Annotated in this window: 35 protein-coding genes and 1 rRNA gene; 20 read left to right on the top strand and 16 right to left on the bottom strand. The window is 48.7% G+C overall.

Features of this window, described 5'->3' with window-relative positions; all coding sequences use genetic code 11:
* Positions 1–67 (bottom strand): 16S ribosomal RNA (locus R6242_RS18735); the annotation flags it as partial.
* A 355-nt stretch (positions 68–422) separates the two neighbouring features.
* Between R6242_RS18735 and grxC the strand changes: the two genes are divergently transcribed.
* The 4 genes from grxC (at position 423) to R6242_RS18715 (ending at position 2,670) form a co-directional block, all read left to right on the top strand.
* A complete protein-coding gene (gene grxC, locus R6242_RS18730; RefSeq protein ID WP_318429793.1) occupies positions 423–680 on the top strand; it encodes a glutaredoxin 3 in 258 nt (85 codons plus the stop codon).
* Positions 681–783: 103 nt separating this feature from the next.
* Positions 784–1,254: a protein-export chaperone SecB gene (secB, locus tag R6242_RS18725; protein ID WP_293933437.1), complete on the top strand. Its 471-nt coding sequence runs from the start codon at positions 784–786 to the stop codon at positions 1,252–1,254.
* Positions 1,235–1,681 carry an SH3 domain-containing protein gene (locus R6242_RS18720; RefSeq protein ID WP_318429790.1) on the top strand — a complete coding sequence of 149 codons (447 nt, stop codon included), beginning with the start codon at positions 1,235–1,237 and terminating at the stop codon, positions 1,679–1,681. Before secB ends, R6242_RS18720 begins: the two co-directional genes overlap by 20 nt.
* Entirely contained in the window at positions 1,678–2,670 is a 993-nt protein-coding gene (locus R6242_RS18715) for an NAD(P)H-dependent glycerol-3-phosphate dehydrogenase (RefSeq protein WP_318429788.1), read from the top strand. Before R6242_RS18720 ends, R6242_RS18715 begins: the two co-directional genes overlap by 4 nt.
* Positions 2,671–2,812: 142 nt before the next feature.
* Here R6242_RS18715 and R6242_RS18710 read toward each other — a convergent pair whose 3' ends face one another.
* Entirely contained in the window at positions 2,813–4,174 is a 1,362-nt protein-coding gene (locus tag R6242_RS18710; RefSeq protein ID WP_318429786.1) for a DUF1501 domain-containing protein, read from the bottom strand.
* A 9-nt stretch (positions 4,175–4,183) separates the two neighbouring features.
* Positions 4,184–5,938 carry a DUF1800 domain-containing protein gene (locus R6242_RS18705; protein WP_318429784.1) on the bottom strand — a complete coding sequence of 585 codons (1,755 nt, stop codon included), beginning with the start codon at positions 5,936–5,938 and terminating at the stop codon, positions 4,184–4,186.
* A gap of 375 nt (positions 5,939–6,313) precedes the next feature.
* Here R6242_RS18705 and R6242_RS18700 point away from each other — a divergent pair, with 375 nt between their 5' ends.
* The 5 genes from R6242_RS18700 to aroA all read left to right on the top strand — a co-directional run bounded on the left by R6242_RS18700 (position 6,314) and on the right by aroA (position 10,584).
* Positions 6,314–7,234, top strand: coding sequence for a branched-chain amino acid transaminase (locus R6242_RS18700; RefSeq protein ID WP_293933424.1), 921 nt, complete (start codon positions 6,314–6,316; stop codon positions 7,232–7,234).
* A gap of 75 nt (positions 7,235–7,309) precedes the next feature.
* A complete protein-coding gene (locus R6242_RS18695) occupies positions 7,310–7,510 on the top strand; it encodes a zinc-finger domain-containing protein (RefSeq protein WP_130107400.1) in 201 nt (66 codons plus the stop codon).
* A 116-nt stretch (positions 7,511–7,626) separates the two neighbouring features.
* Positions 7,627–8,634: a lipopolysaccharide heptosyltransferase II gene (gene waaF, locus R6242_RS18690; protein WP_318429780.1), complete on the top strand. Its 1,008-nt coding sequence runs from the start codon at positions 7,627–7,629 to the stop codon at positions 8,632–8,634.
* Between the two features lie 42 nt (positions 8,635–8,676).
* On the top strand, positions 8,677–9,114 hold the full coding sequence (locus R6242_RS18685; protein ID WP_293933419.1) for a hypothetical protein: 438 nt from the start codon (positions 8,677–8,679) through the stop codon (positions 9,112–9,114).
* A gap of 180 nt (positions 9,115–9,294) precedes the next feature.
* Positions 9,295–10,584, top strand: a complete 1,290-nt coding sequence (aroA, locus tag R6242_RS18680) for a 3-phosphoshikimate 1-carboxyvinyltransferase (RefSeq protein ID WP_318429776.1) — start codon at positions 9,295–9,297, stop codon at positions 10,582–10,584.
* A 50-nt stretch (positions 10,585–10,634) separates the two neighbouring features.
* Here the strand turns inward: aroA and R6242_RS18675 are convergent, their stop codons facing one another.
* Both R6242_RS18675 and R6242_RS18670 read right to left on the bottom strand, forming a co-directional pair.
* A complete protein-coding gene (locus R6242_RS18675; protein ID WP_293933413.1) occupies positions 10,635–11,363 on the bottom strand; it encodes a substrate-binding periplasmic protein in 729 nt (242 codons plus the stop codon).
* 187 nt (positions 11,364–11,550) lie between these two features.
* Entirely contained in the window at positions 11,551–11,955 is a 405-nt protein-coding gene (locus R6242_RS18670; RefSeq protein WP_318429774.1) for a hypothetical protein, read from the bottom strand.
* Between the two features lie 530 nt (positions 11,956–12,485).
* On the opposite strand from R6242_RS18670, the gene R6242_RS18665 reads away from it, so the two are divergent.
* The 5 genes from R6242_RS18665 to R6242_RS18645 all read left to right on the top strand — a co-directional run bounded on the left by R6242_RS18665 (position 12,486) and on the right by R6242_RS18645 (position 21,555).
* A complete protein-coding gene (locus tag R6242_RS18665; RefSeq protein ID WP_318429772.1) occupies positions 12,486–14,231 on the top strand; it encodes a glycoside hydrolase family 19 protein in 1,746 nt (581 codons plus the stop codon).
* A gap of 511 nt (positions 14,232–14,742) precedes the next feature.
* Positions 14,743–15,207, top strand: a complete 465-nt coding sequence (locus R6242_RS18660) for a PAAR domain-containing protein (protein ID WP_318429770.1) — start codon at positions 14,743–14,745, stop codon at positions 15,205–15,207.
* The gene (locus R6242_RS18655; RefSeq protein ID WP_318429768.1) at positions 15,207–15,896 is read left to right on the top strand and encodes an alpha/beta hydrolase; all 690 of its coding nucleotides are present in this window, start codon (positions 15,207–15,209) and stop codon (positions 15,894–15,896) included. Before R6242_RS18660 ends, R6242_RS18655 begins: the two co-directional genes overlap by 1 nt.
* A 761-nt stretch (positions 15,897–16,657) precedes the next feature.
* Complete coding sequence (locus tag R6242_RS18650) at positions 16,658–19,105, top strand: adenosylcobalamin-dependent ribonucleoside-diphosphate reductase (RefSeq protein WP_318429766.1); 2,448 nt, start codon at positions 16,658–16,660, stop codon at positions 19,103–19,105.
* Between the two features lie 476 nt (positions 19,106–19,581).
* Positions 19,582–21,555: a PhoX family protein gene (locus R6242_RS18645; RefSeq protein ID WP_318429763.1), complete on the top strand. Its 1,974-nt coding sequence runs from the start codon at positions 19,582–19,584 to the stop codon at positions 21,553–21,555.
* 93 nt (positions 21,556–21,648) lie between these two features.
* Here R6242_RS18645 and R6242_RS18640 read toward each other — a convergent pair whose 3' ends face one another.
* The 3 genes from R6242_RS18640 to R6242_RS18630 all read right to left on the bottom strand — a co-directional run bounded on the left by R6242_RS18640 (position 21,649) and on the right by R6242_RS18630 (position 23,513).
* The gene (locus R6242_RS18640) at positions 21,649–22,254 is read right to left on the bottom strand and encodes a hypothetical protein (protein ID WP_318429760.1); all 606 of its coding nucleotides are present in this window, start codon (positions 22,252–22,254) and stop codon (positions 21,649–21,651) included.
* A 112-nt stretch (positions 22,255–22,366) separates the two neighbouring features.
* The gene (locus tag R6242_RS18635; protein WP_293933398.1) at positions 22,367–22,492 is read right to left on the bottom strand and encodes a hypothetical protein; all 126 of its coding nucleotides are present in this window, start codon (positions 22,490–22,492) and stop codon (positions 22,367–22,369) included.
* A 241-nt stretch (positions 22,493–22,733) separates the two neighbouring features.
* Positions 22,734–23,513 (bottom strand): hypothetical protein, encoded by a 780-nt coding sequence (locus R6242_RS18630; RefSeq protein ID WP_318429755.1) that lies wholly within the window; start codon positions 23,511–23,513, stop codon positions 22,734–22,736.
* 173 nt (positions 23,514–23,686) lie between these two features.
* Here R6242_RS18630 and R6242_RS18625 point away from each other — a divergent pair, with 173 nt between their 5' ends.
* Entirely contained in the window at positions 23,687–24,025 is a 339-nt protein-coding gene (locus R6242_RS18625; RefSeq protein WP_318429753.1) for a YnfA family protein, read from the top strand.
* A 107-nt stretch (positions 24,026–24,132) separates the two neighbouring features.
* On the top strand, positions 24,133–24,417 hold the full coding sequence (locus R6242_RS18620) for a hypothetical protein (RefSeq protein ID WP_318429750.1): 285 nt from the start codon (positions 24,133–24,135) through the stop codon (positions 24,415–24,417).
* A 53-nt stretch (positions 24,418–24,470) separates the two neighbouring features.
* Here the strand turns inward: R6242_RS18620 and R6242_RS18615 are convergent, their stop codons facing one another.
* From R6242_RS18615 to R6242_RS18605, 3 genes are all read right to left on the bottom strand, one after another.
* The gene (locus R6242_RS18615; RefSeq protein ID WP_293933390.1) at positions 24,471–25,247 is read right to left on the bottom strand and encodes a ferredoxin--NADP reductase; all 777 of its coding nucleotides are present in this window, start codon (positions 25,245–25,247) and stop codon (positions 24,471–24,473) included.
* A gap of 168 nt (positions 25,248–25,415) precedes the next feature.
* A complete protein-coding gene (locus R6242_RS18610; protein ID WP_318429746.1) occupies positions 25,416–26,348 on the bottom strand; it encodes an electron transfer flavoprotein subunit alpha/FixB family protein in 933 nt (310 codons plus the stop codon).
* Positions 26,349–27,095: an electron transfer flavoprotein subunit beta/FixA family protein gene (locus R6242_RS18605; protein ID WP_318429744.1), complete on the bottom strand. Its 747-nt coding sequence runs from the start codon at positions 27,093–27,095 to the stop codon at positions 26,349–26,351.
* A 331-nt stretch (positions 27,096–27,426) separates the two neighbouring features.
* On the opposite strand from R6242_RS18605, the gene R6242_RS18600 reads away from it, so the two are divergent.
* Entirely contained in the window at positions 27,427–28,353 is a 927-nt protein-coding gene (locus R6242_RS18600; RefSeq protein ID WP_318429742.1) for a LysR family transcriptional regulator, read from the top strand.
* Positions 28,354–28,399: 46 nt separating this feature from the next.
* Here R6242_RS18600 and R6242_RS18595 read toward each other — a convergent pair whose 3' ends face one another.
* The 4 genes from R6242_RS18595 to R6242_RS18580 all read right to left on the bottom strand — a co-directional run bounded on the left by R6242_RS18595 (position 28,400) and on the right by R6242_RS18580 (position 35,470).
* Positions 28,400–30,532: an EAL domain-containing protein gene (locus tag R6242_RS18595; protein ID WP_318429740.1), complete on the bottom strand. Its 2,133-nt coding sequence runs from the start codon at positions 30,530–30,532 to the stop codon at positions 28,400–28,402.
* The gene (locus R6242_RS18590; RefSeq protein ID WP_318429737.1) at positions 30,525–30,923 is read right to left on the bottom strand and encodes a response regulator; all 399 of its coding nucleotides are present in this window, start codon (positions 30,921–30,923) and stop codon (positions 30,525–30,527) included. The genes R6242_RS18595 and R6242_RS18590 overlap by 8 nt, the downstream gene beginning before the upstream one ends.
* 12 nt (positions 30,924–30,935) lie before the next feature.
* Positions 30,936–34,622: a PAS domain S-box protein gene (locus tag R6242_RS18585; RefSeq protein WP_318429735.1), complete on the bottom strand. Its 3,687-nt coding sequence runs from the start codon at positions 34,620–34,622 to the stop codon at positions 30,936–30,938.
* A gap of 341 nt (positions 34,623–34,963) precedes the next feature.
* Entirely contained in the window at positions 34,964–35,470 is a 507-nt protein-coding gene (locus R6242_RS18580) for a redoxin family protein (protein WP_318429732.1), read from the bottom strand.
* Between the two features lie 130 nt (positions 35,471–35,600).
* Between R6242_RS18580 and R6242_RS18575 the strand changes: the two genes are divergently transcribed.
* Positions 35,601–36,293, top strand: coding sequence for a phosphatase PAP2 family protein (locus tag R6242_RS18575; RefSeq protein WP_318429731.1), 693 nt, complete (start codon positions 35,601–35,603; stop codon positions 36,291–36,293).
* Between the two features lie 150 nt (positions 36,294–36,443).
* Here the strand turns inward: R6242_RS18575 and R6242_RS18570 are convergent, their stop codons facing one another.
* Entirely contained in the window at positions 36,444–36,806 is a 363-nt protein-coding gene (locus R6242_RS18570) for a hypothetical protein (protein WP_318429730.1), read from the bottom strand.
* Positions 36,807–37,149: 343 nt separating this feature from the next.
* Here R6242_RS18570 and R6242_RS18565 point away from each other — a divergent pair, with 343 nt between their 5' ends.
* Both R6242_RS18565 and R6242_RS18560 read left to right on the top strand, forming a co-directional pair.
* The gene (locus R6242_RS18565) at positions 37,150–38,808 is read left to right on the top strand and encodes an electron transfer flavoprotein-ubiquinone oxidoreductase (RefSeq protein WP_318429729.1); all 1,659 of its coding nucleotides are present in this window, start codon (positions 37,150–37,152) and stop codon (positions 38,806–38,808) included.
* A 478-nt stretch (positions 38,809–39,286) separates the two neighbouring features.
* Positions 39,287–40,024 (top strand): dienelactone hydrolase family protein, encoded by a 738-nt coding sequence (locus R6242_RS18560; RefSeq protein ID WP_318429727.1) that lies wholly within the window; start codon positions 39,287–39,289, stop codon positions 40,022–40,024.
* The last annotated feature ends 439 nt before the right edge of the window (positions 40,025–40,463 follow it).

Genomic DNA, 40,463 nt, shown 5'->3' with positions numbered 1-40,463 from the left:
GTTCGACTTGCATGTGTAAAGCATGCCGCCAGCGTTCAATCTGAGCCAGGATCAAACTCTTTAGTTTAATCTCTAAGCTAGTACTTACTGGCTTACTTTATTCTGAGCATCCATCGCTGAATGCCCAATACTAATGTAAGCACTTGTTTCGCTTCCGAACCAAGCACTCACACTCATCGACTGTATTTTGTTAAAGATCGTCTCGCTGTGACATCACTGTGCGGCTGTGTGTGCTGCAGCGAGAGGACGAAATATACGGGCTGGAGCCGCTTAGGTCAAGTACTGGCGCGCACTTAAGGCGAGGTAAGTAGCTAAGTCTTTGTTTTTAAAATGATGAAATATCCAACACTTTCACACCTTGTAGAATAGCCATTTGCCCTCATCTGTATTTGTATTACGAGATGATCATTAAAGGACCCAACATGGCCCATGTTTTAATGTATAGCACTGGGGTCTGCCCTTATTGTGTGATGGCTGAGCGTTTATTAAACAAAAAAGGTGTGACTGAGATCGAGAAGGTGCGGATTGATCTAAACCCTGAACGCCGCGATGAGATGATGACCCGCACCAATCGCCGTACTGTGCCGCAAATTTATATTGGCGAGCGTCATATTGGTGGCTTTGATGATTTGGCTGCACTAGATCACGCTGGCGAACTCGATGCTTTATTAGCCCCGTAATACAATCAATCCAAGATAGACGGTAGCAATCTGCCCCTAAATCGTGCGATGATTTCGCCTCACGTTTTATCCCAACTATATAAATAGAAGAGAAGGATTTGCCATGAGCGAACAAAACCAAGAGCTTCAGCCAGTTTTTGCTATCCAAAAACTATATGTAAAAGACATTTCGCTTGAATCCCCAAATTCGCCACAAGCCTTTTTAGAGCAGGCTGAGCCTGAGTTTAATATTCAGTTCCGCAATCAAGCTCGTAGCTTTGACAATGGTTTTTTTGAAGTGTCACTGACCGTGACTGCGCAAGCAACGGTTGAAGACCGCACGATTTTCTTGGTTGAAGTAACCCAAAACGGTTTATTTAATATCGAGAACGTGCCTGAAGGCGAAATGGATCCACTATTAGGCATTGGTTGCCCAAGCATTTTGTTCCCATACCTTCGCGAAGCAGTATCTGACTTAACAACACGCGCTGGCTTCCCGCCACTGATGTTACAGCCGATTAATTTTGAAGCAATCTACTTGCAACAACGTCAGCAAGCAGAAGAACAGGCGGCAAATGCACAAACCACTCATTAAGCTGAGTGTCATCGCTGCGTTGGTTTTATCGGCCAACGCGGCTTTTGCGCTCGAGTATCGTTCTGTGGCTCGCCACGGCGCTGTGTTATCTGAAGCCCCAAGTAATGAAGCAAAAAAACTTTTTTTAGTCAGCAAAGGCATGCCACTTGAGCTACTTGCTGAGCAAGGAGATTGGGCAAGGGTGCGGGATAAAACGGGCGGGTTAGCTTGGCTTAAGAAAAGCGAGCTTTCAACTAAGCATACTGTGCAGGTTTTGCGCGAAGCAAATCTCTATAAAACTGCCGATGCTAAATCACCGCTACTTTATCGTGCAGGTAAAGACCTACTCTTAGATTTACAAGACAACACCCGCACTGGCTGGCTAAAAGTTCGGCATCGCGACGGTGTTATTGGCTTTATTCGTATTGAGGAAGTGTGGGGCGTATGAAATTAGCCGTATTGGGTGCAGGCTCTTGGGGGACTGCACTGGCAATCCGTTTTGCCGATCAACACCAAGTAACACTTTGGTCACGCGATGCGAATCAAGTGACTGAAATGCAAGCATCTAGCGCTAATCCTCGCTATTTAGCAGATGTCGTCTTTCCGTGCACATTATCGGTAACACACGACTTAGCCAGTGCCGTTAAAAACGCCGAGCTGGTACTGATTGTGACGCCAATGTCTGGCCTGCGCAGCTCACTAAAAGCTTTGCACGATATGGGTTGCAAAGCCGCCGTACTCTGGGCCTGCAAGGGCTTAGAAGCTGGCACGATGCTGTTGCCCCATCAAGTTGCGGCGCAAGAAATGTCAGATGATGTGCCGCGCGGCATGTTATCTGGGCCGAGTTTTGCTCAAGAAGTTGCCCAAGGCTTACCTGCCGCCGTCACAATTGCCTCAAATGATGCGCAATTTGCCCGCCTTACCGTCACCGAGCTCAATACCTCAGTATTACGCCTCTATGCCAGCGATGATTTAATTGGTGTAGAAATTGGCGCTGCGGTTAAAAACGTTATTGCGATTGCCGCAGGGGTTTGTGATGGGCTAAAGCTTGGGCTAAATGCCCGTGCGGCCTTACTCACCCGTGGTCTCGCTGAAATGGCCCGTTTTGCCAGTGCACTAGGTGGTAAAACCGAGACCATGATGGGCTTAGCTGGAATTGGTGATTTAATGCTGACCGCCACCGGCGATTTATCCCGTAATCGCCGAGTTGGCTTACTGCTGGCACAAGGTTTAAACCTTGACGATATTCTCAAGAATTTAGGCCACGTTGCAGAAGGCGTACCTACTGCGCGTGAAGTGCTGCGCCAAGCTGCAGAGCTGGGCATCGAAATGCCGATTACCGCCGCGGTCTGCAAGATGCTGTTTGAGCATATGCCGGTGCAAGATATCTTGGCCGATTTAATGGGCAGAAGCCCAAAAATGGAATCGGATATTTAACAGCTATTCAGCCATATCCAAAAATATTTAGTCCACGAAAGCACGAACGGAGCAAATAATCTTTCGTAAGTTTTGTACTTTTCGTGGACCAAACAGCGCATTTTCTAAGGCTAATTTGCACAAGCTCAGTCTGTGATTGCAATCAACGCATGACTTTCAAAGCATCCGCATCAAAGCGCGCCAAAGTAGGTAAGACCAAATAACGATCTGAGTCTGGTACACCAAACCATTTTGCCAGCGGCCATGCCAACTGCTCGACCGATAGATCTGGGATATAACGCCCCTGCCCCACATCGTCAGCACCGCTAATAATAGGCTCAGGCACTCGCCCATAAATTTTACCGCCCGCTACCGCCCCCCCCATCACAAAATGATGGCTGGCCCAGCCATGGTCGGAGCCATCGCCATTGCCGCTTAAAGTCCGGCCAAATTCTGAGCCCGTAAAGGTGGTGACTTGATCTTGCAGACCCAGCTCAGTCATTGCACTATCAAAGGCCATTAGCGCATCATTCACCATTTTAAGCTGGATAGGATGCTTGGCCAGCAAGCCATCGTGCATATCAAAACCACCCAGCTGCACCATAAACACTTGACGCTTATTTCCTAATTGAGCACGCGTACTAATCAGCTTTGCCACCATTTTCAAGGAATCTGCCAAGCTATTTCCTGCAGGAAAGGTGGCGTTTAATGCAGGTGCAGATTTGAGTGCTGTATCAAGCTGCACCGAGGTATTTAAACCCCGCTGAGTGACTTTGACATATTCGTTTTCTAGATGATTGTTTTTATTAGTGCTCATCAACGCTTTTAATTCATTGATGTAGCTAGGGCTAAATAAATAAGTTGAGCCCCACAATAACTGCGGATTACCCGTAACGCCTACAGTAAAGCTACTCGCCTGTTTACCGCTCAAATATAAGCCCACCCCACCTACAGAAATACAACTCAGCGCAGCATTACTATTGCCCGCAAGAAATAGATCCCCGATTCGCCCTCCCCAGCCTGAGCTTGCCCCTTCTGCCATAGATGACATCCAAAAGCTTTGCTGATCATTATGCGAAAATAACTTTGGAGGCAGTGCAACGCTACGGCTTAGATATTGCGCCTTGGTGGTGGGCTGCATCAGTGGCCCCATATTGGCAACGACGGCTAAACGGCCTTGCCCAAACAAAGAGGCCAAGCCCGTCAACTGCGGAGCGAGTGCCATTTGCCGGCCATCTGCCAACACTCCAGGTAAGGGCAAGAGCTGATCGCGAGGCGTGGCTAATGTCTGGCGAATCGCGGCATAGGCCTGATAATTTTTTAAATCATAAGGAACCATCGTGTTTTGGTGATCATTACCGCCAGCCAAAAACACACAGACCAGCGCCTTATAATCACCCGGTGCTGTTGCCGCAGCCGCCTCACTCATTAAAGATAAATTAAATGCCATAGGTGCAGCAGCACCAGAGGCGGCCAGCATACCTGCGCGACGCAAAAACTCGCGACGAGAGAGTGTGTTATTCATCGGAGTTCCTTACTTTAAAACCAGATATTCTGGGTTGCTTAGCACCATCAACAACGTGGCGACCACACGATTTTGCTTAAATGATTCTACTTTTGCAGGGTTTGTATCCACGATACTGATTTTGCTAATGCTATTAATAATTGCAGCCTTAACCCCATCACTGAGCTGGCCACAGGCAAATAAAAGATTAAACCGCTCCAACAAGGCAGTAGGCTGATCCGCCAGCTTTTTTTCCTCAATCAAAAACAGCGATAAGCCCGTTTCCTTCTTATCGTTTAAGTTATTACCATTGGCATCGTTATAGGTACGAAAGGTACTACTTTGTGGGTCCATCAATAAACTGTACCAATAATTAACCTGCACCAACGTCGAGGTTTCAGACACGATTTGCATTTCTGGCGCAACTAAGCCCTGCTTCGCCAACTCGGAGCCTGGGGGGGTGTAACCAGGCCGAAAGAAGTTAAACACACTCGCCGCCCCCAAAGGACCTTGGCCCAAACGCCAGCTAGAGTCATTGGTGTTCCCCAAACGCCAAGCTCCATCTGGGCTACGGTAATCCAAGGTGCGAATCAGTTGCACTAAGCGAATCATTGGCTCCCGATGCTTACCCGCAAACTGCCCAAGTAAATCAGGCGCTTGCCTTGCTTCAGGATCAAGCAATATCCCCTTAATCACCGCTTTTAAATCTCCCCGAACAGACTGGCCGTTATTATTAAAAATACTCGCCACGCGGGAAATATAAGCAGGAGAAGGGTTGCTGCTTACAAAACGCTGAATCAACTGCTTCGCAATAAATGGCCCCACATTCGGATGATTAAATAAAGTATCTAATGCAATTTTAAGCGAGGCAGGGCCAGCCGTTCCCGCTGGAATAACCGTGCCTAAAAAGTTTTTTTCTAGCAAAGAGTGATTGGCTGCCACATGACTCATCGGCTGATGCGAAACTTCAAGATCGGGATTGACCACATTAAATTGCAAAGATGCAGTCCAGCCCGTAAATACCCGCGCTAGATTGCTAACGGTATCCAAGGTATAGGTTTCGATAGGCTGTCCATTACTATCTTTTTTTAGTGAGCCATCCAGATTTAACTCATAAAGGCCAATAGTAAAAAGCTGCATCACCTCACGCGCATAGTTTTCGTCGGGGCGACGGCCTTTATTGTCTTCTTTTAAATTGCCCAGCGTACCCAGCATCCTGCCCATCGCCACACTCAGCGTCACGTCCTCTAGCAATTGCCTAAAATTGCCAAAAGCGCTTTTTTGTAGCAAGTCCATAAAATGTGCCATCACAAGCGACTTAATCGGGCCCGCTACATCTACACCTGGGTAGCTAATCACAAATATTTCTGATAATGCGAGAGTCATGCGCTGCTGCAATACATCTTTACCGCTAAAAAGACTCTGCCAAAGAATATTTGGCAAGACCTGCCAATTTTGAAATGCAGGGAAGTCATTACTTCTAAGCTGCATGCCATAAGCCCAACGAGAAGGCGGAGGAGCTTCGTTGATTTGTAGAGTCAGCCATCCCTCATAACCCAACGATTTCAACCGCTCAAGGTCATCTTGGTTCCCGCCAAACCCCGCCTGCGCCAAAAACCGTGATGCCTCAATATCGCTTAGCGGTTTTAACACCGGAGTAACAGCAGCAATGCTTGGCTCCGACTCAGAACCACCACAAGCGGCCAATGCCAAGCTAGCAGCCAGCACAAGCCCTAACTCTCCATTGAGCGGTACTTCTGACGCGTCGACTAAATCTGCTTCCATGATACATCTCACTTCATTAAATATAAGACTTTTCTTATATTACCTCGAGATCAAAAGAATGCGAGATAAATATCCTTAAACGGACATCACACCATCACTTAAATGCTGTTAGATAAGGTTCTTCACCTAAAATTGATGAAGGACAGAGCCAAAAACCAAGCCGAGCTTATAAAAGGCAGACACTTTAATGTCAACAACATGTCATTAGCATGCGTCAAGGTTAATTGCACCTCCTGTAAAAAATCATCCGCCAATCCTTATTAGGACGGAATGACCCTATAAAGCATCCAGCAAGCCCGCCAACAGCCTGCCTATTTTCAGTTACAATCAACACTCAATACTTACTCACAAATACTTTGGACAGGAGTTTGCAATATGTCGATGTCTGATCGCGATGGGCTTATCTGGTATGACGGTAAATTAGTTGAATGGCGCGACGCGACTACACACGTTTTGACCCATACCCTGCATTACGGCATGGGCGTATTTGAAGGTGTTCGCGCTTACGAAACCCCAAAGGGCACTGCAATTTTCCGCCTACATGATCACACCGAGCGCTTATTCAATTCGGCCAAAATTTTTCAAATGAACATTCCGTTCAGCTTCGAAGAGCTCTTCGAAGCGCAAAAAACGGTGGTGCGTGAGAACAAACTCGCCTCCTGCTACCTACGTCCACTGGCTTTTGTTGGCTCAGAAAAACTCGGCATTGCCGCAACGGGCAATACCATCAATGTGATTGTGGCAGCTTGGCCTTGGGGCGCTTACCTTGGTACGGAAGGCTTAGAAAAAGGCATTCGTGTTAAGGTATCAAGCTTTACCCGCCACCATGTCAATGTATCCATGGTGCGTGCCAAAGCCAGCGGTTACTACGTGAACTCGATTCTGGCACACCAAGAAGCCGCAGCAGATGGTTACGACGAAGCCATGCTGCTCGACACCGAAGGCTATGTATCTGAAGGGGCTGGCGAAAATTTATTTATCGTCAAAAAAGGCAAACTTTATACACCGGATGTCTCTAGCTGTTTGGACGGCATCACCCGCAGCACGGTGATCACGCTGGCCAAAGAAGAAGGCATTGAGGTCATCGAAAAACGCATCACCCGCGATGAAGTTTATACTGCAGATGAAGCTTTCTTTACCGGTACTGCCGCTGAAGTCACTCCGATTCGTGAGCTAGATAATCGCCCAATTGGCATTGGTAGCCGCGGCCCGATTACTGAACGGCTACAAAAACGCTATTTTGATTGTGTAAAAGGCTTAGATCCTTTGCATGAAGACTGGTTGACACTGGTTTAATATTTATTAGGGGGTGGAGCATCCGCCCCCTTGAACTATGGTGATCGTTATCACCGAGCATGAAAGAGAAAACCCATGGAACTCAAAGAAAACACTCAACGCGAAATCGAAGTACTCGCCAGCGATTTACCTCTGCATTGCCCTATGCCGGATATGCTGAGCTGGAACTCCCATCCGCGTGTCTTTTTGCCTGTAGCCAAAAATGGCGAGGCACTTTGCCCATACTGTGGTACGCATTACCGCCTCAAAGCAGGTGAAGTCGTTAAAGGTCACTAAGCCCTTAAAGCGATATGGACGGGGCTCGTGTATTCGACACCCGTCACCCCCTTCCCAAAGCCTGCTAAGCAAGCCGTAGGCTAAAGCTCGGCCTGCTCGTTTTACCTCCAGAGCATATGAAAAAAATCCTGATTATTGCCCCAGCATGGGTAGGTGACGCCATTATGGCGCAGCCACTTTATCGTCGACTACATCAGCGTTATCCTGGCCTTATTTTAGATGTGCTGGCTCCAGCATGGACGCGCCCCTTGCACGCCCGCATGCCCGAAGTCAGCGAATCCTTTGATACGCCCTTTGGCCACGGTGAGCTCAAGCTGGGTGCGCGATGGGCACTCGCGCGGCAAATGAAAACACGCGGTTACGATCAAGTGATTGTGCTGCCAAACTCACTTAAATCGGCACTGGTGCCCTTATTTAGTGGCATCAAAACCCGTACGGGCTGGGTAGGTGAATCACGTTACGGCTTACTTAATGACACCCGCGTACTTGATCCGCTGGCCTTACCCAAGATGGTTGAGCGCTTTGCTGCCTTAGCAGAAGATGTAAACCAGCCCGTGCAGCGCCCCGTACCCTTCCCTCACTTGGTGGTTAACGAGCAAGAACGCCATGCCAGCAGCACTAAGCTAGGCTTTGATAGCCACAAGCCTATGATCGCGCTGTGCCCAGGTGCTGAATACGGCCCCGCTAAACGCTGGCCTGGTAGCCATATGGCCGCACTTGCAAAAACATTGATTGAGCGTGGTTTTCAGATTTGTATCTTTGGCTCAAACAAAGACCGCGAAATTGCCGATGAAATTTTGGCCGGCGCGCCCGAGGTGATTGATTACTGCGGTAAAACATCGCTAGCTGAAGCCATTGATATGATGTCATTTGCCCAAGTAGTGGTCAGTAATGACTCTGGCCTAATGCATGTGGCTGCGGCGCTAGAGCGGCCGTTGGTCGCTATTTATGGCTCCAGCTCACCCGAATTTACCCCGCCTTTATCCAGAAACGCCACAATTGTGACCTTAGATTTAGAGTGCAGCCCTTGTTTTGCTAGAGTTTGCCCACTCAAGCATATGAACTGCCTTAATCAACTAGAATCAAGCAGGGTATTAACAGCAGTGGATTCATTACTGCCCTAAGTGTATGTTGATTGAATTGCTCACTGCGCCATTAGGTACATCATGAATAAATATATTAGCAAGACAGGCATTGCACTGGCTCTACTTATATCCTCCAGCGCTTGGGCTGCCGATGCGGGTGTTTCTGTACAGTTTGGACAAGCTGGGTTTTATGGGCGCTTAGATATTGGCAATTATCCGCAACCCCAACTGATCTACCGTGAGCCCAGAATTATCCAGCAGGTCACCGTAGCTCAACCCCCTTTGTATTTAGTGGTTCCACCTGGGCACGCAAAAAACTGGTCCAAACACTGCGGCAGATATAATGCCTGTGCTCGACCCGTCTATTTTGTACAAGAAAGCTGGTACAACAATGAAGTAGTGCCTCGCTATCGTGATGAGTATCGCGGCAGAGATGATGACGACCACAAAGGTCATAAACAGCATGGCCATGGTAAAGGTAATGGTAATGGGCACGGACGCGGGCACGATCGGGATTAAACCATTTCAATAGAGATCATGTCTGCAGCCGCTGCCGGCATGATCTTCATACTCATTATTTTTGCCGTACATCTGTTCGTATCAGCATTCTCCCCATAAAATAAGCATGCGCAACCTGCGCCAATACTTTGCCCCTGTCCTGCAACGACCATCCAACCGACCTTCAATACGGAATGCCCCATGGAATACAAAGACCTCGCCCCTATCGCCCGTGTCAACGGCACCGTTGCCCTGCCTGGCTCCAAAAGTATTTCCAACCGTACGCTCTTGCTGGCCGCTCTGGCCAAAGGCACCACCACGGTAAAAGGCTTACTGGCTGCAGATGATATCCACTATATGTTGGAGGCACTGAAGGCCTTAGGGATTAAATGGGAGCAGAAAGGCGATAGTCGTGATTTCATCGTGCAGGGCGCAGCAGGCGTGTTTCCGGTTAAAGCGGCTGAATTATTTTTAGGCAATGCTGGCACTGCTTTTCGCCCGCTCACTGCAGCCCTAGCACTTAGCCAAGGCCACTACACCTTGAGCGGCGTGGCCCGCATGCACGAGCGCCCAATTGGTGATTTAGTCAATGCGCTACGTGAAGCCGGTGCCTTGATTGAATGCACAGCTGTAGAAGGCTACCCGCCACTAGCCATTCAACCCGCCAGCTATAACGGCCAAACAATCAAAGTAAAAGGCAATGTCTCTAGCCAATTTTTAACAGCGCTCCTGATGGCTCTGCCCCTCACAGGCGAGGCGATCACCATTGAAGTCATTGGCGAACTAATCTCTAAGCCCTATATCGACATCACCCTTAAACTAATGGCTAAATTTGGCGTACAGGTTGAGCAAAATGGCTGGAGCAGCTTCACGATTGCTGCTGGGCAAAGCTACCAAAGCCCAGGCGAGATTGATGTAGAAGGCGATGCCTCATCCGCGTCTTACTTTTTAGCCGCAGGGGCAATCGGCGGCGGTAAGGTGCGCGTCAGCGGCATGGGCGCGGATAGCATTCAAGGCGATAAACGCTTTGCCGAAGCGCTGAGCTTAATGGGGGCAGAAATCACTTGGGGCAACAATTATATTGAGGCAGCACCACCGGCCAGCGGTCAATTGATAGGCATTAATGCAGATATGAACCATATCCCCGATGCCGCCATGACCTTAGCCGTTACCGCCCTTTTTGCCAAAGGCCCAACCACCTTAAGCAATATTGCCAGCTGGCGCGTCAAAGAAACCGACCGCCTCAGCGCCATGGCCACCGAGCTGCGTAAAGTCGGCGCAACGGTCATTGAAGGGGAGGATTTTATTACCATCACCCCACCTGACGCACTGATTGCCCATGCCGAGATTGATACTTACGACGATCACCGCATGGCCATGTGTTTCTCGCTGGTAGCAGTCACAGGAGTAGCGGTGCGGATTAATGATCCACAATGCACAGCCAAAACTTTCCCAACTTATTTTACCGAGCTAGCCAAGATATCTGCCTAAAAAATACCCCATGCTTTGTGCAATATGCAAAGCATGGGGAACAGTCAATTTTAGCGATACTTTCCCATGATCTGTGCTAATTCATGGCTACTTTGCAAAAGGGCAATCGCCCGATTCACTTCTGCCACACTGACTTGCCCCACTCTAGAAACCGCGCATTGCCCCTTATAGGCCCTTAATACCGTATAAGGATGTAATGGCGTTTTAAATAGCCCTAAGCGCTGCTGGTATTCCAATTCAAATTGATTAATCACCAAATGCTGAATTCGCCCAGCAGCCAATTTAAGTAGATTATTGTGCATCGTTGGCGCGTCATCCCGCAAAAAATACTTACCTAAGATTTGATCCAACTCTAAATAGGCATAACCCAACACGGTACCAATTCGAACGTGGGCAAATTCAGCTAAAGAATCTGGCTTATTCGCTGACTGCGCGCTAATCAGTAATTCCGTATTAGGAATAAACCCCACACTCCAGTCGAAAGCACCAGGCATCCAAGCAGGGATATAGTTACAGATTAAATCAGCACTCCCCTTTTCTAAGGCAAGGGCCAAACGCTTACGCGGTAAGATAGTAAAACTAACTTTTCGTCTCATTTTTTGCGCTAGGGCTACACCCAAATCAGCGTACAAACCTGCATTCAGCTTACCTTTTTCCACCTGCATCCAAGGCATCTGATCGCCATCTAACACCAGCACCCTTAGCTGCGCAGCGAAGATGGCCTGTGGTAAACAACATAAGCTGATAAGAATAATAGAGCGTAGCAAGAAAAGAGGCATAGAGGGCATCAGTAAGAATAGGCGTCCATATTATTATTTTAAACATAGGCTAACGTATAAATTATAGCGGTTATCCTTATTTTTACTGAAAAGGAATGCAAGCATTTAAACCAATAAAAAATCCTAAGTTAACGTAAAAATGGCAGCGATAACGCTGCCATTTTTATGCATTTAATTACAGCAGTCATTAGTGCTTTTTATGTGTAGCCACTTTACGCTTGGTCGTGTGTTTTGCGCGAGCGGCCTTATGCCCTTTAGTAGGCGGAGTGTGCCGCGAAATGCTCACCACCTTGCCCTTAGTTTTTTTTGTTTGATTGGCATTCACCTTTGCCCGCTTCACCTTATGCTTTTTTGCCCCCAACACCGAGCTTCTTTGTTTGGCTAAAGACGTATGCTTCTTAGCGGCTCGATGCGATTTAGCTGAAGTTTTAGTACTATTTGCCTGCCGTTCTACAGATCTAGTCGCAGGCTTACTCACTGCCGTACGCTGAATCACGGGTGCCGCAGAGGGCACATCAAACGGCAAGGGAGCGTCTTCTGCATAAGCAGTTAAGCTAATCAATAGAGCACAAAGCAGGGCAACAACACGCATGGACATCTCGGCAGCAAGTGAATCAACGCTGCAGTATACCGGATTCAAACCCACTATTAACGCCGCCTCAGGCCAAATTTATTGTGTATACGTACCAAAATTATAAGGCTAGCAATACCACTTATCACCCAATCCACCGAATGCGCATGCCTTCAGCTTGCTAGAACACTCTCCCTCAATAATACTCACCTTTTTATTGCACTGCAGCGATCCCCCCGCAGCGCAGAGAAACAGCAACTATCTGCAAACACAATGAATTCGCCATTATTGGCATAAAATTGTGTCAAATTAAAGCCCAGCATCAAAATCAACTTTTCTCTAAAAAAATACCAAATGAGATGTCGTAGTCATTGACACCACAGGTACAAATGCTAACATCAGCAAACCTTACAACGACAATTGAAGATACCACTTCAATATAAACCAGACTGGCGTATAGCCAGCAAACCTTATTAAACCTGAACTTGCACTGAGGTTTAGCCTAAGCCTTAGCGATGCAACTCAGATTTTTATGGATGGAGCGAGACCTAATGAAAACCAAGCTACAACTCACGGCCCTGCTTGCCGCGATGCTGATCAGCGCATCCGTTCTGGCGGCAGACTGGAGCGCCAGCAGTACCTACACCGCAGGCAATACCGCTACTTATAAAGGCCAAACGTGGAAAGCCAAGTGGTGGACTCAAGGCAATATGCCAGGTGCCGAGCAATGGGGACCGTGGGAATTAGTAAGCGGCACTACGCCAGTTCCAACTCAAGTACCAACGCCTGCACCAACACCCGTGCCGACCAAAGTACCAACCCCTGCACCAACGCCCGTGCCGACTCAAGTGCCAACCCCTGCACCAACGCCCGTGCCGACCAAAGTACCAACCCCTGCACCAACACCCGTGCCGACTCAAGTACCAACCCCTGCACCAACAGTAGTTCCAACCCAAGTACCAACACCAACGGCAGCTCCAACACCTGCACCAAGTGGTACAGCATGTAAAGCCAACTGGGTATCTAGCAGCAGCTATGCAGGCGGCAGCATCGTCGGCTATCTAGGGCATAATTACACTGCAAAATGGTGGGTTAATGCCGGTGAAGAGCCAGGTAAAAGCACCACTTGGAACGATAGCGGAGTATGCAGTGGATCATCAAGTGGCGGCGCTACCCCCCCTCCCAATACGGGTAACGGCGGCGTTCCAACGCTGGCCCAAGCCCAAGCCTACGAGGCCACACTGACTAATAATGACTTTTTCCGAAAGGTAAAAGCCTCAGTGCGCACCGCCAGCAATGCCATCGTTGATGCAGTTGCAGCAGGCAAAAGCGACAACCCAATCAATGTAAAACGCGTAGAAGCACTGGTTCCTGAGCAAAAATTTAATTACTATTTCTCAGTGCGCCACCCAAGCTACACCTATCAACGCTTCTTACAGGCCGTAGCTAAATTCCCAGGCATATGTGATGACTACAGCGATGGGCGCAATGCAGACCAAATCTGCCGCCGCTCACTCGCTACCATGTTTGCGCACTTTGCCCAAGAAACCGGTGGCCACAGCGTCACCCAATACGGCATAGATGAATGGCGTCAGGCGCTAGTGCATGTGCGTGAAATGGGTTGCAACGAAACCGGCACTGGCTGCGGCTACAACACCGAATGTACCGACCCGGTATTTAACGGCGTATGGACCTGCGGCAAAAACGCAGACGGCAGCTTTAAAAAATACTTTGGCCGTGGCGCAAAACAGCTTTCTTACAACTACAACTATGGCCCGTTCTCGCAAGTGATGTTTAGTGGTGACCAAACCAAGCTACTCAACGAACCGGATCTAATTGCAGAAAGCTGGTTGAATATGGCTTCTGCCACCTTCTTCTTTGTCTATCCACAGCCACCAAAACCATCGATGCTGCATGTGATCGACGGAACTTGGGTGCCTAATGCACAAGATAAGGCGCGTGGCTTGGGTAATGATTTTCCAACCACCATTCAAATTATCAATGCCGAGTGCCAAGATGCAACCCTCAAACCAGCGGCTAAAAATCGCATCGACTACTACAGCGAGTTTGCGCGTGATTTAGGCTGGGATATCAAGCAAGAATCGATGAAGTGCACCGGCATGCAGCGCTTCGAAAAAGGCAGCTCCGCCGCCTACCCTATTTTCTGGGAAAAAACCTGGAATGCAGGGCAAGATAATCAGTGCCAATTGGTCGATTACCAAACGCCGTATAACGCCCTGATCGAAGGCAATTACGTGAAGTGCGTAGAAAAAAACTGGAATGTGAAGCTTAAGTAAGACACTTCTCTTAAATCATCACAGCTCAGTAAGCTGCAAAGCCCCCGCTTTAATAGCGGGGGCTTTTTCTTTATCCATACTCTAACTCTAGCACCAGCTAAATCATGCTTCTTAGCGATATCTCTGGGCATTTCCGACCCAAGCTACTGGTGAACCAAACATCAACAGCACCTGATACACCCTATATCTTATTGTTAAACTAGTAAGCGAGGATTAAGATTACCGTACTAATCTTGATTCCTTATAGGTGGCAGGCATGAAAAAAGTAATACGCATCGGCGACAAAACCAGCCACGGCGGTGTAGTAGTCAGTGGAGCTGCACATAGAAATACCTGATTATGTCTCTTGCTCAATTTCATTATAAATATCGTAGGGCGGGTGAAACCCGCGTATTTCTTCAGCATGGCTCGCGGGTTTCACCCGCCCTACACATTCAAAAACCAAGCCCAACACTTATAGAAACCCATCTGCACAGAGCTCATTGAGCAAGAGACATAATCAGATAGAAATATGTTCGGCAAAGCCGTGGCACGGGAAGGGGATATGGTTAGCTGTCCAATTCAGGGTCACGGCTCTTGCCCAATTATTGAGGGCGACCCTTCTTGGGATGTTGACGGAAAAGCTGTCGCTTTAGAGGGGCATAAGACTGCATGTGGAGCCGTTCTGTTTTCCTCTATGCCTGAAGTAAGTCGGTCTTATGAAGGTAGCGGGGCAGCCTCTTCAGGCGCACCTAGGCCAATAGCAGCTAAAGCACTAACCGCTGCCTCAGTACTTGCCGCCACATCAGGCGAATTCGATCAGCACTTTCTATTGCAGGACGAGATAACCGGAGCACCACTAGTAAACAGGATGTACCGCATTAAGTGGAGCGGAGGGGAAATTGAGGGTCGCACCGATGAACATGGACATACTCAAAAAACCAGTAGCGGAAAAGCTGAAGAAGTGACTATTGAAGTATTCGCGGAGAATCCATAATGGGGCCATTAGTTCCTGTAATCATTATTACGGCGACTTTAACTTTAAAATCTGACACTAAACCCATACCTGTAAAAGTAAACAAACCACGCGGCACTCTCTATTGGGGCGGTGCAGGTCTAAACGGGCCTTATGTTCAACCACAATTAGCGATGTTTGCCAAAGTTGGCATAAGTCACTGCTACATTGGACAAACAAATTCTGCGAGCCAAGCGATAGGCGATGCAGGGATGCTTATTGATGCTTTACGAGCAGGGATAAACATCAGATACATTGATGATGGGGAGTGGCCGTTATCCGGTATGGACAAGCCATCTGAACAGTTCAATCTGATCGGTTATTCTTATGGTTCATTACTAGCAGCCCAAACCGCTAATTATTATGCAAAAAATGGCAACATTGTTAATCACCTAGTATTAATTGGTAGCCCAATTGATGCCGACTTTTTGCAAGCCCTTAAAGCAAACAAAAACATTAAAAAGGTTATAGTTATCGACCTAGTGCAACATGGTGACCCCATTTATGCAGGCATTAAGCAATCAGACTTAATCATGGTAGCTAAAACACTAGCTGAACAAATGACCCGTAATAAGGCGGAAGGTCACTTCTATTACGCCCACGTAGTTGATGACAGCCCAAAGCGCTGGGAAGCATTAGCACACCGTTTATATGAAGAAGGACTAAGGTAAAACCATGAGTCTGTCTAGCAATACACCACACCGAGCGGGTCATATCCTATCGTGGATTAGCGTAGTGATAAGCGCCATCTTAATGGCTCTAGTTTGTTGGTTTACCTTTTACTTGGCGGGGGCAAAAATAGACCTAGGGACATTCTATACGGGGCCAGTTGGTGCAGCATTCGGCGCGTTCATTGTTATCGGGATTGCCTTAAGCATCGCAGATACAATTTGTGCAATCGGTGTGCGACTACGAACCACGGAAGGATCAAAAGAGCGAGCGAGGACGTGGCAAGCATGGTTAGGCGCTCACGCACTATTTCTAGTTGGGGCAGTCGCAGCCGCTACGATCATTCATATACATTTAAAGTAAGCTACCAGAAACAATCAAACCACCTATTAGGTGGTTTTGCATTTACAAACTGCTAAGCCCCCCAATCCTATCAACTTAAGGTGAATTCGTAGGTTGGGTTAGTAGCTTTATCACGTAACCCAATATTTTTTTTCGCCTAAATGTTGGGTTACGCGGGTTTGTCCACCTCAAAAACGATTACCAAATATTTTAAATTCCAGTTTGCCACGGCCTGCTTGGCTTAAAATCTCGCCCCTTGTCCGCGTAAAAATTCAACGATTGCAATCCTCTGCTCTGATCACATATTGTTCTTTAGCAAGCCCTGCTGATGCTAATCAGAGTAAATTGCTCCGCCCTTCTGTGGGCTTTATGCGCAATCCGCATCACACCGAGCACGATCAATTATTTAGGAAGCACCATCATGGCCCCGCAAGAAATTTCTCTCGATGTACTTCTAGAAAAGTATGCCAAAGGCACAGAAGCCAGCATTAGCGATGTACAAGAGCGTGTAGCCACTGCTTTGGCCTTAGTAGAGCAGCCTGATCTACAGGCTTACTACGGAGAGAAATTTTTGTGGGCACAGCAAAATGGTTTTGTACCGGCGGGCCGGATTAACTCTGCGGCGGGGATGGATTTACGCGCCACGCTGATTAATTGCTTTGTGCAGCCAGTGGGTGATTCGGTGTCTGGCCATAGCGATGGCAAGCCCAGCATTTACACCGCGCTATCAGATGCAGCAGAAACCATGCGCCGAGGCGGTGGGGTAGGCTACGATTTTTCCACCATTCGGCCTAAAGATTCGCTAGTACGTGGCACACGCTCGCGCGCATCCGGCCCCGTTTCGTTTATGCAGGTGTTTAATGCCTCGTGCTCTACGGTGGAATCCGCCGGTGCGCGGCGTGGTGCGCAAATGGGCGTATTGCGTGGCGATCATCCGGATATTCTGGAATTTATCCGCTCTAAAGACCAAGGCGGTTTAAGCAATTTTAATATCTCGATCGGTGTGACCGATGAGTTTATGCAGGCGGTAAGCAACGATAGCGATTTTTGCTTAGTCCACAAAGCCGAGCCAAGCGAAGAACGTAAAGCCGCTGGCGCTTATCAACGTGAAGACGGTATTTGGGTACATCAAACCATCCGCGCCCGCGCACTGTGGGATGAGGTGATGAAATCCACTTACGATCACGCCGAGCCGGGCATCTTATTTTTATCGCGCATGAATAGCGATAACAACCTGTATTACTGCGAAACCATCGAAGCCACCAATCCTTGCGCCGAACAGCCTTTACCCGATTACGGCTGCTGCTGCCTAGGCTCGATCAACCTCACCCGCTTTGTAAAATCACCTTTTGCTAGCGATGTAAGCTTTGATTTTGAAGGCTTCCAAGCCGTTGTTAGCGTGGCGATTCGCATGCTGGATAATGTGCTGGAAGCCACCGCATGGCCATTGCCGCAGCAAAAAGCCGAGGCGATGTCTAAGCGGCGCATTGGTCTGGGCTATCTAGGCCTTGGCAGCATGCTGGTGATGATGGGCCTGCGCTACGATTCGGATGCGGGCCGCGCGTTAGCACAGCAAATCTCAGAAGTGATGCGCGATGCAGCGTATTTGGCCTCGGTAGATTTAGCCAAAGAAAAAGGCGCGTTTACCCTGTTTGATAGCACGCAATATCTTGCTGGCAACTTTGCCAAACGCCTGCCTAAGGCGATTCGTGCGGCGATTGCCAAGCATGGTTTGCGTAACTCCCACCTCTTATCGATTGCGCCTACTGGCACCATTACGCTGGCCTTTGCCGATAACGCCTCCAATGGCATCGAGCCTGCTTTTTCATGGGTTTACAACCGTAAAAAACGCATGAACGATGGCACGACACAAACTTATGAAGTAGCCGATCACGCTTGGCGCTTGTACCGCCAGATGGGGCACGATGTATCGAGCGATAGCAAACTGCCCGCCCCCTTTGTCACCGCGCTGAATATGTCGGCCAGCGATCATATGAAGATGCTACAAGTAGTGCAGCCCTTTGTGGATTCGGCCATCTCCAAAACAGTCAACGTGCCGGCTGATTATCCTTACGCAGACTTTCAAAACCTCTATATGGATGCATGGCGTGCAGGGCTAAAAGGCCTAGCCACGTATCGCCCGAACAGTGTGCTGGGCAGCGTGCTATCGATCGCCAGCGAAGCTCCTGTTGAAGCCATGACGCCTGATGATGATTTACTGCGTAAGCAATTTGATCGCCGCCCACTTGGCGATCTAGAATCAGTGACTTCTAAAGTGCAGTACATGACTTATGAAGGCAAAAAAATTGTTTACCTTACCGTTAGTTTTATCCATATCACCGGCATGGTGGGCGGTGATATGGTCACCATCGAGCGCCCATTTGAGTTCTTTATGCCTGCAGGGCAAAAGAGCGAAGATCAGCAGTGGATTACCGCCAGCATGCGGTTGTTATCCATGGCGGCGCGCTCCGGTGGTTCCATCGCCAAGGCTTTAGCCGATTTGCGTGAAGTGGTCTGGGATAAAGGCCCAGTACGCTGCGGGATGATTACTAAAGATGACGGCAGCCAAGCGCCACTATTCCATGATTCTGAAGTAGCGGCCATTGGTTATTCACTACAGCGCACCCTGATGAAACGCGGCTTTGTAGATGCTGCTGGCAACCAAGTGCCAACCCAGATACTGGCCGAGCGCTTTAAGCAAAAGCATCAGGATTACGCCATCGATGATTTGGCCAACAGCGCCGACAGCAGCCCAATCAGCTATATCGCCACCGGCAAAAAATGCCCGGAATGCGGCGCTTATGCCTTACAAAAGGTTGATGGCTGCAGCCGCTGTGTATCTTGCGGCTATGTTGGAGCCTGCGGTTAATTCTTTTTTGTAAGCATAAAACAGCCCGCTATTTTCCAAAAGATTGGAAATAGCGGTTTTTTTTGCTTATTTTTTAGAGCTACTTTAAAAAACACGAGCAGCAGGCCTGCTGCCTATTTTAGGCATCAATGAGCGAGTTAATCAGCGGATTCAAGCGATGCCAGCCATTTGTATTCTCAAGCTTAGTAGCAAAATTGCAGAACATGGGTGCGTGTATTTTTCGCTCAAAAATATTTCACAAACTTTCAACTAAATAAATTTAATTAAATAGTTACTCAATATACCTCCCTTGTAGCTTACAAAAAATCACAACATTTCAAACTTTAAAGCACAAAAAATCATAAAAAAAGCCTTAGATATATGTCATGAACTTGTCATGTAAACGCGTTAACTTACGCGCAACAGCTACCAGCTCATGCTCAATCAGGCATTTGGCAAGGCTATTTATATGATCGAAAATTCTAAGGAGTTATAAATTGTTAGATGATATGCAAGCTTCCCGCCGTCAAGCCTTAAAACTATTTTCCAGCATTCCACTACTGCCATTGGGCTCTGTATCTGCTGCATCCATGTTGCTAACCGCCTGTGGTGGGGATAGCGATACACCTGCAGTAACAGCACCGGCCACGGTTAGCTTTGATTCCGCCAGCTTTAGCAGTATGGCAGCGCCTAGCATGGCAGATCCGTTTGCAATGGGCACGACCAGTGTGGGCTCCAGCCTAAATGTAAAGCTCAGCGATGGCAGCACACAAAGCTTTAAATTAGCTTACAACCCTTTCTTTATCACCGGTGATTACGTTCCTGATGGTAAAGGTGGTTACAACCTTTCCGGTGGTTATGTTGATATCAACAACAAACCAATTCTAGATACATCCCTGCCAGGGCTTGAAAGACAGTTTTTCTCTGATTGTGCCGACGGCACTTCCTTGATTAACCTAGATAAAGCAACCGTTGCCGGGATCAAAGGCAAGGCAGTGTTTGCGGTTGTTCAGTTTGAATACACCTCAAATAATCAGGCAGGCAAGAGCATGTATGGCCAACTGCCTTCCCCTATCGCCGTGCTGACATTAGATCAAGATCAAGCCACAGGTAAGCTGACACTGGTTAAATACCACAATGTAGATACCTCGGCGGCACATATGCTATGGATCACCTGTGGTGCCAGCATGTCCCCTTGGAACACACACCTTTCTAGCGAAGAGTACGAGCCAGATGCTTTTACTGCCGCCACAGATGCGCAATTTAAAGCCTTCAGCAAAAATGTATTCGGCGATGAAACCAAAGCCAATCCTTACCACTACGGCCACCTGCCAGAAGTCACGGTAAACCCCGATGGCACGGGCTCAATCAAAAAACATTACTGCATGGGCCGTATCTCACACGAGCTGATTCAAGTCATGCCAGATAACCGCACCGCTTTAATGGGTGACGATGCCACCAATAGCGGCCTATTTATTTTTGTGGCCGATAAAGAAAAAGATTTGTCTGCTGGCTCGCTTTACGTGGCTAAAGTAGGCGCAGGCTTCTCGCTCGATACCAAAGCAGAAGGCGCTGCACTGACTTGGATTAAGCTCGGCTCGGCCACCAGCGCTGAAATCGAAAAGATGGCAGATACACTAAAGCCAAGCGACATCATGACCGTGGCGACTAAAGACCCAGCGGATGCGAGCTTTACTAAGATCAATGCCGGCGGCAGCGTGCAGTGGATCAAGATTAAGCCAGGCATGGAAAAAGCAGCGGCCTTCTTAGAAACACACCGTTACGCAAGCTATGTTGGCGCAAGTATGGCTTTCACTAAAATGGAAGGCACGACAGTTAACGCCAAAGACAAGATCGCCTACTCTGCGCTGCAAAACATTCAGGGCTCAATGATTAAGGGTAATTCTGCTTGGAACGAAGCCTACAATGTAAGCTTAGATCAAGCATTGAAAGCCGGTGGCGTGATAGCACACACCTTAACTGGTGGCCAAAAAGACACTGCTGGCGCAGCCATTAACAGCGAATGGGTGCCCGTAAAAACCAAGGCACTGATCTTGGGTGAAGACATTAAAGCCGATGCCTTAGGCAACACCGCTAATCCAGACAAGATTGCCAACCCAGACAATCTAAAGTTTTCTGAAAAACTGCGCACACTGTTTATTGGTGAAGACAGCGGCCAACACGTGAATAACTTTGTGTGGGCTTACAATGTTGACACTAAAGTGCTCTCACGCCTGATGTCTATGCCTGCAGGTGCAGAGGCCACAGGCCTGGTGGTTGCGGATGATGTGAATGGCTGGACTTACATCATGAGCAACTTCCAACACCCAGGCGAATGGATTAGCTCAATGGATAAAGCGGCAATTGCCGCCGTTAACCCAATTGTTAACAGCAATTATAAAAACAAATTTGCTTGCGCGGTAGGTTACCTGACGGCTGAAGCCACGAGTATCAAGTTATCAAAAGTATAAAACTCAAAAACCTCGCTTCTAACGGGTCTTAATAAAAAAGCAGCAAGCTAAGGGTGTTAAACCCCAAAGCTTGCTGCTTTTTTTCTTTAAAAATTACAGTAAAGCAAACACCGCGCTCATCGCCAAGAGTAATGCATTCAGCGCTCGAGTGGCCTTATCCGCTAGCTCATCCAGTAAGTTGGCCTGCTGGCTTAAATAATCTGACTCCCACTCGGCAGCAATAGCCAGCGATAGATTTAAATAAGGCGATTGATGACGCAGCTTCTGCTGCTTGGCCGCCAGTGCAGCCAATCTTTCTAGGCTAAGGGCGATCTCAGGGTAGTTATCTTTCACCGCCCTGATCACAAATACCGTACCGGCAGCGCCTTCACATTTTTCAGCTTTAAGTAACAGCGCCATGCCCACTAGCCGCTGCGCTTTTTCTACGATGGCGGCCAAGCGCAGCATAAAATTTTCTTCATGATAGCGGTAAATCTCAGGGCGATCGGCGGGGCTTAGCGCTCGGATAAAGTGGCTAGCGATGGCCAAATTGCTTAGATCAAGCTCTAACTCAGCCAGCTTTTCAAACACCTTGGCCGCATAGCTTTCTTGGGCACTGGCATGAAAGCGCTCGCCCTGCTCTGCAACGGCTTTCAACATCGATTGATAGCGAGCAAAGTAAGTAGCAAGGCCGTTCAAGGCGGGATGTTCGATCAGCATGGTGGTTTCACATTCATTTATTTAAGCGCAGGGATTATCCTTGATAAAGCGTCACTGCGCTTATACAGCTGCTGCCGAATATTTTTTAGCCAAGCACAAGCCGCCCATCCCGCTAAAAATAATGACTTCCCTGCCCAAGTAAATGCTGTAGCAAAGGTGAGAATAAATGCCCAGTAATCACCAGCCAAACGAGCACTACCACCAAAGAAACAATCAGTTCAAATTTTTCAGAAAACATGGGGCACCTCTTATCTAGGCTAAAACTTGTGCTTACCAAGGCTATCCTTGCGCAATACAAGCTGCCTGACTGCTCGCTCAATGAGTTAAAAATCATGCCAATTATTGAGTATTTCAAGCCATATAAATTTATTAACTCGCATTTATTGAGCTATTTTATGCTTGCCCCACAGCAAAATCCTTAATCAAAATCAATATTTTACGAAAGCTTTTGTAAAGTAATCCCCATAGAAAGCGCAATCTTAATGAGCCTGCTCCTGCCTTAACCAGCCAATTTCCCTCGCCGTTTTTTCACCAATAATTGTACGGCTCAAATTATCAGGGATGGTGGCCAAAGCCTCACTAACGGGGACGCGCCCGCCCATCAGCTCAGCAAAAGCTTGTGGATAGAGTGGTGATCGATCCGGCTCGGCAAAGCCATCTGGGTGGATTGGCATATTGCTACTCAAATCATATTTATCCGTGGCATTTAGGGTATGTAACAGCTCATGCCCCACAATCACAAGATTTTGCTTAGCGTAACGCTTATCCCCAAATAAATTAATCCGCCCAATACGGCCTTTATTTAGCGCCGTGGAGTGGCTGAGCTGTGGATGGGTGGCCGGATCGTAATAGAGTAAATACAGGCGAATATCCGGTGGCACGCTCACCTTTGGGCTGTTATTCCAAGCAAAATATCTAAACTTTAGGCTCCAAATAATGGTGCTAAAGATATTGCCATCTGTAGGTGGCGCAGGCGGGATGTTTTTAACCTCCGCCCCTAGCTGCAACTCAATCGGCCGGTGTATCCCTAGGCGATATTGTTCAGCCTCTTTAGAGTAGTACTGCGCCAGCGGCTCAAAATCATCTTTACTTAAGCTGCTTAGATAAGCGCTCACCTCAGGGCTGTTGTTTACATTCACTGGGTACACAGCCACATACAAGCCCTGCTTCCATTCTGTTGCGCCCTTATCCAGCCAAGTCATCTGGGCTGCTTTAGCCAAAATCAGCAACAAAATAATAATTCGAATTTTCTTCCACATAGCAGCCTTTAATTTAGGGTGGGCATATTGCCCATGCGCATGGCAACACATCCTCACAGCGCAGGCAAGATACACCACTTTTGCCTGTGCTAGCTTGTTGCATCATTATTTTTCAGCCAAGCTATTCGCGCCATTTATGCTTTAATAGGCCCCTAGCAAAAACCGACTCCATCATGGAACACTTCTTCAAAACACTACTCCTCTTTGCCGCCACTGCGCTCTGCGAAATCGTCGGCTGCTATCTTCCCTATTTATGGTTACGCAAAGGGGGATCTGTGCTTCTACTACTACCCGCCGCAATCAGCCTTGCGCTATTTGTTTGGCTACTCACCTTACACCCAGCAGCGACCGGCCGAGTCTATGCCGCCTATGGTGGGGTTTATGTGAGTGTTGCGCTGCTTTGGCTATGGCAAGTTGATGGCATTAAGCCTGATCGTTGGGATATAACAGGCTGCATCATGATGCTGCTCGGCATGGCGGTGATTTTGCTGGCCCCAAGGGCTGGGAGTTAAAACCAGCAGAGCCGCCATAAATAGGGTACTTACGGCAAAACCTCTGCAAGAAAACGCTCTAAATCTGCTGGGCGTTTAAATTGTAGTAGCTATTCCAAGCCCATAAGATGATTGAATCTTTACTCAAAAAATTTTTAACCATTGTTTCTGTATTGCCATTCCAAAGCACTTCTCTATTCCTGATTATGTCTCTTGCTCAATCTAATTATAAATATGGTAAGGCGGGTGAAACCCGCGTATTTATTCAACATTGCTCGCGGGTTTCACCCGCCCTACGCATTCAAAAACCAAGCCCAGCACTCAAGAAATCCATCTACAAAGAGCTCATTGAGCAAGAAACACATCAGATGAATCTATGCATAAAAAATGGCCGTACCCCTCAATCAGGGTAACGGCCATATTGCTTAAAATGCGGCATTACATCGCCCGCACAAGGTCGCAATCATTATTTTTCTACGAACGCACGCTCAATCACGTAATCGCCGGGCTGGCCAATACGTTTAGAAACTTGGAAGCCACGCGCATCAAGCAAAGCGCAGGTGTCTTTCAACATGGCTGGGCTGCCGCAAAGCATAGCGCGGTCGGTTTCTGGGTTCAGCGGTGGCAGGCCAATATCACGCTCTAACTTACCCGATTCAAACAAATCAGTTAAACGGCCTTGGTTGCGAAATGGCTCACGCGTGACCGTTGGATAGTAAATCAGCTTTTCACGAACCGCTTCACCAAAGAACTCATTATGCGGCAGCTCTTTTTCAATAAAGTCCGCATAAGCCAGCTCGCTTACGGTGCGTACGCCGTGCACCAGAATGATTTTTTCGTACTGCTCGTAAGCATCTGGGTCTTGAATCAAGCTCATAAACGGTGCCAAACCCGTACCTGTTGAAAGGTAGTACAGATTTTTAGCCGGTTTTAAATCGCTTAAGACCAGCGTGCCGGTTGGTTTACGGCTAACCAAGAGCGGATCGCCTTCTTTCAAATGCTGCAGACGCGAAGTCAACGGGCCGTCTGGTACTTTAATACTGAAAAACTCGAGTTCTTCAGAGTAATTTGGGCTGGCAATCGAATAAGCACGCATCAGCGGCTTGCCGTTGACTTCCAAACCAATCATCACAAACTGGCCATTTTCAAAACGCAACGAATCATCACGCGTGGTGGTAAAGCTGAACAGCGTATCGTTCCAGTGGCGAACCGATAACACGTGTTCGGTAGCAAAAGCGCTCATATTTTTCTCTTTAATCTTAAATAAGTTCAGTCATAGCTGAAAACCCAAATCTTAGAACACGGAGTGTCACGGAGAAAACCTATCAACACATTGCTCTTCTCCGTGATCCTCCGTGTTGTCCTTAACTCCGTGGTTCAGGGTTTGGGTTTGGGTTTTAATAGTTAATCATTACCCAGCCGCTAGCGCAGCAGTCAGCGCGGGTACGGCTTCAAATAGATCAGCGACTAAACCAAAATCGGCCACTTGAAAAATCGCCGCGTCTGGGTCTAGGTTGATGGCCACAATCACCTTGCTGTCTTTCATCCCTGCCAAGTGCTGGGCAGCACCGGATACGCCAGCAGCAATATACAGCTCAGGCGCAACCACGGTGCCCGTCTGGCCCACTTGCAAATCGTTTGGCGCGTAGCCTGCATCCACCGCAGCACGGGTAGCGCCAATGGCTGCGCCAAGCTGAGTCGCCAGCGGGTTTAAAATGGCATCAAAACGCGTTTCCAGCGGGCGGCCACCGGTAATCACCACGCGGGCCGAAGCCAGCTCAGGCCTATCACTGACGGTATGCGTGGCAGAAACAAAACGCGCTTGGCTGTGTGCGGCGGGTGCAGCATGGCTCACGATGCTGACCGGCGCACCATTGTCCGCTGCTTCAAAGCTAGTGGCACGCACAGTCAAGACTTGCAATGCATCGGTGCTTTCTATGGTGGTTAATACACTACCCGCGTAAGTTGGTCGAATATAAGTAGCAGGAGCCGCAATACTGATGACATCCGCAACCATCGCCACATCCAGCAAAGCCGCTACGCGGGGTAAGGCATTTTTGGCTGCGGCAGAATTAGCCGCCAAAATCACTTGATACTTAGGCGCTAGCGTAAGGAGCAAGGCGGCAACATCTTCGGCCAGCGGATGCTGCAAAGATTCTGCATCCACCAAAATCACTTCACTTACACCGGCAATAGCTGCAGCGTCTTGCGCGACCGCTGCTACGCCATGGCCCAGCACCACTAGGTGAATCGGCGCATTCCACGCTGCCGCTGCGGTAATCGCTTGGCGCGTGGCTTTTTTAATTTGCTTGCCGTCGTGTTCAGCTAAAACTAATACGCTCATTTAGATGGCTCCCACTTCACGCAATTTGCTGACCAGCTCAGCCACGCTTGCTACTTTAATACCGGCTTTACGTTCTGCTGGCTCGGCAGCTTTTAATAATTTCAAGCGCGGGCTGGCGTTAACACCCAAGTCCGCTGCGGCGATGGTCTCAATTGGCTTTTTCTTGGCCATCATTAAGTTTGGTAATTTTACAAAGCGCGGCTCATTCAAGCGTAAATCGGCAGTAATCACTGCTGGTAGCTTCAGTGCTACGGTTTCAGTACCGCCATCCACTTCACGCACCACCAGTGCTTCGCCATCGACAATGGTGATGCTAGAGGCAAACGCGCCTTGGCCTGCATTCATCAGCGCGGCCAGCATTTGGCCGGTTTGGCCTGCGTCGTCGTCAATCGCTTGCTTGCCTAAAATAACCAAGCTTGGCTGCTCTTTATCAACCACGGCTTTAAGTAACTTCGCCACGCCTAGCGGCTGAAGCTCAAGATCGCTCTCCAGCAAAATCACGCGGTCTACACCCATAGCAAGGGCGTGGCGCAACACATCTTGGCAGGCTGCGCTGCCAATGGTTACACCCACAATCTCGGTCACTACACCACGCTCTTTTAGGCGCAATGCTTCTTCTACGGCAATTTCGTCGAAGGGATTGATGCTCATCTTCACGCCAGCAATATCCACATCCGAGCCATCAGCCTTGATGCGTGGCCTGATGTTGTAATCCACTACGCGTTTGATCGCGACAAGAACCTTCATAAAATCCCTCCTTAGTAGCGACGTATTTTAGGACAATGTACAATATCTGGTAAATACTATTCTTTGATAAAGATATTCTATTTAGCAGATATGCAGGCCGTAAAGGCCTGTATTATAAACAAACAAAAAATCTTAGGACACAGAGAACACAGAGAAATACCCCGAGAACATCAAGAAAACTACTTTTAAACGAGCCCAAACAAAATGTGGGCACCAATGCGTGCCCACCCTAAATTGAGAGTGCTTTTCTCGGTGTCCTCGTTTGCTCTGCGTTCTCTGTGCCTACAGAACTTTTTGCCTTACCTTTTAACGCTGCCAAACTAAAAACACCATGAACTATACCCTCAGACAACTCGAAGTATTTACCGCCGTAGCCCGCAGTGAAAACGTTTCACGGGCGGCAGAAGCTTTGGGAATGAGCCAATCGGCAACCAGCACCTCGCTGACCGAATTTGAGCGGCAGTTTAAGCTGAAGTTGTTTGATCGGGTAGGCAAAAAGCTACAGTTGAACGAGTTGGGGCATATTATTTTGCCCCGCGCCATTGAGCTACTCGACCGCGCCTCTGAAGTAGAAGCCCTCTTAGAAGGTAAAACTGGCCTTGGGCCCATGCGCATCGGGGCCACACTCACCATCGGCAATTACCTTGCCACGCTGTTAATCGGCGAATTTATGCAAAACCATCCAGGTTGCCGCATTGATTTAGACGTACACAACACCGCCCATATTGTCAGCAAAGTCGCGCAATTTCAGTTGGATTTTGGCTTGATCGAAGGCGATTGCTCACACCCTGATTTAATTGCCGTTCCTTGGGTGGGGGACGAGCTGGTGATTTTTGCCGCGCCCGATCATCCACTCAGCCAGAAGCCAGTCGTGACCTTAGATGATTTAATTGCCACACCTTGGATCGCTCGCGAAACCGGCTCTGGCACGCGGCAAACCTTTGAGCATGGTATGCGACATGTGTTATCTCAGCTGGATATTCGCTTAGCACTTGAGCATACCGAGGCGATTAAACGCGCGGTGGAATCCGGTATGGGCATTGCTTGTATCTCACGCTTAGCACTAAAAGAAGCCTTTCGTCGTGGCAGCTTGGTCGAAATCCCTGTGGCAGGCTTAGATTTTAAACGGCAATTTCACTTTATCTGGCATAGGCAAAAATTTATCACCCCCGGCATGGCGCTGTTTATTGAGCGTTGCAAGGCCGTGGCGGAAGGGGTAAGCAGTAGCGATCAGATTGTGCTATCCCCAAGCCGCTAAAGCTAAGTTCCTAAAACGGATGAAACGTCAACAGATCCTAGTAATATCAGCGGCCTTCAAGCAGGGCAAGATCTAGGGTTTCTGATAGCAAAATCTGCTCCAAAACAGCCAGAGGCACCGGTGGGCTAAAGTAATACCCCTGAATCTGATCACACTGATAGCGCAGCAAAAATGCCAGCTGCGCCTCTGTTTCCACCCCTTCGGCGATCACCTCCAGCTTTAAACTGTGGGCCATGCGGATAATGGCCAGCGCAATGGCGGCGTCATCTGGGTTACTGGTTACTTCACGAATAAAGGCGATATCTATTTTCAGCTTATCCACCGGAAAACGGCGCAAATAAGCCAAGCTAGAATAACCTGTGCCAAAATCATCAATAGAAATCTGCACGCCCCGCTGTTTTAAGCTCTGCAAAGTAGCAATAGTGCGTTCGGTATTGACCATCAGCGAACCTTCAGTCAGCTCCAGCTCAAGTAAGCCAGCGGGAATATTGTGCTCCAGCAGCGCACTAATCACATCCACTTCTAGGTCTCCTTCCACAAACTGACGGCCAGCTACATTAACGGATATTTGCAAAGGACCAATGGATGAGTTTATCCAGCTGGCAATTTGCTTGCACGCCGTAGCCACCACCCAGCTGCCCACATTCACAATAAGACCAGTTTCTTCCAGCACCGGAATAAACAACTGCGGCGACACCAGCCCATAACCCGGCCGCTGCCAGCGTAGCAAAGCTTCCAACCCAACAATACGGCCGCTTTTCAGCAACACCTTAGGCTGGTAATACAAGACAAACTCTTCATTTTCTATGGCCTTATGTAAAGCCATTTCCAAATCATGCCGTGCCAGCACCTCGGCATTCATTTGAGCGGTAAAAAAACGGTAAGTATCCCGCCCCGCCTGCTTGGCCCTAGACATAGCGGTATCAGCATACTTAATTAAAACTTCATGCGCGGTGGCATCATCAGGATAAACCGTGATGCCCATACTGGCGGTGATCGTGACTTCCTGGCCTTGTATTTCGAAAGGCTCACGCAATATTTCACGTATTTTACCGGCCACAAGAGTGGGATACTGCCGCTCGTCTTCCAGCACCAAAATAAGCGCAAACTCGTCACCACCAAGCCGCCCAACCGTATCGCGAATACGTACACAGCGGAGCAGACGATGAGCAAACTGGCTAAGTAGCTCATCACCAGCGGTGTGGCCTAAGGTGTCGTTTACATTTTTAAAGTGATCCAAATCAACAAACAGCACCGCCACCAGCCAGTCGCCATCGTCAGACTGGATCAGCGTATTTTTAAGCGCTTCATAAAACAAAGTGCGATTAGGCAGCCCAGTCAATACATCGTAATGAGCCAGCTGATGTAGGCGCTGCGCCGATTCCTTACGCTCGGTGATATCCCGCGCCACGCCAACAATAATCCAATCTGAGCCGGATCGCTGAGCCTGCTGATGCACTTCCACTTGCAAATAGCTGCCGTTCTTACACCGTATCGTGGTGTCTGCCAGCTCATTCACACTCTGCCCAGCAATAATGCCATCATAAATACTTTCAAGATCAGAAATAGAGCGCTCGCTCACCTGCGCTGGCCCAGCATCAAACAACTCTTGGCGGGTATAACCCAGCATGCTACAGGCAGTGGCATTTACTTCAACAAAGCACATTGAATGACGGCTAACCAGAAAAATAGCATCGGCGGTGGCATCCATTGCCGAGCGAAAACGCTGTAAATCAGCCGCTCTCGCCAGTACTTCCTGCTCCAGTATCTGGTTGTAATTTTGCAGAAAATCAGCAAACGCCTTTAATCGCAGCAAATTACGCACTCTGAGCCATAGTTCGGCACGATCAACGGGCTTAGTCAGAAACTCTTCGGCCCCCGCATTTAGCCCAGCAAGTCGAGCACTGCGATCATTCAGCGCCGTTACCATAATGATCGGAATCCGTGAGGTCAGTGGGCTAGCCTTCAGAATTACAGCAACCTCAAAGCCATCCATGCCGGGCATCATAATATCCAGCAAGATTAAATCGGGAGCATGCTCTGCAATTGCCGCCAACGCTTCTTCACCGCTGGCGGCGCACTGCGTTATATACCCTTCTGGGCTCAGCAATGTTTCAAGCAGTTTACGATTTTGGCTTTCATCATCAACGATCAGGATAGTAGCAACGGAATTAGTCATGATCGCGGGCCTGCCTGAGGGTATGGCCTCTGGCGAGTAACGTATTAATCACTTCATACAGCTCCTGATAGCGTAAAGGTTTGGCAATATACGCATCACAACCGGCAATCTGGCTTCGCTCTTCATCTGACTTCATCGCCAGCGCAGTTAACGCAATCACCGGAATCGCCGCCGTATCAGGGTTTTGTTTCAGTAGGGCCGTAGCTGCTAGGCCATCCATATCGGGCAGCTGAATATCCATTAAAATAAGATCAGGCTGTTCGCTACGCGCCAGTGTTAATCCCGACTCAGCATCTACCGCACATAGCACCGTATGATCTGCGTTTCGCAGTAATAAAGCAGTCAGCTTCATATTCGCCGCATTGTCTTCAATGACTAAAACTCTGGCCATAGCGCGTCCTCTCTAATGGGGCTGCAGTGCGCGTTTAACCCGAGCAATAAAGCCCGCTCGATCAAACCCTGCCTTTTCAACAATCTGCACCAGCCGTTCTGGTCTATTGCTTAATACCGCCCGATCCAGCTCAGTAATCCGCTTAGAAGTCACAATTAAAACCGGAATATCCGCAGTGGCTGGGTCAAGCTGCAAGGCATCGGCCACTTCAAAACCGCTCATCTCAGGCATAACCAGATCAAGCAAGATCAGGTCAGGCAGCAGCTGCCGTGCCAGCCTCAATCCTTCATGGCCGTTTAATGCCCGCACAACCACATAGGCAGGCTCAGGCAAAAGCCGCTCCAAAGCATCAATTGCTTTTACATCGTCATCGATCACCAATACGGTCCAAGGAGATGAGCTCAGATGCAGGGTCGCCAGCGCAGATTTCAACTCCGCATGGCTAACCGGCTTTTGCAGTACTGCGGTAGCCCCGCCCACCAACGCCATTCGGCTGTCGGCAAGCTTAGAAATAATCATCACGGGCACACGAGCAAGGCTGGCATTTTCGCGTAGACGTAGCAAAAACTCCCAGCCTCCTCCCGCACTGGGTAAATCCCAATCGAGGGTAATCAGCTGAATATTTTGCTGTAGGGCAAAGGACAGCGCCTGCTCGGTAGTGGCGGCAAGTAATACACGAAAGCCTTCCGCCTCAAGCAAGAGGGCGATCATAGCGGCAACTCGCTCATTACTCTCTAGTACTAAGGCGATGCGCTTTTCAGAATCTAAAATAGGATAGCTGCCTATCGCAGATAATGGAGCGGGCAGCTCACGCAGCGGCAGCCAAGCCGCAAAACAAGCCCCTTCACCCTCGGCGCTGGCAACAGCAACAGTGCCGCCATGCAGCTCCGCCAGCTGTTTAACCATAGCCAGCCCCAGCCCCGTTCCTTCAAACTTGCGTGCTAGGCGGCTGTCTATCTGGCTAAAGGCTTGAAACAACTTCGCCATATTGGCTTTAGAAATACCAATACCGTTGTCGGTGACGCAAATTTCAAGAAACTCTTTGTATTCGTTGTCACCCAGTGCAAAACCATGCACCGGCCAGTTGCCTAGTATATGACCTACGCTGCTGCGCAAAACACGGCGGGCCCGTAAAGTAACGCAGCCCCCGCTGGCGGTAAACTTAACCGAGTTTGAAAGCAGGTTATACACAATCTGCTTGGTTTTACGCTGATCAAGCTGAGTAAACCCTAAGTTTTCACCAGCCTCTAGCCCTAGATGAATACGCTGAATCGCTGCTTTTTCCTTGACGATAGACAGGCTGCCAGACAATAAACTGTGTAAATCAACCGGCTCTAAATCCAGCGTCATCATGCCCGCTTCAACCTTAGACAAATCCAGAATGTCATTAATCAACAGGAGCAGATGCTGACCACTGGTGAAAATATCACCGATATACTCATGCTGAACTTCAGTAGTCGGCCCCATAAAGCCATCTTTCAGTGCTTCAGAAAAACCAATAATGGCATTCAACGGCGTACGCAGCTCGTGTGACATGGTGGCCAGAAACTCTGATTTCATCCGGCTGGCATGCTCCAGCTCAATGTTCTTTTCTTGTAAGGTCAGTTCAAACCGCTTTCGCTCAGTAACATCCCGTGCAGCGGCAAACACCCCCTGCACTTTGCGATCTCGGTCATGGAAAGTGGCGGCGTTATAAGACACCACCGTTTCAACCCCATTTTGAGCGCGCACTGTCAGCTCATAATCACTCACTTTATTTTCAGTCAGTACCCTTTTGATGGCGGCATCGGCCCTGATTGGATCAGTAAAGAAATTCTTGCAGGGTGCGCCAATCAGCTCATCCCGCGTGCGGCCAGTTAGGGCAATCATCTGCTGGTTAACGTCAGAAATAATGCCCTGCGGATCAGTCGTCATCAGCGCATCAATATTAGATTCAATCAGTGAGCGGGTATAAAACTGCTGATCCCGCAAGCGCTGATCAAGCACGGTACGGGCCTCCTCAACCTGCTTACGGGCCGCATTATCAGTACCAATTAACAGATAACCAATAATGGCATCCTGCGCATCACGCAGTGCTGTTACCGACACCACGGCCGGAAAACGGCTGCCGTCTTTGCGAAAGTAAGTCAGCTCGTAAATATCCTCTATCCCCCGCGTCGCTTTAAACACCAGCGCCTCAAAGCCGGGGGTGATGGGCGTATCCAGCTCCAGACTGAGTGCTGCAGCACGGGCGATTAATTCTTGCGGATCTGAAATATCGGCAGGCGTAATTTTGTTCATGACTTCGGCAGCGGTGTAGCCCAGCATCCGCTCGGCCCCCACATTAAAAATCTGAATCACACCTTTTGCATCGGTGGCAATGCTGGAAAAATTGGCACTATTAAAAATGGCACGTTGCAGGGCTCCGGCTTTGAGTAGCGCCTCCTCAGCCAGCTTACGAGCCGTGTTATCGGTACTGATCAATAAATAGCCGATGATGGCGTCATCAATATCACGCAGTGCAGTAACAGAGACAACCGCCGGAAAACGACTGCCATCCTTGCGGATTTTAGTCAGCTCATAAATATCCTCAATACCGCGCGCAGCCTTAAATACCAGCGCCTCAAACCCTGGGGTAATGGGCGTACCCAGCTCAATACTCAGCGCCTCAGCACGGGCAACCAGCTCTTGCGGGTCAGAAAAATCTGCTGGAGTGATTTTGTTCATCACCTCTACGGCGGTATAGCCCAGCATGCGCTCGGCCCCGACGTTAAAAATCTGAATCACGCCCTTGGCATCGGTGGCAATACTAGAAAAATTAGCGCTGTTAAAAATAGCAGTTTGCAAGGCTCCGGCTTTAAGTAACGCGGCTTCTACCCGCTTACGCTCGGTAATATCTCGGGCCGCAGCAAATACACCGAGCACATTACCGCGCACGTCTTTATAAACGGAAGCGTTATAAAGTACGTCAGTAAGACGGCCATCCCTGTGCCGGATCGTGAGCGGATAATCGGTGACAAAACCTTGGGCAAAGACCCGCTGATAGCCTTCACGCGCCTTGGCTGGCTCAGTAAAGTAATCAGAAAAATCAGTGCCGATTAGCTTCTCACGTGCTACGCCGGTGGCCTTAATCGAGCCCTCATTAATATCCGTTATTTTGCCTTCGGCACTGATGGTCACCAGCGGATCAAGGCTGGCCTCAAGCAGGCTGCGGGCATACTGCGAAGCCTGCTTACGCGCCGTATTATCAGTACCAATTAGTAAATAGCCGATGATAGCGTCTTGATCATCACGCAGTGCCGTTACCGAAACCACGGCGGGAAAACGGCTGCCGTCTTTGCGGATATAGGTAAGCTCGTAAATATCCTCTATGCCTCGGGAAGCCTTAAACACCAGCGCTTCAAAGCCTGGCGTAATGGGAGTATCTAGCTCTGAGCTGAGCGCTTCGGCCCGTGCAATCACTTCTTGGGGGTCTGAAATATCGGCAGGGGTAATCAGATTAACCACATCACGTGCGGCATAGCCCAGCATACGCTCGGCACCGACATTAAAAATCTGGATCACACCCTTGTCATCGGTGGCAATACTAGAGAAGTAAGCGCTATTGAAAATGGCGTCTTGTAAGGCACCCGTTTTTAGCAGGGTTTTTTGACGATGAAATTCTGTCACACCATCGGCGCTACCTGATCTGTCGCCCTCGCCCTGCCCGATTATCGACATAGACTCTTTCCACAAACAATACAACTAACGTAAGCGTTCGGATAAGGCGGCCTGCACGAAAGCTGAGCAAAGAAATCAGGAAAAAGACAATCCAGCTGATAACGAAGACAGATAGTGTTAAGAAATACTATCAGAGCATCCCCAAAGCGCAATCCATATCTGGATAGCCGGAAGCTTAGCTCCTCTGTTTAAACGGCGGGCGACAAGTAAAAAAATGGCCACTAGATAGTGGCCATTTCCTGAAAAGCAGATTGGCATATGGATCTTGGATAAAGCTCATACACAGTGTAAGAAGGCTAACCTGTGAAAAAGAATAGAGCTAAGAAAAAAAACCGCACTCATCAAGGCCGCTCAAGCAGTAGTACCTGCACCGCAGCCTCTATTTTTTGTGCCTGTGCATCCCCATTATGGGTTTCACCAGCAAAGCGATAGCGAATCATGCCGCGCTTATCAACCAGATAAAAGCTGGGCCAGTAATGATTATCGAGTGCTTTCCAGTAAGCAAAATCATTATCTATCATCACCGGATGCTTAAAGCCATATTCAGCCGCCTTGGCCGCCACCGCCGCCGGATCACGCTCTCGATCAAACTCGGGCGAGTGAATACCTATCATTTTAAGTGCAGGAATCTTGGCGGATAAGTCATTGAGCCAAGGAAAAGAGCGATAGCAATTCCAGCATTCAAACGTCCAAACATCCAGAAAAACCACGCTGCCACGCAAATCTGCTACCCGCAGCGGTTTTGAATTGACCCATGCAGCGGCGTCATGACGGGTGAACTCTGGCAAGGCTGGATTTGCATGGGCACGCAAAGAAAACACCATGATCAGCAAGCATAAGTAGCGCATACCTATTCCCCTAAATTGAATAAAGTGTCCTTAACCTTGGTCGCAGGAATACCCAAAACATGACGCATTTCATTTATCAGTCATACTGATCGGCTAATATTTGCAGCTTTAAACTAATATGGAGTCCTTCATGAACCGTATTCTTAGCAGCTTGCTACTGGCTTTACTTATCCCCTGTACTCCAGCTTGGGCAGAAGAGGCCAAGCCTTTTGTATCGTCTACAGACGTCGATTTAACTCACTACCTGCCAGCGCCCCCTGCTAATGATTCCGCCCAAACCAAACTAGAAATCGCTGAAGTTTTAGCCTTCCAAGCCAAACGCACGCCTGAAACGGCGGCCGCCGCCGCTGCCGATGCAGCAGAAAACATCTGGCGTTTTAACGAAGTGATGGGGCCAAAATTTAAGGCTGAAAAGCTGCCTAAATTTGCAGCTTTTTTTGAGCGCGTAGTAGAAACAGAAGGTGCAGTAGTGGATAGCGCTAAGAATTACTGGAAGCGCCCACGCCCACATATGCTCAATAGCGAAATTCAGCCGGTGGTAAAGCGTTCCAGCTCAGGATCATGGCCATCGGGCCACGCCACCGTGGGCTATTTGATGGCGACGATATTGGCAGAAATGGTGCCAGAAAAACGCAGTACCCTCTTTACCCGCGCCGCCGAATACGCAGAAAACCGCATCGTAGCAGGCATTCACTACCGCTCAGACATCCAAATGGGCCGTGTTGCCGCCGCCTTGATCGCACAAAAAATACTGAGCCGTGATGATTTTAATGCTGAATTTACACCGGCCAAGGCAGAACTGCGCTCGGTGCTAGGGCTTTAATCGTTAGCAAATCGTAGGGTACTGCTTGCTGCGCCCAGCTCAAATAGGGCGTAGCAAGCAGCACCCCTAGATTTTTATCGTGGCTGCATACGCAAAAAAGCACAGAGATATTCTCTGTGCTTTTTATCTATTTAAACCAACCAACAATACTTACTGCTGTGCGTCAATATCCGCGAGGGACTCTGCGCCCTTGGTGGTGATCACATAGCCGACAGCGCCTTCAATCGGGCTGATATGCGATTTTTTTAGCAAAAAGGTGCGCACATTGGCATCCAACAAGGCCACGGGGTCTTTGGCGATTTTGCGCAAGCCATCAATACAGTGCTTCATAAATAAGGTTTGTGTGCCTCTTTCTGAAATCACCATCAAGCCATTGCGGTTGTATTCCACGTATTTCAAGCCAGAAAACAACTTGGCATGCTTAAGCACGCGTGGGCTCAGTCTTTTGCTTTTTAGGCCACGGCTTACTTCCAATAGCGCTTCAAATTCGTCGTCCGTTAATCCAGCATTCATGTTTCTGTGTCCTTATTAAGATAGCAATGATACGCGGCTCTGCAGCTGGCGGGAACCTAGAAAACCCCATCTGCTCTCATAACACTGCGTTGCGCTTTAAAAAAATCTCCTTACATATCAAATATATGCGGCGTAAATTTTTTTAAAACGCGCCTTGTCTTATTTAGTAGATAGGTTTTTCGAGGCCCCCTAGCGTGAAGAAAACCAACGTTTTATGCCCATTTTCACTTCATTGCATGGCCAGTTTGACACTTAGTTTGATGCTAAGCAAAGCGCCTAGGGCTTCGCCTTATGCGATAATGCGCGGCGAAAAGCCATACAAAAACCGCAACAAGGAATACCCATGCAAGTAATCACCCGCGATGTGATGGAATATGATGTTTTGATCGTTGGCGCTGGCCCTGCAGGCCTTTCTGCCGCGATTCGTATCAAGCAACTCGCAGCCTTAGCCAATCAAGAAATCAGCGTCTGTGTTTTAGAAAAAGGCGCAGAAGTAGGCGCGCATATTCTCAGCGGCGCGGTGATTGATCCGATTGCATTGGATGAGCTAATCCCAGATTGGAAAACACTGGGTGCGCCGCTTAAAACGCTGGTCACAGATGATCGCTTTATGTTGCTGGATGAAGATCAGGCTTTCCGCATCCCCAACCCACTGCTCCCCCCACTAATGGATAACCATGGCGCGTACATCGTTAGCCTTGGCAATGTTTGCCGCTGGCTGGCGGAACAAGCCGAGGGACTTGGTGTAGAAATCTATCCCGGCTTTACCGCTGCCGATGTGCTTTACCATGAAAACGGCGCAGTAAAAGGCGTAGTAACAGGCGATATGGGTTTAGATAAAGCGGGCAAGCAAAAAGCCGACTTTGCTCTAGGTATGGAGCTACACGCTAAATACACACTGATCGGCGAAGGCGTGCGCGGCTCGCTGACCAAGATGCTGGAAGCGCAGTTTAATTTACGCGATCAAGCTGACACGCAAAAATACGGCATCGGCTTTAAAGAGCTGTGGCAAGTTGCGCCAAGCAAACATCAAGCTGGCCTTGTCAGCCATACACAGGGCTGGCCGCTAGATAACAGCACCGGCGGTGGCTCATTTATTTATCACCTAGAAGACAATCTGGTGGCCGTTGGCTTTGTAGTGCATTTGAACTACAGCAATCCGCATCTCAGCCCCTTTGATGAATTCCAGCGCTTTAAAACTCATCCAAGTATTCGCGGCCTATTTGAAGGCGGCAAACGCTTAAGCTACGGCGCACGCGCTATTTCTGAAGGTGGCCTGCAGTCTATCCCAGAGCTTACCTTCCCCGGTGGCGCACTGATTGGCTGTGCAGCAGGCTTTTTAAATGTGCCACGCATTAAGGGCACGCATAACGCCATGAAGAGCGGCATGCTGGCCGCCGAGGCCGTGGTGGAAGCACTAGCGGCAGGCCGTAGCAACGACACACTGATTGCTTATCCAGCTGCGATCAAAGCCTCTTGGGTTTGGCAGGATTTAGACAAGGTGAGAAATATCAAGCCTGCGCTGTCTAAATTCGGCAATGTTTTTGGCTCAATGTATGGCGGTTTTGAGATGTGGTTAGCCAGCTTTGGCGTGCGCCTGCCGTGGACTTTTTCGCATTCCAAGCCCGACCATGCCTGCCTAAAACCCGCCAATGAATGCACGCCAATTAAATATCCTAAGCCAGATGGCAAGGTTAGCTTTGATAAGCTGTCGTCGGTGTATATATCCAACGTTAATCACGAAGAAAACCAGCCCTGTCATTTGCATCTGGCCGATATTAACGTCGCAATTAATATCAACATTGCCATATTCGACTCCCCAGAAAGCCGCTACTGCCCTGCTGGCGTGTACGAAGTCATCCAAACCGAAAACGGCCCACGCCCACAGATCAATGCGCAAAACTGCATTCACTGCAAAACCTGTGATATTAAAGACCCAACACAAAATATTACTTGGAGTACACCAGAGGGCGGTGGCGGGCCAAATTATCCGAATATGTAATAGATGTTACGCACAACGATTATTAGTCCACGAAAAGCACGAAATACACTAAAAAACCGATCAAACGGAAATGATTTTCCTTTGTTTTATTATCAGGACGTATAAATTTTATTCATCTAACTATTTGATATTAAATAATATTTATTAAAAAAAAAGATGATTGGTGATGTGATATCTGTTCGTGCTTTTAGTCGACTGCGTTTTTTGATCTTGCTACGTAACATCCATATGTAATAACGGTCTATCTTGCCCACCCTAAGGGGGGATATGTTCCATCCTATCAACTTAAGCAATATGCCATTCGTAGGGCGGGTGAAACCCGCGAGTGATGTTGAATAAATACGCGGGTTTTACCCGCCCTACGATGCTTCAATGCGTGCAATAGATAGATCTACGTTGATCGCTTAAGGCTTAACGATCAACCGTGCTCTTAAGTTGATAGGATTGGGGATATGTTGCCCTCAAATAAGGAATAAACATGATCATCCAAAAAGAAATCATTGATCTTGCTACCCCCACCGGCCTAATGCGCACCTATGTGCACCGGCCCGAGGGCGATAAAGCCTATCCGGTTATTTTGCTTTATTCAGAGATTTTTCAGCAGACTGGCCCAATTGAACGCGCTGCACGACTGATGGCTGGGCATGGCTACGCGGTGCTAGTACCAGAAATTTTTCATGAGCTAAACCCCATCGGTACGGTACTTGCTTACGATCAAGCCGGCAGCGATAAGGGCAATAGCGATAAAATGGGTAAATCTGTAGAAAGCTACGACAGCGATAATCAAGCCATGATTACCTGGCTGAGCGATCAGCCTTGGTGCAATGGGCAAATCGGTGCGATGGGCTTTTGTATCGGTGGCCACCTGGCTTTCCGTGCAGCCTTACAGCCACAAATTAAAGCCACGGCCTGCTTTTACCCTACCGATCTGCACACCAACGTTATTCCAAACCAAGCCGGCCAACACAGCATGGACAGACTCACCGATATTTCTGGCGAGCTGTTGATGTTCTGGGGCAGGCAGGATCCCCACATCCCCGCGACAGGCCGCGCACTGGTTTATCAAAAGCTATCCGCAGCAGAAATTAACTTTAGCTGGCACGAGGTAAATGGTCAGCATGCCTTTATGCGTGATGAAGGCCTTCGCTACGATGCGCAATTAGCCATGCTTGGCTATCAGTGCGCACTCGGTTTATTTGGCCGTGTTCTAGCCTAAGAAACACCCCAGTAGCAGAACCTTGCCCTTTCTGCCTAAAGACTTAGGTCTTTAGGCAGATATGCGCCATCAAGCAGAAACCACCATCGGGCCAATATAAAGCAAGCCTGCCATTGCTGCACAGTGCATTCAGCGCTATACCCAGAGCGATGCACTTAAACAGAAGACGCCGATGATGACAAAGACTCCCCACTCAGGACGTGCCTTGTTGCTACTCTGCAGCCTGCTGGCTTTGCTAAGCACAGAGGCAACAGCCACAGAGCTGAAGTTTTGCACCGAAAGTGAGGATTCCTATCCATGGATACTCAAAAACCGTACCTGATTATGTCTCTTGCTCAATTAAGGCTTGAAATACCCCTCTTGGACAAGGTTTAGCCTGCATCACGGCTTTGAGTAATCGAGGAATCAGAGCGCACAGGTCTGCTCGACGATTGAAACG

Source organism: Iodobacter sp. CM08, from assembly GCF_033446605.1.
In the GTDB taxonomy this organism is placed as follows: domain Bacteria; phylum Pseudomonadota; class Gammaproteobacteria; order Burkholderiales; family Chitinibacteraceae; genus Iodobacter.
This window is presented reverse-complemented; position numbering and strand designations above follow the sequence as displayed.

Bases quoted from the DNA above. Each gene is read 5' to 3' on its own strand.
- grxC (WP_318429793.1), top strand. From the start codon at position 423: ATGGCCCATGTTTTAATGTATAGCACTGGGGTCTGCCCTTATTGTGTG.
- secB (WP_293933437.1), top strand. From the start codon at position 784: ATGAGCGAACAAAACCAAGAGCTTCAGCCAGTTTTTGCTATCCAAAAA.
- R6242_RS18720 (WP_318429790.1), top strand. From the start codon at position 1,235: ATGCACAAACCACTCATTAAGCTGAGTGTCATCGCTGCGTTGGTTTTA.
- R6242_RS18715 (WP_318429788.1), top strand. From the start codon at position 1,678: ATGAAATTAGCCGTATTGGGTGCAGGCTCTTGGGGGACTGCACTGGCA.
- R6242_RS18710 (WP_318429786.1), bottom strand. From the start codon at position 4,174: ATGAATAACACACTCTCTCGTCGCGAGTTTTTGCGTCGCGCAGGTATG.
- R6242_RS18705 (WP_318429784.1), bottom strand. From the start codon at position 5,938: ATGGAAGCAGATTTAGTCGACGCGTCAGAAGTACCGCTCAATGGAGAG.
- R6242_RS18700 (WP_293933424.1), top strand. From the start codon at position 6,314: ATGTCGATGTCTGATCGCGATGGGCTTATCTGGTATGACGGTAAATTA.
- R6242_RS18695 (WP_130107400.1), top strand. From the start codon at position 7,310: ATGGAACTCAAAGAAAACACTCAACGCGAAATCGAAGTACTCGCCAGC.
- waaF (WP_318429780.1), top strand. From the start codon at position 7,627: ATGAAAAAAATCCTGATTATTGCCCCAGCATGGGTAGGTGACGCCATT.
- R6242_RS18685 (WP_293933419.1), top strand. From the start codon at position 8,677: ATGAATAAATATATTAGCAAGACAGGCATTGCACTGGCTCTACTTATA.
- aroA (WP_318429776.1), top strand. From the start codon at position 9,295: ATGGAATACAAAGACCTCGCCCCTATCGCCCGTGTCAACGGCACCGTT.
- R6242_RS18675 (WP_293933413.1), bottom strand. From the start codon at position 11,363: ATGCCTCTTTTCTTGCTACGCTCTATTATTCTTATCAGCTTATGTTGT.
- R6242_RS18670 (WP_318429774.1), bottom strand. From the start codon at position 11,955: ATGCGTGTTGTTGCCCTGCTTTGTGCTCTATTGATTAGCTTAACTGCT.
- R6242_RS18665 (WP_318429772.1), top strand. From the start codon at position 12,486: ATGAAAACCAAGCTACAACTCACGGCCCTGCTTGCCGCGATGCTGATC.
- R6242_RS18660 (WP_318429770.1), top strand. From the start codon at position 14,743: ATGTTCGGCAAAGCCGTGGCACGGGAAGGGGATATGGTTAGCTGTCCA.
- R6242_RS18655 (WP_318429768.1), top strand. From the start codon at position 15,207: ATGGGGCCATTAGTTCCTGTAATCATTATTACGGCGACTTTAACTTTA.
- R6242_RS18650 (WP_318429766.1), top strand. From the start codon at position 16,658: ATGGCCCCGCAAGAAATTTCTCTCGATGTACTTCTAGAAAAGTATGCC.
- R6242_RS18640 (WP_318429760.1), bottom strand. From the start codon at position 22,254: ATGCTGATCGAACATCCCGCCTTGAACGGCCTTGCTACTTACTTTGCT.
- R6242_RS18635 (WP_293933398.1), bottom strand. From the start codon at position 22,492: ATGTTTTCTGAAAAATTTGAACTGATTGTTTCTTTGGTGGTAGTGCTC.
- R6242_RS18630 (WP_318429755.1), bottom strand. From the start codon at position 23,513: ATGTGGAAGAAAATTCGAATTATTATTTTGTTGCTGATTTTGGCTAAA.
- R6242_RS18625 (WP_318429753.1), top strand. From the start codon at position 23,687: ATGGAACACTTCTTCAAAACACTACTCCTCTTTGCCGCCACTGCGCTC.
- R6242_RS18620 (WP_318429750.1), top strand. From the start codon at position 24,133: ATGATTGAATCTTTACTCAAAAAATTTTTAACCATTGTTTCTGTATTG.
- R6242_RS18615 (WP_293933390.1), bottom strand. From the start codon at position 25,247: ATGAGCGCTTTTGCTACCGAACACGTGTTATCGGTTCGCCACTGGAAC.
- R6242_RS18610 (WP_318429746.1), bottom strand. From the start codon at position 26,348: ATGAGCGTATTAGTTTTAGCTGAACACGACGGCAAGCAAATTAAAAAA.
- R6242_RS18605 (WP_318429744.1), bottom strand. From the start codon at position 27,095: ATGAAGGTTCTTGTCGCGATCAAACGCGTAGTGGATTACAACATCAGG.
- R6242_RS18600 (WP_318429742.1), top strand. From the start codon at position 27,427: ATGAACTATACCCTCAGACAACTCGAAGTATTTACCGCCGTAGCCCGC.
- R6242_RS18595 (WP_318429740.1), bottom strand. From the start codon at position 30,532: ATGACTAATTCCGTTGCTACTATCCTGATCGTTGATGATGAAAGCCAA.
- R6242_RS18590 (WP_318429737.1), bottom strand. From the start codon at position 30,923: ATGGCCAGAGTTTTAGTCATTGAAGACAATGCGGCGAATATGAAGCTG.
- R6242_RS18585 (WP_318429735.1), bottom strand. From the start codon at position 34,622: ATGTCGATAATCGGGCAGGGCGAGGGCGACAGATCAGGTAGCGCCGAT.
- R6242_RS18580 (WP_318429732.1), bottom strand. From the start codon at position 35,470: ATGCGCTACTTATGCTTGCTGATCATGGTGTTTTCTTTGCGTGCCCAT.
- R6242_RS18575 (WP_318429731.1), top strand. From the start codon at position 35,601: ATGAACCGTATTCTTAGCAGCTTGCTACTGGCTTTACTTATCCCCTGT.
- R6242_RS18570 (WP_318429730.1), bottom strand. From the start codon at position 36,806: ATGAATGCTGGATTAACGGACGACGAATTTGAAGCGCTATTGGAAGTA.
- R6242_RS18565 (WP_318429729.1), top strand. From the start codon at position 37,150: ATGCAAGTAATCACCCGCGATGTGATGGAATATGATGTTTTGATCGTT.
- R6242_RS18560 (WP_318429727.1), top strand. From the start codon at position 39,287: ATGATCATCCAAAAAGAAATCATTGATCTTGCTACCCCCACCGGCCTA.